Origin of the sequence: Roseibium sp. HPY-6, assembly GCF_040530035.1 — a bacterium.
Lineage (GTDB): Bacteria > Pseudomonadota > Alphaproteobacteria > Rhizobiales > Stappiaceae > Roseibium.
The window spans coordinates 517194-574864 of the sequence record NZ_JBEWCD010000002.1 but is presented as its reverse complement, the minus strand read 5'-3'; the positions used below and the strand labels follow the sequence as shown (position 1 = coordinate 574864).

The window sequence follows — 57671 nt, the reverse complement described above, 5'->3', positions numbered from 1 at the left end:
CTTCCACGACGGGCGCAAGTTCACGGCAAACGATGCCGTCGCATCTTTGAATTTCCACCGCGGTGAAAAGTCGACTTCGGCCGCCAAGGCGCTCCTCGACAGCGTGGTTGATATCAAGGCCGACGGCGACACGCATATCGTGATCGAACTCGATCAGGGATTTGCAGACCTGCCGTGGATCCTGACCGACTACCACCTCGTCATGCTTCCGGCAAAAGACGATGGATCGGTGGACTGGGAAAGCGGCGTCGGCGCGGGCCCGTACAAGATCGAGCAGAACGAGTTCGGCATTGGCACCTCGCTCGTCCGCCACGACGGCTGGCATCGTGAAGGAGCCTGGTTCGACCGTATCGACATGACCGCTCTCAATGACCCGAACGCGCGTCAGACCGCCCTGGTGACCGGCGATGTCGATGCTATTTCGTCTGTCGACCTGAAAACGATGGCGCTTCTGCAACGCCATCCTGACGTCGAGCTAGACAACATCCCATCCGGTTCGGCGATCACGTTGCCGATGTTCTGCGATGTCGCACCGTTCGACAATGTCGATGTCCGCATGGCGCTCAAGCTGGCGATCGACCGTGAGGAGATCGTTGAAAAGATCGTCTTCGGCACCGGCATCCCTGGCAACGACTTCCACGTGTCGCCGAACATGCCTTACTTCCCGGCGGATATTCCGCAGCGGACATATGATCCGGAAAAGGCAAAATGGCATCTGAAGCAGGCCGGCATGGAAAACCTTTCCGTCAGTCTGTCAGCAGCCGATAGCGTGTTGCCGGGTGCGGTCGACATGATCGTGCTCTATTCCGAGCAGGCCAAGAAAGCGGGCATCGACATCAAACCGGTGCGCGAAGCGAACGACGGCTACTGGTCGGATGTCTGGCTCAAGAAGCCCTGGGTCTTCGTCAAGTGGGGCGCACGCCCGACACCGGACAATATGTTCACGCTCGCCTACAAAGACGATGCAGCCTGGAACGAAGCACACTGGAAGAACCCGCGCTTCAACGAACTGCTTCTTCAGGCGAAAGCGGAGCTCGACGAAACCAAGCGCGCAGAAATGTACCACGAGATGTGCATGCTCGCCCGCGACGACGGGGGCACCGTCATCCCGATGTTCGTCAACTTTGTCTACGCACGCCGCAAGAACGTCAAACACGGCCCAAGCGTCTCTGCGTCCTGGGAGACCGATGGCGCACGCGGAACCCATCGTTGGTGGTTCGAAGGCTGATTTTCAATACTCGCGGCGGGCATTGCCCGCCGCACTCGCATCGGAACGGCCTCTCTTCTAAGGTCGTTTCTCACTAGACTGTCGGGTATTTCTAAAGACAAATTCAGGACCTGTTCTGGGTCCGCACCCGACACAAATCCGGTCAATTGGGGTACCGGGCGTCTTTATTCTGGAGGGACAAATGGGGGACATCCTACAGCTGGTCCTTAAGAGACTTGGCTTAGGTGTGGTCACACTTCTGGTGATCTCAATCCTGATTTTCTTCGCGGTCGAATTACTGCCGGGCGACATTGCCCAAGCCGTTTTGGGGCAGGCCGCTACACCTGAAACTGTTGCAGCGCTGCGCGAAAAAATGGGGCTCGATCAGCCTGCCATACTGCGCTACTTCCAATGGCTCGGAGGTGCCCTGACCGGCGACTTCGGCGTATCCCTGATCTCCGGTGAACGGGTCACCGAAGCCATCAGCGGCCGTTTTATAAACACGCTGTTCCTGGCCTGCTACGCCGCCGTTATTGCCGTACCGATTTCGATCATTCTAGGCGTCATCGTCGCACTGCTGCGCAATACGCTGTTTGACCGCGTGGCAAACGTCGTGACGCTGACATCGATCAGCTCTCCAGAATTCTTCCTCGGCTATATCCTGATCCTCTACCTGGCTGTGAAGACCAACTACTTCCCGGCGATCGCGAGCCTGAGCACAGACATGAGCTTCGGCGAACTGCTCCACAGGACGTTCCTGCCGGCGCTAACGCTGGTTCTGGTCGTGACCGCTCACATGATGCGCATGACACGTGCCGCGATCATCAACCTCCTGGCCTCGCCCTATATCGAAATGGCACGATTGAAAGGTGTGCCGCCGTGGAAAGTTATCGTCAAACATGCGCTTCCCAACGCCTGGGCACCGATCATCAACGTTGTTGCCCTGAACCTTGCCTACCTGATAACAGGCGTGGTTCTTGTTGAGGTTGTCTTCGTTTACCCGGGTATCGGCCAGCTTCTTGTCGATGCCGTCTCGAAGCGTGACTTCCCGATCGTTCAGGCGTGCTGTCTCATCTTCGCTGCGACCTTCATCCTGCTGAACCTTGCAGCCGATGTCGGATCCATCTTGACCAACCCGCGTTTGCGGCATCCGAAGTGAGGGCAGCGACATGAATTCATTCGTCATTGGATATTATGCGCTGCTGATCGGGGCTTCGTGCCTGGCAGCCTACTTCAAGCAACGGCAGATCTTTCTGCTGATCTTCTCGCTGACGCTCATTTCCTTCGTCACAGGGATCGTCGGCGGTGTGCCCGCGTTGCGCTTCATCACAATCGCCGCCGGACTGCTTGCGCTTGCCGCAGGCGTTTCCTACGCTTTCCGCGAGTTCCTGATCATCATCGTACCAGATGGTGTGGCAAAGGAACTCAGGACTGCGCCGCTTACGGCGGCGTTCGGCATGTTCGTGATCTTCACCTACGCCATTGCCGGGATCTTTGCGCCGGTCATCGCGCCATTCGGCGAAGCTGAGGTGATCTCTTCAGCCTTTGCACCTGCGGACGAAAACATGTTGCTCGGAGCAGATCAGCTCGGCCGCGACATGTTCAGCCGGATCATCTACGGCGCTCGCAACACGGTCGGCCTCGCCCTCGTGGCAACCAGCCTGGCGTTCATCGCCGGCGCTCTCGCAGGGCTTCTGGCTGCGACGAAGGGTGGCTGGTTCGACCAGTTCATGGGGCGGCTCGCGGACGTGATCATGTCGATCCCGTCTCTGATCTTCGCACTGCTGATCCTGAGTATCTTCGGAACCAGTCTCATTGTGATTGTCATCGTGGTCGCGTTGATCTATTCGCCACGCGTTTTCCGTCTGACGCGGGCCGTTGCCGGCAACGTTGTCGTCATGGACTACATCGAAGCCGCAAAGCTCCGCGGTGAAGGCACCTGGTATCTTATCCGAAAGGAAATCCTGCCGAACTCAACCGCTCCGCTTGTCGCGGAATTCGGACTGGAGTTCTGCTTCGTGTTCCTGCTGATTGCCGGTCTTTCCTTCCTCGGTCTCGGCATCCAGCCTCCAACGGCGGACTGGGGATCGATGGTGCGCGAGAACGCAACGCTGATTTCGTTCGGTGAACTTACGCCGCTTATCCCGGCCGCTGCGATTGCTCTGCTGACGGTTGCGGTGAACTTCGTTGTCGACTGGATGCTGTTCCGGTCCTCCGGCCTTAAGGAGGTTTGAGCATGGTCCCTAAAAAAGATGTGCTTCTGCAAGTCAAAGACCTTCGGATCGAAGGGTATTCCGACGAAAAATGGATCGAGATCGTCCATGGCGTCGACCTCACCCTTCACAAGGGTGAGGTCCTCGGCCTGATCGGGGAATCAGGAGCCGGCAAATCGACGATCGGCCTGGCCTCGATGGGGTTCGCGAGAGACGGCTGCCGGATTTCCGGCGGTTCGATCGAGTTCGACGGCATGGAGCTGACGACGACCCCCGAGAGCGACCTGCGCGCCCTGCGCGGGTCACGGATCGCCTACGTCGCTCAGTCGGCCGCTGCCTCCTTTAATCCGGCACACAGGATCATCGATCAGCATACGGAAGCTCCAATCCAGTATCGCATCCAAAAGCGTGTCGAAGCGCAAGAAGATGCGATGGAACTTTACCACCGTCTCCGTCTGCCAAATCCGGACGAGATCGGCTTCCGCTACCCGCACCAGGTCTCGGGTGGTCAGCTTCAACGCGCTATGACGGCAATGGCAATGGCGTGCCGTCCAGATCTCATCATCTTCGATGAGCCGACGACGGCTCTGGACGTGACGACCCAGATCGAGGTTCTCGCTGCGATCAGGGACATCGTCGACCAGTTCAACACGGCTGCCATCTACATCACCCATGACCTGGCGGTCGTTGCGCAGATGGCCGACACGATCAAGGTGCTTCTGAAAGGCGAAGAGGTCGAAGAAGCGCCGACGGAACAAATGCTAGATGCCCCGAGCGAAGACTACACCAAAAGCCTTTGGGCCGTCCGAAGCTTCAAGCGTCCGCAAAAGAACCGGCCTGCGGGCGTAGACTCCATCCCGATCGTCTCCGTCAAGGGCGTCGATGCAGCCTATGGCAAGATCCAGGTACTCAACGACGTGTCGTTTGACATCTATCCGGGTATGACGGTTGCCGTCGTGGGAGAGTCCGGCTCGGGCAAATCCACGACGGCACGCTGCATCACCGGATTGCTGCCGCCGACCAAGGGTGAGATCCTCTACAATGGCCAGGTATTGCCGCCGAGGTACCAGGATCGCTCCAAGGATCAGCTTCGCCAGGCGCAGATGATTTACCAGATGGCGGATACGGCGCTTAATCCGAAAATCCGGATCAGCGAAATCATTGGCCGCCCGGCCCAGTTCTACGGTGGCCTGCACGGTGCCGCGCTCAAGAACCGGGTCGATGAACTTCTCGATCTGATCGAACTGGATCCGGCAAAGTTCTACAACCGGTATCCGCCGGAGCTATCCGGTGGGCAGAAGCAACGTATCGGGATTGCGCGTGCACTTGCTGCGGAACCGTCCTTCATCATCTGCGACGAGGTGACAAGTGCTCTTGATCAGCTGGTCGCGGAAGGCATTCTGAAGCTGCTCGACAAACTTCAGGAAGACCTGAACCTGGCCTATATGTTCATTACGCATGACTTGGCGACGGTCCGCTCGATCGCCGATGAAGTTGTGGTTATGCAAAAAGGCAAGGTGGTTGAACAGGGGCCAAAGGACAAGATGTTCACCCCGCCGCATCACCCGTACACGGATCTGCTGTTGTCGTCGGTTCCGGAGATGGACCCGAATTGGCTGACAACGCTGCTTGAGGAACGTGGCACCGATTCGATTGGTGAAGCAGCCAACGTCTAAGCAGACAAAACAAAAACCCCGGGACGAAAATCCCGGGGTTTTTGCTGTTCTAAAAACTGTAATTCTTGGCGATGTCAGCCGACCATAAGATAGCCGGACAGAGCCATTACGCCAACAATCAAACCATAGACACCCACCAGACCCTGCCAGGATCCGCTGTGCTCTTTGTATTCACGGATGAGATCATCACGTGTCATGCCGACCTCCTTTTGTCCGGACACTGTCCGAAATGATGGCGTTTCAACTTACGCGGACACTTAAGGGAGAGAGATTAATAATTCAATGATCTAATACTAAGAATCGTACTTCATTTTTTGCATAGCTGCGCCGCGAGTTATGAAAAAATAGACCGGTTTTAAAATCAAATTGACCGGCACACGAACCTGCCAAACAATTTCAGCAGGTATTCCAATTAGTTACGGCAAAGAACACTTCCCAAAACCGCAATCCGCTTCGCCCGAGACGCCCGATTTTGCTGCGGAAAAAAATGCACAGGGTGCGTAAATTTTTTCCAACTTTTGATCGGAAAACTCTGCAAATCGCAACCGTTTCCAGGGTCTCCGGCAACTCTTGAAAAGCATTTTGGAATAACCGCCGAATGATCACGTAGAAATGGACAAAAGCCCCCTCGCCACAAGGCCATTGACCATGAGTCGAAAGTCTCGTGACCGGCTGCGCTCAGATCCACTCGTATCGGACACATGGCCCTTTCGACAAGCCCCATGGCCTTATCTTGAAATTGTACTCAAAAGCAGTTGCACCGGCATCAGGCGATATTGATCGGTGCAGGGTATTCCCAGTCGCGAACGAACAGGGGATCTCGCAGTGAAAAGAGATCGTTTTCCTGCCAGGCGCCTACGCGTATCGCCGGCTCACCCGAGCCAAAATTGTAAATTTCGTCGCCATCGAGCAATTTGAAGGTGACCCGCGCAGCATCGATCGCGTTTTCGAGTTTCAAACCATCAGGATGGCCATGGCGAGGGTGCCTGAATTGAGGGACGGTACCGGATGACCTCGGACCGATTGGGTATCCTGCCGACTTTAGCTCAAGTGGAAAGGACGGATGACCGACCATGTCATTGTCGACGGTGATATTCAATTCGTCCCAGGCCTTTGTGAATCGGCGCTTTTCCAGTTTTTTGATTTCCGCCCAATCTGCAGCCGGATCGTGCCGTGTTTGCCAGCCGGGACCGAAGGGATTGATCTTGTCGATCGAAAAGTCTTCCGCGTTCTCGTTGTAGCCAATGACATTGTTCAGGTGATGAAAATTTCGAATGCGCATTTTCTTGAACATCGGATTGCGCACGAACCATGTGTTGTGCACCACATAATGCGGACCGACCGCTTCGTGCTTTGAACCGAACTTAAACAAGCGCCCTGTGGACGGGTCGTCTTCATCGGGTCCTGGACGATCCCTGCTCCAACCGAGGTTCCCGTAGATGTAAAAATACCCGGATCGCTCCGGTTCAATGGAAAACGGCGCGTAACAGTCAATGAACTTGTTCTTCCTGACCGTCCAGTTGACCGCGTAACCTTCCGGTTCAACGGCATTGTCACGAATTCGGACAAACCAGTTGTCACTGATCAGCACGTTCCGCGCATAACGCTCCTGCAGGTCCTTTGACGTCTGATTGTAGAAATGAATGCCGTTAAAGGCGTCCATGATGCAGTTGTCGCGCAGAATAACGTAGCCGGCGATTGTCCAGGCCCGAAAGAAATCGCCATCATAGGCGCGCGCGTCGTCTTCCTGAACGAATTGACCGGTGGTGCTGAAGTCCGCATGGATCTTGTTCCAGTGCGTTTGACGCCACAGATGACAGGTGTCGATGTCGGGCTTGTCGTCCAACTCGCGCGTTTCGCGAATGGCACGCACCTGGGCATCGCCATGGCAGCTGACGTCCTGTATCCAGTCGCACCCCTCGATCAGGAGGTGCCTGGTGTCACCGCCTGTTGCGCCAATTGCAAAGGTCCCCCCTCGAAAATGGACGCCCCTGATCGTGATGTGCTGACAGTTTTCTATATAGATTGCGGTCGGCCAGCAGTTCTCAAACGTCAGGTGCTCAAGCACAATCCATTGACAGTTGCGCAGGATCATTTGCGCATTGTCAGCCATGAAATAGAGGCCCGGGAAATTTCCGCCTGCCTCGTGAAGACGCGCCAGCCTGTTGGCCCGGACTTTAAAGTCTTCATAAGAAAGATCTGTTCCGAATACCGTCGGCGACCGCAACGCGAGGTTCTGTTCCGGGTCGGGATCGACCGGCGCCTGGCCGCGAATATAAACCGGCTTGTCGCGTGTCCCGCTAACGTCACTGACGACAACCGGATCGGCATACGTTTCTGCGTCCAGATGTAAAATGTCTCCGACTTTCAATTGCCTGACAGCTGCGTGAATATCCATAAATCAATGCCTCCAAAAACAGGAAGACGCAGCGGCTTTGTATCAAACAACCGCCCACCCGCCTTGAGAGCATTAAATTCGACACCACAACCATTTACAACCAACATTCGAAACTGCGAGCTTGAATAAAATTGCCTGCTCTCAGCAGTCAAATACAAAATTTACTCCGAATTTGACCGAATCAATCCTGTCGACCTATTCACCTGAAAATGTGATTACAGTCACGGACATACAAATTTACGCAACGTAGGATATGACGACAGAACAATATTTAAAGTGAATCATTTTTTTATTTCGATTCAATTGGATAGCAAGGCAACTCCATGATTTAACAGAAGGAATATTTAATGATTACGATATCATCACCTTCAATGTGCCTAAATGATTCCCGAGCAGCCGTAACGTATCGGATGGACGTCACCGAAACTGTTCGCCCGGAAGCAACCCAGCGTGACATTGTCGATCGCGTGGTGGCTGCCGCAGGAACCGTGAGCGGCGGACGGATCAAGAACCTGATTTTGAACGCGCATGGCTGGCCCGCCTGGTTTCAGCTAGGAACCGGCTTGAGCTCCAGCACCATGGCACCCTGGTCAGATGTGAGCGGCAAGGTCTTCAAGATCTGGTTTCGAGGGTGCCTTGTTGCCAGGATCGCAGGCGCGCATGCAGACCGACATGAGGACGGGTCCACATTGCGCGCGCTCGGAGTAACGAGCGGCAACGGACACGCATTTGTCCGCGCCTTTGCGCGCCTGACGCGTTGCTATGTCGTTGCTCCAACCGAACTGCAGGTCAGTCGTCAGCGGACCTATCCGCATGGTCAGATGAACACTTACGAAGGTCTTGTGCTCTCATATGATCCTGAAGGGACAATCACCTGGCGACGGCGTTACCCAAGCGTCTACGGGTTCGATCCGGACACACGAAGAGCAACAGCGCCAAACGATGAATGACGTGTTCACTCAGCCTTTTGCCGCTCATTCTGAGTTTCGGCAGCGCAGTAAATCTGTTCCACTTCGATCAGACGCTGTTTGCGCCATAACCCGCCGCCATAGCCGGTTAACGACCCATCCGCACCGAGGACCCTGTGGCAAGGCACGACAATCGCAAGCTGATTGGCACCATTGGCGCGGGCTACCGCGCGAACGGCTTCCGGCTTGTCGAGCTCCTTTGCGAGCTCGGAATAGCTTCGGGTCCTGCCCGCCGGTATTTTTAAGAGTTCACGCCAAACGTCCTTGGTAAACGGAGTGCCGTGCAGAGCGAGCCTGGTTTCAAACCGTCCAGACTCGCCGGCAAAAAAAGCATTCAATTCCTGCTGGATCTGGTCCGTGACGCCTGTCCGTCCGAATCCGATCCGGCCTTTCGCAAAGCTCTGAAGTTTCTTGAATTCGGCAGGAAGCGCTCGTCGATCAAGAAACTCAAGCAAATGCAGATGCGTTTTGTCCGTCACCGCTATCAATGGGCCGAGTGGCGAAGACACCCAGTCTGCGAACAGCAACGGGTCCTGGGAGAATGTTCCTGGTGCCTGACCTACTATTTTGGCAAAGGCATCGCGGAAGGCGCTTGAAGATTCAAACCCGGCCGTGATTTGGGCATCAATTACCTTTCCGCCTTCCGCGAGCGTGGAAAATCCTTCCTGCAGGCGACGCTGGCGCGCCATCTCCAGAAATGTCATGCCAAAATGCCGCTTGAAGGCACGGCGAACCGTGGACAAGTCCAACCCCATCCGCACAACGTCCGGCTCACCCCAGCGATATCCGGGGCGCTTTTCAAGCGCTTCGATCAAGGTGGCGACGACCGGGTCTGCGCTGGCCTCCGGCGCCGTTGGGCGGCAACGTTTGCAGGGGCGGAACCCGGCATCGATGCACGCTGCAACGGTTTCATGGAAGGTGCAATTTTCCCGCTTCGGTTTGCGGGCCGGACATGTCAGACGGCAGAAAATTCCGGTAGAAGCCACACAAACGAACATGCGCCCGTCATAGGATGCATCGCGGTTGAGAAGCGCTTCATAAAGCGTGTCGAAATCAGGTGGGATCATCAGCATGGGCTGAGACTAGTCCGCCAAGCACCAATATGCAGCCGGAAATCGGGCGTCTCTTTCAGGTTATTATGCAAGTCAGCGATAGACCTGCTCTTCAGCCGGAAATGTGCGGTCTTTGACCTCATCCGCATAAGCTTTGACAGCTGCTTCAATCTGGCCTCCGAGGTCGCCGTAAACCTTGACGAATTTGGGCGGCGCCGGGTTGAGGCCAAGCATGTCCTCCAATACCAGGATCTGGCCGTCGCACTCCGCCGATGCGCCAATACCAATGGTCGGTATCGGGATTTCCTTGGTAATCTGCGCCGCGAGGGGCTCAACCATTCCCTCCAGGACAACAGCAAACGCACCGGCCTCGGTTATCGCCCGTGCATCTTCAAAGTGTTGATCCCAGTCATCCTCATGCCGTCCTTGCGTCTTGAACCCACCCATGACATGCACCGACTGCGGCGTGAGTCCGATATGCGCCATTACCGGAATTCCGCGTTCGCTCAGGAAACGAATGGTTTCGGCCATTCGGACACCGCCCTCAAGCTTGACCGCACCGCACTGCGTTTCCTTCATGACCCGCGCTGCATTGCGGAAGGCAACGGACGGGCTTTCCTCGTAAGTCCCAAAGGGCATATCGACCACGACGAGCGCGCGTTTGGTGCCGCGCACCACCGCCTTGCCATGCATGATCATCAGATCGAGCGAAACACCGACAGTGGATTCCATGCCGTGCATCACCATGCCAAGGCTGTCACCGACCAGAATGAAGTCGGCATATTTGTCGACAATGGCCGCTGTGTGCGCGTGATACGAGGTCAGAGAAACAATCGGATCGCCGCCCTTGCGCTTCGCAATCTGGGGTGCGGTCAGCCGGCGGACAGGTTTTTGCACGCTCATGGGGCGTATCCTTCGGGTCAGTTTTGCGGCGCGATTACGCGCTGATCTATCAGGAGAACGGTTCCAAAGCGAACAGCGAGCAGAACCACGGAGGAACGATCGAGTGGTCCCGAACACTCAGCCAGTGTTTCGGCGTCCCGGATATCGACGCTTTTCACCTCCGCTGAAGGCGCTTCCGTGAGGCAGCTTCTCAACGCGGTTTCGATCTCTTGGACCGTGGCTCCTGACGCAGCCAGCGTCTCCGCCCTGCCGAGTGCAAGGTTCAAAACCACCGCTTCGGCCCTTTGGTCAGGGGACAGCCGCACATTGCGCGACGACATGGCCAAACCGTCGGCTTCGCGAACAGTCGGATGAGCGATAATTTCCAGCGGCATATCAAGATCACGCACCATCTGTCGGATCAGTGTCAGCTGCTGATAGTCCTTCTCTCCGAAGACGGCAAAATCCGGCGTGACGATATTGAACAGTTTGGTCACGACCGTTGAAACACCGCGAAAGTGACCCGGGCGAAGCGCTCCCTGGAGGATACCGGACAAGCTCGGAACCTCGACGTGGGTGTCGCCAGCTGTTGTGTACATTTCCTCAACGCTCGGCAGAAACACCGCATGGACACCTTCGGCAGCAAGGAGATCAAGGTCCCTTTTTTCGTCGCGCGGATAGGATGAAAGGTCTTCGCCGGGTCCGAATTGTGTCGGGTTGACGAAGATACTTGCAACGGCCCGGTCCGCCCTTTGCGCCGCGGTACGGACCAGCGAAAGATGACCTTCATGCAGGTAGCCCATCGTCGGCACCAGAGAGACCGTTTCACCCGTCCGTTTCCAGGATTGAACGGTTTTGCGCATCTCCGCCTTTGTTCGGCAGATTATCATTTTGTCCTCCCAGGCCCCCGGTTCCCGCCAAGGACGCCCTTATTTCGCAGGTGCAACATATTCGGTGTGCCGGGGAAGGTCCAGTAGCCTGTCAGGAGGGCACTTCCATCCTGCTCAGCGCACCGGAAATGTGCCCTTTCCAAAATGTTATCGGCACTTCTTCTTGATTCCCTGCGCTTGCGCCCGATGTCTTCTCACAAAGAAATGAAAAATCGCTGGACATGCGAGTGGAACACCCGACGCGAACATGATGTTCGCTGCATTTATCTGAGGAGGAATTCAATGGCTTCGAACAGCGCAACAGATTTATTGAACCTTTTCTCGAAGAACGCGCCTGCAACAATCGCTGCACTGCTGACATTCGGCTTGATGGCGCCCGCGGCCGTCGCTGAAGACCGCAGTGACTGGCCGTCGAGCTTTTCCGTCGGAACGGCAAGCCAAGGTGGAACGTACTTCGTATACGGCTCAGGCTGGACCAACATGGTTGCCGACGAACTCGGTATTCCAGGTGGCGCAGAAGTTACGGCCGGACCGGTTCAAAATGCGGCCCTCGTCCAGACGGGCGACCTTGATTTCGGCATGGTCACGATGGGTCCCGCGTTTGATGCGATCAACGGCGAGAGCGCTTTGGCACCCGGTCTGAAGCACGACAATATCCGGGCTATCTTCCCGATGTATAAAACCGCCTTTCACGTGATGACGCTGAAAAGCTCCGGGATCGAAAGCCTCGACGACATACCCGATGGTGCAACGATCGGCTTTGGCCCGGTTGGCGGCACGCCCGGAACATACTGGCCCCGTTTCTTTGAGACCTTGGGCAAAAACGTCGAAGCACAACATGGCGGCGCCGCCGATCTTGCCGGACAGTTGCAGGACGGCCTGATCGATGTCTACACCTGGGCAGCCGGCATACCGTTCCCGGCATTCTCGCAGGTGGAAGCACAGGCAGACGTCAATTTCTTCGGCATGACGGACGAACAGGCCAAGCAGATCGCCGAGGAACATCCTGTTTCGCTCTTCACGATCCCCTCGGGTACTTATCCGTCCCAATCGGAAGATCATGCAAGTGTTTCCATGTGGAACTTTGCGATCGCACGTGCGGACCTGCCCGAAGACTTCGTCTATGCGGTTGTCGACACTGTCATGAGCAACAATCCGAAGATGCTCGACATTCACAAGGCGGCGATCGAAACGCTTCCGGAAAACTTCGACAAGAACGCCTTCATCCCCTGGCACCCCGGCGCCGTGCGGTGGTTCAAGGAAAACGGATTCGAGATCGATCCGGCTCTCGGGGGCTAGTAATCTAAGCCTGACTGTTGCCAAAATGGGCCCCGGGCTGTCGCTGACAGCTCGGGGCGATCCCTGTCTTTGAGAGCATTGTCATGTCCGAACCCACAGGCCCGATTTCCGCAGATGTCGATCAGGGCAGCCCCAACGGCCTTCGCGGATGGCAGGGGTTGGCATTCGGTTTCCTATGCGTCTTTTACGCGGCTTGGCATCTTTACAGCTTGAACATTGCCCCGCTTGAAACGTGGCTCTTTCGCATTCTGCACATCGCAGGAGCGCTGGTCCTCGGCTTCGGACTGACAGGCATCCTTCTTGTTGGCGGCGATAAGCGCTGGCGGAATGACCGGCTTGAGCTTGTCATCGCACTAGTTGCTGCAATTCCCGTTCTGTATGCGTCCGGCCTGGTGGCATACGGCCTCTCTCAATACTGGACGACCGGCACGGTCGAAAACCCGGACGCCGTCTTTGCGAATTTCGGGATCACGCTTGCCGGCGGAACACTGCTTGCGATCGTTTCGGGCTGGTTCCTGCGTGGCAAGGAAGGCTCTGTCGCGCCAACCGACTGGGTGCTCCTGATTGCAAGCCTTGCGTCAACGGGTTTTATCGTTCTGAGCCTTGATGCGCTGAACCTGAGACTGCGTGCCGGAACACCTTTTGCCGACCCGCAAAATGCCTGGGCGGCTTTTGTTGCCGTCGCGCTCATGCTCGAACTGACACGGCGCGTTGCCGGCCTTGCTCTCGTCGTCATTGCGTTGGTGTTCGTGGGCTACTCCTTTCTGGGGCCATGGCTTCCCGGATTTCTCGAACATCGCGGCTATGATGCCAAGCGCTTCTTCAGCTACATTTTTACCGACAACGGTATTCTTGGGCCCACAACCGCAGTTTCGTCGACCTACATCATCCTGTTCATCATTTTCGCTGCATTTCTGCAAAGCTCGAAGGTTGGCGACTATTTCGTCAATCTCGCCTTTGCAACGGCGGGCCGTGCCCGCGGCGGGCCTGCCAAGGTCGCCGTTTTCGCCTCCGGTCTGATGGGCATGATCAACGGCACCTCTGCCGGAAACGTCGTCTCGACAGGCTCGCTCACGATCCCGCTGATGAAACGTGTCGGCTATCAACCGCAATCTGCAGGCGCGATAGAGGCTGCTGCGTCCACCGGCGGGCAGATCATGCCGCCGATCATGGGCGCCGGTGCGTTCATCATGGCCGAAATCACCGGCATCCCCTACACCGAACTCGTTGTCGCAGCGCTGATCCCCGCGGTGCTTTACTTCGTGTCGATCTACTTCATGGTCGACTTTGAGGCACGCCGGCTTGGCATGCGCGGCATGACCAACGAGGAAGTGCCGAAGTTCCGGAACCTGGCGAAACAGGCGTTCCTGTTCCTGCCCATCGTCATTCTGGTCGGTTCGCTCTTTCTGGGGTACTCGGTCATCCGGGCAGGGACACTTGCCATTGCCTCGGCCGCGGTGGTGAGCTGGCTGACCCCGTTTCGCATGGGAATTCGAGAGATCATCGAAGCGCTGCGCAACGCGTCCCAGATGTCGATCCAGATCATCACGGTCTGCGCGACCGCCGGGATCATTGTCGGCGTGATTTCCCTGACCGGTGTCGGCGCGCGGTTCTCGTCTCTGCTGTTTGAGCTCGCCGAAACCAGCAAGTTGCTTGCACTCATTTTCGCGATGATCATTTCGATCATTCTGGGAATGGGCATGCCGACAACAGCAGCCTACGCGGTCGCAGCGTCCGTCGTCGCGCCCGGCCTGATCGAACTCGGCATTGCCCCGCTCGTTGCACATTTTTTCGTGTTCTACTTCGCGGTCGTCTCGGCGATCACACCGCCGGTCGCACTTGCCGCCTATGCGGGCGCTGCCATCGCGGGGTCGGAGCCAATGCGCACCTCTGTGACCGCCTTCCGGGTCGGCCTTGCCGCCTTCATTGTCCCATACATGTTCTTTTACAGCCCCGGTCTGCTGCTGGAAGCAAGCTGGCTGGAGATCATCCGCAACGCGGTAACGGCAATCATCGGCGTCTATCTCCTGTCGGGCGCTGTTCAGGCTTATCTCATGGGACCGCTTGCCCCAATCTGGCGGGTTCTGCTCCTGGCAGCAGCGCTGTGCATGATCTCTGGTGACTGGCGCACGGACATTGTCGGTATTCTTCTTGGAGCAGGTATCTGGCTCAAGTCGCGGAGCGATACCCGATCCGTCTCGAAGGCAGCATAGCAAGCCCGTCCTTGGCCGCTAACCTGCCTTTGCGATATCGTCTGTGCAGTCGATTTCCGCTTCGGCGCCGGTCTGTCTCGGAAACTGTGCCAGAGCGCTCAGCATCAGCCACTCCGGCAGGGCCCTGCGATATTTTTCCTGTCCCACAACGTTCAGGTGGCCGTTGGCGATTTCGCTGCGCAAGTCCCGCATACCTCTCCAGGATTCCACGAAACGGCGGATATCCGAACTGATCGTGAGGTCCACTTCAAGCCCAGGGTATTTCAGGCACATATCGACATTTCCGTCTTCGACAACGAGCCAGAAACGGCTGAAACCCTTGTGCGTTCCTGAGAAGGCAAATTCCATCACGATCCGCTGTTCGGGCATGGCGTCGACATTCAGTCTGGTGTGCATGCTCCACGCCAGGAAAGCGGGATCGAGATCCTCCGTTTCCATGTCGCGGGACCACTTCTGGCCCCAGACCGCCAGGTTCATGATGATGGGATCCAGATCGCGCCCGGCCTCCGTCAGCTCATAGGAGAAACCGCGTCCGTTATCGAGTGCGCGGCGTGAAATCAATCCGGCATGTTCCAGGCTCGACAATCGCTGGCTCAGCAAAGTCGCAGAGATCTTGGGCACACCACGATGAATTTCGTTGAAGCGCGTACAGCCATCAATCACGCGGCTGATGACCAGCAAGGTCCAGCGTTCGCAGAGAACTTCCGCCGCCAAGGCAAGCGGGCAGTACTGTCCATACCCTTTATAAGGCATCCGGCACTCCTCAGGCTCAAGAGCGATTGAGGAAAGAGTACGGCGGCCCCGGAAATCGAACAACTCCGGAATCTGTAGTTACTGCATATTCGTGAGTTTTTTGGTTTCAAAATTCGCGTCACGCTGACAGCCAAGATGACAACCAGCAAACAGCGGGCCGTGAGATGACAGACACTCTCCAGAGCTTCCTTGCAACGCGTCTTGGTGCGAATACCGTGTTCCCGGGGAACCCCGAATTCGACGACAGACGACTGGTCTGGAACGGCTATATCGACCGCAAACCGGTCGCCGTCGTGAAGGTCAAAGATGTTACCGATGTCAGCGAAGCGGTCCGGACAGCCGCCGGGCGCGGGCTGAATGTGTGCGTCAAGGGCGGAGGCCACAACATAGCCGGGTCAGCGGTCGCCGACGGTGCCCTGATGATCGACATGTCGGCATTGGACCAAGTCCGGATCGATGCGGTCAACCGGGTTGCTCAGGTGGGCGGCGGGGCCACCTGGGCGCAATTCGATGCCACCGCACAAGCAGAGGGACTGGCGGCTCCCGGTGGCGTCGTCTCCTCAACCGGCGTTGCCGGGTTGACGCTTGGAGGCGGTTTCGGGTGGCTCGCACGGCTGCATGGGCTGGCAGCCGACAACCTGTTGTCCGCCACACTCGTTCTGGCAGACGGTACCCTTGCGAGCTGCTCGGCCGATGAACACGCCGATCTTTTTTGGGCTGTCCGGGGTGGCAGCGGAAATTTTGGCGTCGTGACCGAGTTCACGTTCAAGCTGCACCCGGTCGGACCGGAGGTCCTTTTCGGCCCGACATTTTTCGACCTGCAGGATGCGCGCACTGTCCTGAACGCTTACGCAGAGCATGCACCATCGCTGCCGCGCGAGGCCTGCGTCTGGGCCAACCTGATGACAGCGCCGCCGGCTCCCGTCCTGCCTGAAGAGAGACACGGGACGACGGTCCTGACCCTGATGCAATCCTACGCCGAGGCGCCGGAAGCAGGATACTCTGTCCTGAAATCCCTCTATGGCGGCGTGGAACCCCTTGGAAATGCGCTGACACCGCGTGCCTATACAGAAGCTCAGAGCTTTCTCGACCCGGCCTACGCAGCCGGTGCACGGAACTACTGGCGGACACATAATCATCACGCGCTTACGCCGGAATTGATCGACACCCTGATCGAGTTGGCTCAAACCTTGCCGACACCCGAATCTGAGATCCTGATATGCCAGCTCGGCGGAGCTGTTGCCGATGTCGGTGCCGATGCAACTGCTTTTCCCCATCGTCAAATTCCGTTCATGTCGACACCGGGCGCACGCTGGCACGACCCGGCAAACGATGAGGCCATGGTCGCCTGGCTGACATCTGTGTCCGATCGCATCTCAAGCCATGCCGTTCCCGGGTCTTACGTGAATTTCATAGCCGAGAGCGATGGGCAAGCATTGTCCGCCTATCAAGGCAATCTCAAACGGCTGGCAGCGATCAAACGCAAATACGATCCGCATAACCTCTTCAGATTTAACCAGAACATTGCCCCCGCCCGTGCCGCCGAGATCGCATAGGCACGCGCCATCCCTCCCAAAACAGCCCGCGACAGAAAGGAAATCACAATGTTGAATAGCTTCACATTTTTCCGGCAAATATTCCTTGCCGGCACCTGTGCTTCCTGCTTCGGAACTGCATCACTCGCATCGGACGACGCGATGATTTCAGCGCCGGTTGAACATATGGCCACGGAAGATAAGCCGGCAAAACATATCGGCGGGTCGGAGGCCAGGCTCTCAAGAACCGATCACGGTGTAACCATGACCCTGGAGACGGCAGAACTCGTCCCGGGCAGCGTTACAACAGCCTGGTGGGTGATCATGACACGGCCGGAAAACTGTTCGGCAACCCCTTGCACCGCGGAAGACGTCATCGGACGCGCCGCCGAAGTCGGCACGCAGATCGTCTATGCGGATGGCGTCGTCAACGATCCGCAAGGACGAGCGGTCTTTGCGGCGTACCTTCCGGCCGGAACAGTTGATGGGGGCTGGTACGATCAGAACTTCAACGAACCTCAAAGCGCCGAGATCCATCTCGTCCTGAACGATCATGGTCCTCTGATCGCCGGCATCGCCGCCTCAATGCTGACGAGTTACCGCGGCGGCTGCCGGGACGACAGCCTGCCGCCTCCCTTCCCGGACACGGCCAAAGCCGACGGCGCGCCAGGTCCAAACACGTGCCGTCTGATCCAGGACGCCATTTTCACAGCGCCGGCGTCCCGGGGGAACTAGCTGTCCTTTTTCAAAACAGGAGTATTTAAGATGTTGAAACACCTTTTTTCGATTGCCGCTGTTTGGGCTCTTCTTTCGAGCGCAGCACAGGCCGTCCCCGTTTCCGCGGGCGACACAATTCGCGGAAGTTTTACATTCACGACATTTGGCGCGCTCGAAGTTGAGCCAAATTCGTTTCTTCTAAGGCTTTCAGCAGTTGATCTGTTTGGAGGCAGCGATACCGTTGGCATCCGCATTCTGGACAGCAACCTTGCGCCGCTGTTGTTCACCACGTTCAGCGCAAACGGAGCGGGGCTGGATGCCACAATAGGAATTCCCACAAACCGTTCGGATTTCCTGCCCGGTGTTCTCGGCCCATCTGATCCTGCCCGGATACCTCTCACCGGATTTGTCGATATCACCGGTCTTGCCGGATCCTTCGACGTTGCTTCAATCAACCTCTCCGGGATCGAATACCAGGGTGCGATCGGCATTACGCGTCAGGCACTGGTGCGCGCGTTCGAACCCGTCCAGACGCCTGTTACCCCTGTTCCCTTGCCGGCAGCAGGTTTCCTTCTTGCAGGTGCCGTTGCGGGCCTCTTCGGCTTCAGATTTACCAGGAGCGGAAAGAACGCACCATTCGCCGCATAATTGCGGCCTGAGTCCTTGCGCGGCGGTAGAGTTTGTTTTACCGCCGCGCTGCCAACTCCACATTTGGAAACGCACTCAGGCTTTCGATTTCTTCAAAATCTCACTTTCATGAGGATCACAAAATCGCGCTATGCGGTTCAACTTGCTGACCGCGGACTTCTTGGCCGCTAAGGTGACTAACGCCGCAGCCAAAAACCGTGCCCGCTGCTTTGCGAAGTCAACGCTCTGAGCGGGCACCTGAAGCCGGCATCGATGATCCGACGCAGCACAATGCTGCACTCTATTGATTTTGGAGAGGTTTCCATGTCCGACCGCATTAATCCCAACAGCTTGTATAACAGCGTTCAGTGGGGGTTTTCTCACGCAGCCGTTTCGGAACCGGGCAGGCTTTTGCATCTTGCGGGCCAGGTTGCCTGGGACAATGACTGCAAACTGGTCGGAGGCGACGACCTCAATGCCCAGGCGCGCCAGTGCCTTGCGAACCTCAAGGCGGTCCTGGCCGATCAGGGCCTTGGTCCTGAGCATCTGGTCCGTATCCGGACCTATGTCGTGAACCACTCACCGGACAAGCTGGAGCCAGTCGGCATGGCGCTAGGCGAATTCTGGGGCGATGTGACGCCTGCTCCGAACACCTGGCTGGGCGTCCAGTCTCTGGCCTTGCCGGAGTTTCTCGTCGAGATTGAAGGAACGGCTGTCCTGCCATAAATCGCTGTCCTCGGCGGCAAGACGTTGGGTCGTTCAGGTCTCGCGCCTGAACGACCCTCATTGCATGAACCGATCCTGAAACCAGGTCCGCGTCGCATCATTGGCCGGCAGCAGGGTTTCTACGCGCATGTCGTCCAGCGTCGCGTCCGCGCTCATGCCGATCGTGGCAATCAGGGAAAACAATTCGAGCTCCGCGTCTTCGATCCGGAACCGGATGGTGAGGACGGGCGCGCTCGCATCTGGACTTGGATGGCGCAGCAGATCGCCGACCCCATCCAGCGATTTCAGCTCATCCAACAGCTGCCGCGCCTCCTGGTCGTGTGGCCTTCGCGCGACTTCAAGTTCCAAGAGACGCAGGAGCGCGCGCGCCGTGTCGTTCCAGTTGAGAATGCAGTCACGCACCGGCCCTGGCGACAGGATCTCGCGCAGGATGTTGGCCTCCCCTCGTGCGCCGGCGAGGGCGAAAAACCGTTGTGCAGCGTCGTTCGCCTTCAAGAGGTTCCAGATCCGGTCAATCGAAATCGCCGGATAGGGCGCGTGCCCTTTCAGTACGTGGTCAATCGAAGCCTCGACAGCCTTTTGAATGTCACCGTCCCATCCCTTGCGGGAAGACAGCGCAGCGAAGCCGGCCGAGAGCAACATGGCATCGACCTCTGCTGCCGGCATCTCCAGCGCTTCCGCGAGTTGAGCGATTGCAAACCGGCTTGGATTTGAGCGGCCGGTTTCCAGGAAACTGATATGGCGCTGTGACAGGCCTGACTGCAACGAGAGTTCCAACTGAGAGAGCCTGCGCCGCTGGCGCCAGTTTTTCAGGAAACCGGGAAATGCAAGATCTTCAATGTTCGGATTGTAAGTCATGTCCTTTTCCTGACTGATATCTGCGCCGGGGTCCATTACCTCCGAGGTAATTGAATGCATCTGCCGTCAGGTGCAGGGATGTCCGCGATCGTCAAACGACTTGCGAGACAACATCATGGACACCTCAAGAACCGCCCGTCTTTTCCTTGGATTGAACGCTGCTTTTTCGCTCCTGATCGGCATTGATCTGGTTTTCGCTCCCGCCTTCGCCGCCGAGCTGATTTTCCTCGAACCGGCCGGGTGGCAGACACTCGTCTTGCGTATTCTGGGTGCCGGTCTGATCGTGTTTGCGCTGGATCTGATACTGATGGCGACGGACCGCTTTGTCACGAAGGGCCAAGTGCTGTTTATCAGTGCGCTTGATCTCGGCTGGATTCTGGGCAGCGGTGCTCTGCTGATATTCGCCAACACGCTTTTTTCAGGTTTCGGTGCTGTAGCGATTGTCGCTGTCGCCGTTTTCGTTGCGGTGTTTGCACTCGGTCAATATTTTGGAGCTCAAAGGATCGTGGCGTCACTCAGCCAGGCATCCGTCCGCTCGGCGGGAGAGAAACTCCTCGCCAGTGTCAGCCGAACGGTCGAAGCCCCAAAAGATGTCGTCTGGAAAGTCATGACGGATCATCCACGATATGCGGACGTCGCCGACAATATTTCCAAGGTTGAGATCGTTGCAGGAAACGGTGAAGGCATGCAGCGCAGGTGCTACGGTCTGAAGGGTGAAAACTGGCTCGAAACATGCGATTTGTTCGACGAAGGACACGCCTTCGGTTTCCGCATTCACACGGAAGCCGACGACTATCCCTACCCGATTTCAAAACTCCACGGTGAGTGGTCGGTCGTGCCGATGGAAGAGGGGTCCAAATTCACGATCGATATTGAAGCAACACCGAAAGGCAACTTCCTGACAAGAACGCTCTTCAAGGCAGCAGCGAAACGTCAATTCAGAAAGGTGCTTGCGGATCTGGCAGACGCCTGGGCGGCGCGGATGGAGCGCGAGGCAAGAGCCTGACACGCCGCGCAAAGCTTACCGCCGTCAGGTGCAGTGAGAGCGTCAGAGGCACGATAGGAACGCACGGATGTGGTGCTTAGGTAATTTTGGAATGATGTGACACCTGCTCCCAGCAGCCGGCTCGACGTACAATAGCTGTGCTTACCCAACATCTTGTCGGGATCGTAGGAACGGTCGCCCACCATGAGTCTCCCTAGGCGACAGCTGACCTAGCAGTTTGCTGTCGTCTAAACTCTTGCGCTGACTGGAACAAACACAGGTATCGAAATTCGGTCAATTACGACTTGCGTCAGCGATTGGCAGTCAACGCTCAAGCGCACGCTCACCAGCGTCCGGGAGTTCTCCTTTTTCGCGATACTTTTCAAACCACAGTTTTGCGTGCTCCTGAGACACTCCCAAATTTCCGGAAATCTTTTTTATCATCGAATAATCAGTCCGGTTCGGTGACAAACGGTGGATCAATTCGATATGTCGTAAGCGGGCCAATTCGAAATCGTCGAAAAAACTGGGAAAATCGAATCTTTCCATTCCAAAATGAAAACGCAAAGCCTTCCGCATGAAAGCTTCTTCGTGCCCGACACTTTCTAGCCGACGACAATATTCTCTCGAGTTTTCACCCGCAACGGGAGGCAAATTCTTGTAGTCCAACAAAGCAGTATGCCTCCAACTCAAGTTACGTTTCAGTCTTTGGCCAAAACAAAGATTTAGCGTCTTTTTCCGTAACTTAAAATGCTCCGTCATATGCGCGGCGCGAAATCCGGCAGGCGAGCACCGTGAAGCCGTTTCGGTCCAAGGCGGCTTGCGTTTCCTGTTTCAGGTCATCGGCATTGTCGATCCAGACGCCATGGCCGCCATAGGCGCGCGCAACGGCGGGAAAGTCGGTCTCGCCGAAGTCGACCCCGACATTCGGGCGTTGGCTGCCGCGCTGTTTCAATTCGATCAGCGCAAGGCTTGTGTCGACAAGGACGCAGATGATGACGGGGATCTTCAGGTCCCGAAGTGTCGACAATTCTCCCAGACACATTTCCAGTCCCGCATCGCCGACGAATGCGATGACGGGGGCCTCGCCGTCCACCAGCCGGTGACCCATGGCAAGCGGCACCGCACATCCCATAGTGCAGAGGGCGGAAGACTGCAGCATCTGCCGGGCCTGCGGACAGCGCCAGATCTGACTGACCAGGATACGGTGCGCACCGCTGTCCGCCGTCGCAACCGTGTTGGCCGGCATCGCCTTGCGCAAGGTATGGAAGACCGTTCCCGGGCCCCAGCCTTCACCTTCCGGTGCAAACGCTTCGTCGAGATCCCTGCGGACAGTCTCCGGTTCCTTGTCCTGCCAGCTCGCGTGATTGACGTCCCTCGCCTCGCTCAGAATATCCAGAACCGGCGCAATTGCGCTGCGCAAGGTCGCGGACACGCCATGCATGCCGTGGGTTCGCAAAACCGGTGTGACATCGACAACCGGCGCGTCTGCGTCCCAGGGATTGCGCCAGTTGATGCGCATCTCGATCGGGTCGTACCCCAGAAGAAGAATGCAGTCGCTCTTGTTGATCAGGGGCAGCAGGTGGCCGTCTGCCTTCGGGGAGAGGCCAGCCCCACCCAGAGCAAGCGGGTGGTTTTCATCGAGAAGCCCCTTGCCCTTGTAGCTAGTGACCAGCGGGATCCCGAACTTTTTACAAAAGGCACTGATCGCTTCAGAGGCGCCTTCGTTGACAGCATCTACCCCGGCAATCGCAATCGGCCGTTCGGCCTTGGCAAAGAGTGCAAGAGCAGTCTCAAGATCTGATCCCCTGGCTGGTGCAGTCGCAACCGGAAATGAGCGGAATGTCTTCGACCAGGCCTCGTCCGTCTCTCCTTCCGCTACCTTGATCGGGACATCGATGTGAACCGGGCCCGGTTGACCGTCGAGGGCGATCGCAAGCGCCTTTTCCATCACGACGTCAAGCGCGCCGAGCCGGGCCGAGAAGCTTGCCTTGACGATCGGCCGGAGCAATTGCTGGTGATCGAAAACCTGGTGCGTGTAGCTTTCAGCCTCGCCCTGGTCGACGCATCCCGTTAGGAAAACCAACGGCACCCGGTCCTGCCAGGCATTCGCGATCACGTTGATGGCATTGGCCGCGCCCGGTCCGATCGTCGCCAGAAGCACGCCCGGTGCGCCGTCCGCATGCCAGCCCCCCTCGGCCATGAAACCGCCAGCGTTTTCATGCTTGACGAGCACGAAGTTCATGCCGGCCTGATCGAGGGACTGCATGAGGGCCAGAACCTCGCCTCCGGGTATGCCGAAGGCGTGGCGGCAGCCGGCAGCATAAAGCTTGCCGGCAATGATATCTGCGCCGGTTGTCATTTGGCGGAATGTTCCTTGTTTTTATCTGCCTTGCCGAGGTCGAGAATGCCCCGGTCGGAGAGGTCTTTCAGCGTCGCGTCGCTCAGGCCAAGATGCCGCTGTAGCACGTGCGCCGTGTCCGCGCCCAGCATGGGAGGTGCCTTCGCGTATTGGACCGGCGTCTTTTCCAGATTGATGGGCGATCCGATCAGGTCAACCGATCCGCTCAGCGGATGCGGCAGCGTGATGCGCATATTCCGCTCCAGGATCTGAGGATCGGAAAACACCTGACCTAGGTCATTGACCGGCCCGCAAGGGACACCGGCCTCCTCCAGGACGGCGATCCAGTCGCTGGCGGACCGTTCGATCGTCAGCCGCCGGATGATCGGGACCAGCTGTTTGCGATTACGGACCCGGTCGGCGTTCTTCGCATAGAGCGGGTCATCCGCCAGTTCCGGCGCTCCCGCGATTTCGCAAAACCTGCGAAACTGGGCGTCGTTTCCGACAGCAATGATGAAGGACTGGTCGCTCGCCGGAAAGGTCTCGTAGGGCACGATTGTCGGATGCCCGTTGCCAAGCCGTCCGGGGACGTCGCCCGACACGAGATGAGCAACCCCCTGGTTTATGAGCCAGGCAACCTGCGCGTCCAGTAACGAGATGTCGATGTATTGCCCTTCGCCGGTTTCATTCCGGTGATTGAGGGCTGCCAGGATCGACACGGTTGCGTACATTCCGCACATCACATCCGCGATGCCGACACCGCACTTGGTTTCGGTGCCCCCCTCATCGTCCGGAAAACCGGTCAACGACATGATGCCGCCCATGCCCTGGATCAGGAAATCATAGCCGGCGCGGTGCGCGTAAGGTCCGGTCTGGCCGAAGCCGGACACGGAGCAATAGATCAGGCTCGGATTGGCGGATTTCAGGCTCTCGTAATCCAGCCCTCTCCGCTTCAGGTCGCCGACCTTGAAATTTTCCAGGAGAATGTCGGCTTTGGCAGCCAGATCCGAAATCAGTTTCTGTCCTTCGGCGCTTGCAAGGTCGATGGCGACGGAAGACTTGTTCCTGTTCGACGACAGGTAATAGGCACTTTCGGCCGTTTCATTGCCGTCGCCGTCCTTCAGGAAAGGCGGCCCCCAGCCACGGGTATCATCGCCGCGGCCCGGCCGCTCGATCTTTATGACTTCCGCACCCAGATCGCCGAGGATCTGCGAACAGGTTGGTCCCGCCAGAATACGGGAGAGATCGAGGACGACGAGACCGGACAATGCTCCGGATGGTGTGGTGGGCTCAGACACGTCAAACCTATTGACTGACAGTTTACCGGGAAATGGGCATATAGCGCCGTTCCCGTCAACTGCAGCTAGAGCACCCGCACAACACCTCGCCTCACATTCCCGTTAAGGCGATGTGACGGTTCAGCTTTTCCGATCCCAGCCCTTTATTTCGCCAAGCTCGTTCCAGGCACGCTTGATCCACTTGGCTTCAACGCTGTGGCCCCCCGTGTGCAGACAGAGTTCGAAGAGACCGCCTTCCGGCGCCCAGCGTTCGCATTCCAGGTTGCCATCGGTGAGTTTTTCAGCCGGTGCCTCGCCCAACCCGTTCTGGCGGCGCCAGACATCAAAGCTTTCAAAGACGTCGCCCTGCTTCCATTGGCCGCCGCCCAGCCAACGTCCCGCAAGCGGGACAACAGTGTCGCTCGTCCCGTGAACGTGGAAGAGATACGGATTATCAGCGGGACACGTGTCGGGAAGCGGTTCCCAGAAGGCACCGGCAATGGGCGCATATCCAGAAAAATGTCCCGAATTCTCACAGGCGATGTACCAGGTCATGAACCCGCCCGACGAAAAGCCGGAAAGCATCGTCCGGTCCCTGTCGATGTCAAACCGGTTTTCAAGATCGGACAGAACACTGTCGAAAAAGAGCGGCTCGTCGCGAAGGTTGCGGGGGGCCGTGGGAAAGGACCAGGTGCCGTTGACGCCCTGGACGGCGACAAATGCCACGCCGAGATCATCCGCCATGCGCTGGAAGCCCTGGTTCCGGATGGCATTGACGGCCTTACCGCGATGACCATGAAGATAAAATATCGCACCGAGCGGCGCGTCACCGTCCCGGTTTTCGGGCATGTGAATGTAGTACTCGCCATTATCAAGCGTGCACGGCGTTTCGCCTCCACATGCGGGCAGATCGCTTGCCTGGGTTGGAACAGCCAGCAGCGACGAGGCCAGAAAGGCGGCGCATGCGGCAGAGGGTAGCTTTTCAGAAATCAAGATCGGCTCCTGTGGCATTCCTTCGCGCCTCTCTGGTCTGAGAGACTGCCTGAAAAGAATGGTTTCTGGAGACCGTTTGTCCAGCCTGACGTTATCACAAGTCAGCGAGACCGGTTCTGTCAGCGTATGACCTAGTCCCAGGCCCCCTCGGTCGGGATATTGAGCATCCGGCCGCAATGCTTGCAATGAATCGCGTCCGTGTCATGCCGGTTCAAACCGCAGTCGGGGCACGCAATCTGAGCCTTGGACGGGCGGAAGATCGTCTGCACCAGCCGCAAGAACAGCGCGACGCCGAATATCATGATCAGAACCGTCATCAGCCGGCCGACGCTGTCGGTCATTGTGATGTCGCCGAAACCCGTTGTCGTCAGCGTCGTGACGGTGAAATAGAGGGCATCGAGATAATTGTTGATGTTCGGATTCCGGTCATCCTCAATCACGAAAACAATCGCGGTAACGACAAAAATGAAGACGACAAGATTGACAGCAGACTGAAGGATATCCTCGTTTCGACGGAACCAGCTCGACGCCTCGCGGAGCTCTTTCAAAAGGTGATAGGACCGCAAAAGGCGCAGCATTCTGACGACACGCAGGAATGCGAAGTTTTCGAAAAAGACCGGTACAAGCAGTGAAACAATTACGACGACATCGGCGAGCGACGTGAAGCTCAGAAGGTAGCGTGTCGGTGTTGCAGAGGCGACGAGCCGTGCCAGATAGTCCAGCGCCAGTATCACGGCGATTGCATAGTCAAGCGTATGAAAATGCCGTTCTGGATCCATCACCGATGACACGATGAAGTACCCGATCGTAATCAGATCGAATGCCAACAGAGCAAATCTGAAGACGCGGGCCCGGGTGGTATGGCCGTAGTAGAGTTGACGGAGGAACGTTTGAAAGACCGGTTTTTCTTCCGCCATCATCTATTCCCCGTCCTTCGTTCGCTCCGCCAAACAGGACAGCAGACTGAACCCGAAATCATCAAAATACCGTTTTCAAGCATTCGTGTAAGTCTTGCACGAAGTTGCTGCAAACAAGCTGTTTATTCTCCAGCTTTCTCGCACTAAGTTTGCGCCAAGTTCAACAGAGACCTGTTCGGTCTCAACAATTCAGGGACAGTATATGTTTGATTTGTCTGGACAAGTGGCTTTGGTTACCGGTGCCAGCCGCGGTATTGGCGAAGCTGCAGCCAGGAGCCTGGCGAAATACGGCGCCAAGGTCGTGCTTGCAGCGCGTTCCGGTGCCGACATCGAGCGCATTGCGGCGGAGATCAACGAAAACGGCGGCCAGGCAACTGCGCTGATCTGCGATGTCGCCAAGTATGACGACGTTGAAAAGGCCATCCAGGCATGCCTTGATAAATTCGGTACAATCGACATCCTGGTCAACAATGCCGGGATCATCGAGCCCATCTCCAGAATCGAAACCTCCGACCCGGAGGCCTGGAGTTCGGTCATCGATGTCAATGTGAAAGGCGTTTACAACGGGCTGCGTGCCGCTGCGCCGCATATGCTGAAAAACGGCTCCGGCACAGTCATCAATATCAGTTCGGGAGCAGCCACAGGCGCGCTGGAAGGATGGAGCCACTACTGCTCCTCCAAGGCGGCCGCCTTGTCGCTTACGCGATGCGGCGAAAAGGAATTCGGTGACAAGGGCATTCGTGTCATCGGACTGAGCCCTGGAACCGTGGCAACCCAGATGCAGGTGGATATCAAAGCGTCTGGCATCAACCCGGTAAGCCAGCTTGACCCGTCTGTTCATATCCCGGCCGAGTGGGTTGGTGAGGCCATCTGCTGGCTCAGCACGGACGCCGGCGACACTTACCGCGGCATCGACTGCTCGCTGCGGGATGAAGACGTTCGCAAGGCTGTCGGTCTGGTCTGAGGCAAAGACTGCATTTGTCGGCAGCGGGAATCAAAAGAGGGCCGCAGTGCGGCCCTCCCATGAGATCGACGTAGACCCTAAGTCCGGATCAGATCCCAGTGAAACCGTTCGACACCAGAGGCTGCTCCAGCACCGTTCCATTCCACCCAGACTTCCGGGCCACGTTCCGATACTCATTAGACATGGGCACACCTCCTTTCAGTTGTTGACGACACAAACAGTGTTGCTCCGTAATTGTGGCATCACAAGACTATTTTTTGTTCATCCTCAGAAAGAAAACCAGAATGAGTGCTGCGTGTTACCGTGATGCAACAGCGTTGTCGGCAATGGTTTGAAAGACGCCATCGAGTTCTGCAGCCAGTTCTTCAAGCGGCTTGCCGCCTTCCTCCATATACGGCGCGAAGACATAGCTAGGCGTCTTCCATGAGAGCATAGCGGTGCCATCACTGTTTTCCGTCACGTAGAACCTGATCGGGGCTTCAATTCCCGCCGCAACGGACGCCTCAAGCATTCGGATCGCATAGTCGTTGCGGTAAACGCCCATCACCCGATTGCCAGGGATCGTAAGTCCGCGGCCCTTGGCCCCGGCAGACGCGCTCGCTTGCGTAACCAGAAGCATCTTTTCCGCCTTGATGGATGCCTTCAGATCGTCAACGAGCGCCTGATAGGCTTTTGCCGTCGAGATCACCTGCCAGCCCTCCCTGGGCACAACGCTGTCGGAAAATGCCGGCCCGGCGGCAAGTGAAATCAGAAAAAAGAAACTCAGCAAGTGGCGCATGCGCTTGTTCCCCGTGATCAAGCAGTGAAAGAGGCTCAACTTATCGCGCGCACACTCACGCAAGTCTCACAATAAGGTGTTTCCCAGGCTGCGGTCGTCAATGCCGCTATTCCATCCCCAGACGCAGTCTGAGCCGGGTGCCAACGAGACTACCGGCGAATCCGAAGAGCAGCCAAAGCCAACCATGGAGAGACCCGGAGACAAGACCGCCGAGATAAGCCCCGATATTGCAGCCATAGGCAAGCCGTGCCCCGTAGCCCATCAGAAGGCCACCGGCGATCGCCGTCAGCAGGTCGCGACGGCTGAGTTGCCAGACCGGAGCAAACCTGCCTGCAAGCGCTGCGGCAATCATTGCGCCCAGAATGACGCCGAAATCCATCACCGAGGTGGTGTCACGAAGAACCGAATTTTCAAGCGCGCCCCGCTGCCAGGTCCAGTATGGCCAGGTGTCGACCGGTATCCCGACTGCATGAAACATCTTGCCGCCCCAGAGCGCAAACGCGGACGTTATTCCCCAAGGACGGCCCACCACGATAAAAGTGGCGATGCCGACCAAGGCCAGCATCACAGCGCCCAGCATCGGAGACCATGGACCTGTCACAAATGATGCGGTGCTGCGCGGTGCCGCCAACTCGCCATGCGCGTTTCGCTCGATCCGGATTGTCGCAAAGGCGAACACTCCCAACACCAGGGCCGTCAGCAGGAAGGCGCCATGGGGACCAAATTCGCGGATAAGGGACACCGCAGGCAGTCTCGGCAGTTGCCCCCAAAGATGAAGATGCGCAGTGGCCAGCACAGACCCGAGCACGAACGCCGCCAAAGTGATCATCATGCGGGTCGACCCGCCGCCCGCCGTAAACAGGGTTCCGGAACCACAACCGCCTCCCAGCTGCATGCCGAGACCGAACATGAAAGCGCCAAGAGCCGCCGCAACGCCAAAAGGGAATACAAAACCGCCCGTCGGCCACCCGAACTGAGCGCCCCAGGCAATCAGCGGAAAGGATATTGCGCTGGTCAGAAGGATCAGAACGAACTGCGCCCGCAGTCCCGCACCCCGCCTTTCCGTAACAATGCGGCGCCAGGCAGCTGTGAAGCCGAAACTGGCGTGGTAGAGCGAAAGTCCGGCAACGCCGCCGATCAATACTGCGACAGCCTGACGCAGACCGGCCTCCGCATACGAACCAATCGCTATCAAGACAAGCAGGCCGGCAGCAACTGCAACAACGGTGCTTTGCGACTTGGGTATGGTGGCGGCCATCAGATTCTGCGCCCTTTCCTTACGTTTTTTCTGCGATCCGGAGGTGCACGGACTGCCAAAAGAATGGGCTTTACCCTTGCATCAGACGCAATATCTTCACAATCCAAGTGTCTGTGACTGCTCTACACATTGCCAACACCTTTTTGTGTTTTGCAGTTCATGAGAAGGCTGCGGATTTTTAGCGGTGAGTAATCATTCAGCTGCCTGCTGCCGTTTGCGTTGACGAAAGCGACGCACGGCGGCTGTCAGCTTGGGAAACGAAAAAGGCCAAACATGCGTCTCAGCGATCAATTCGGGTACGATATCACACTGTCCGACAAGGACGCCGTTTCAGCATGGAATGCGACCGTTCTGGCCTTTCTGGCTCATGGCAAGACCACGCCTACTCATCTCGAAAACTGCCTGAGCCTCAGCCCGGATTTTGCGCTTGGCCATGCAGCGCGCGGCCTGTTCTGCATCCTTCTGGGACGCAGAGAGCTGTTTGACACCGCCCGCGAATGCCTTTCGATTGCCAAGACGTCGGCACAGAACACTCCGGTTACCGAACGCGAACGGGCCTTTATCGACGCGCTGGATGCCTGGTTACAGGGTTTCCCGACACGATCGGCTGACATTCTCGATGCCATGCTTGTACGGGTTCCGGAAGACGCTTTCATGATGAAGGTGATCCACGCGATCCGGTTTGTGCTTGGAGACGCAGCCGGTATGCGCCAGTCCATCGAGCGCGTCTTTTCCGCCTATGACGAAAAACATCCTGCCTATGGTTACCTTCTGGGCTGCCGTGCATTCTCCCTTGAAGAGACCGGAGAGTATCGCCTTGCCGAGGCGTCCGGACGCAGAGGACTTGAATTTGCCCGCGACGATGCCTGGGGCCTGCACGCCGTTGCGCATGTCCACGATATGACCGGCCGTTCCGAGGAGGGCGCAGGCTGGCTTGAGAACCATCCTGACGGATGGGCTCACTGCAACAATTTTGGCTACCATGTCTGGTGGCACCTTGCGCTGATGTATCTGGACCAGGGCCAAGCGGACAAAGCGCTGGCGCTGTACGATGCCGATATCCGCAAGGACAAGACAGACGACTACCGCGACATTTCCAATGCAGCTTCCCTGCTCGTCCGGCTTGAGCTTGAAGGCGTTGATGTCGGTGCACGGTGGGAAGAAATCGCGCAGCTTTCCGACAAGCGTGCCGAGGACGGCTGCAATGTGTTTGCCGACCTTCACTATCTGCTGGCGCTTTTGAACGGCGGGCGGCGCATGGGCGCGGACAGATTGCTGACCGGACTGAAGGAACGGGCAAAGAGCGAAACGGATATCGGCCGGGTTTCGGCTGAAGCCGGGCTGCCTACAGGCCTTGGGCTCGAGCAATACCGGAAGGGCAACTACGCCTCAGCGTTTTCCCTTCTGACGTCGGCCCGCGACAATCTTTACACAATCGGTGGCTCCCACGCTCAACGTGATGTGTTTGAGCGCATCACGATCGATGCGGCACTGCGCGCAGGATTTTCAACTGAGGCGGAAGCGATCATCAAGAGCCGGAGCTCAAAACGTGGCGCGATGGACCGTTTCGCAGAGCAGCGACTTGACATATGCAGCAAGATGCAACGTGCCGAACAGGTCATGGAAGACGAAAACCTCAGGGCTGCCAACTCCGTTTAGGCAGCAACCTGACCTGATCGGCCGAAATACTCTGGATTAGACGTGAACGCACATACGCAAACCAAACGTCCGCGCGACCCGCGACTCGACTTCTTTCGCGGGATCGGGATGTTCATTATTTTCATCGCGCACATGCCGTGGAACTGGTGGACCCTTTGGATCCCGGCACGTTTCGGGTTTTCCGATGCGACGGAAATCTTTGTTTTCTGTTCCGGGATGGCGTCCGCGCTTGCGTTCGGCAAGACCTTCGACGTTTATGGATGGGGCATTGGCGCTGCCCGTGTCGCCCAGCGCATGTGGCAGGTCTACTGGGCCTTCATCGGACAGTTTCTGGTCATTGCCGTCGGATTGGTGATGGTCCACGAAAGCGGTTTCTTGAACAGTTGCTGCGGTCTGACCCAGGACTACGTCAATTCGCTCAATCTCTGGCATCTTTACAACAAGACCGAAATTGCGCTGCCGGGACTCATGACCATGACATGGGTGCCGAATTACTTCGACATTCTGCCGATGTATGTGGTCATCCTGGCCCTGATGCCAGCAATCATGCTGATCGCGCGATATTCGGTGCCCGGAGCATTCGCGTTTTCCATCGGGCTCTGGCTTGCTTCGCAGTTCGGTTTTCTGGACCTTCCGGCTGAGCCCTGGTCCGATCGCAAGTGGTTCTTCAATCCCTTCGCCTGGCAGATGCTGTTCTTCACAGGCTTTGCATTCATGCGTGGCTGGATCCCGGCACCGCCTGTCAACCGGAACCTGATCCTGATTGCGATCGCGATCATTCTGGTCACGATCCCTTTCGCCTATTTCCGCATTCACAGCGCAAACCACCTCGACGTCGTGTGGGCACGGGAGGTCCGCGAAGCCATCCGGCCGCTCTGGGTCAAGACCGAATTCGGTATCCTGCGGTATATCCATTTTCTCGCGCTCGCCTATGTGGCCTGGGTCGCGGCAGGCGAACACGGCAAGTATCTGCTCGGACACGGCAAGCTCTGGGGCGGATTCGTGCGCGTGGTCCAGAAAGTCGGTCAGCAATCGCTTGCCGTCTTCATGGCCAGCCTCGTCATTGCACAAACCGTTGCGATCCTGCGCGACATGGCTTGGGCACGCGGTGAATGGCTGGCGCAGATCTTCACCAATTTCGGCGGTTTCCTGGCTCTCATTGCGGTCGCCTATCTGGTCGCTTGGTACAAAGGCCAGCCTTGGCGCAAACCACCTCCGTCCGTTTCGGGATCATCGTCGGACGGAAAGCCGGGATCTGCCCCCAGGGACGGAAACGCACAAAGCACTGAACGCAAGTCGTCCGACACGAAGGAACCGGCGCTGACGTAGCGAACTGCCGTATCGCGCGTGGCGGTTTGGCTGACTGGTAAGCAGCGATCCACCGCAAAATAGCCGTTGCAAAACAATGGGGCATGGTCACAAGCCCCATAGGAAGATGTCGTGTTTTACCGGGAACAACGGTACATCGCCGTTTTTCGTCGTTCTGTTTGGTTGCGAATGCGTCGCGCCGCTCGACAATGCATTGCTGTAAAGATCGAAAAGACGCTTGTTTTATTGCCCTGCCAGATCCCGGTGGCGCATCGCACTGCGGCTGCTATGCTCTGGTCCCATAAATCAGTTCAGACTTTTTGACGACGATTACGGCCAGTTAGGCGGGGAGAGACGGGCACATCATGACGCTTGAAAGTACAACGTTGCGAAAATTCCTGCTTCAGTTGCAAAAACAGGATGCCCTTGATCAGGACCTTGTCCTGTTGATCGAGGATATCGCAACCTCTTGCCGCATCATCTCACACCAGATCCGCAACGGCCCCTTTCTCGATATCCTTGGTGCGACGGAAACGTCCAATATCCAGGGCGAAACGCAGAAGCAGCTCGACGTCATCGCAAACGATGTGTTTCTCAGCCATTGCTCGAACTGCGCGCGCGTTGCAGGCCTCGTATCAGAAGAACTGGACGATGTCGTCTGGTTGAAAGACCGTCCCAAAGCAGGTGACTACCTCTTTTATTTCGATCCGCTCGACGGTTCCTCAAACCTCAATGTCAATCTCTCCGTCGGCTCCATCTTTTCGGTGGTCGAGCTCGAAGAGGATATTGAGACGCTTTCGAACGATGTGGTTCTCGTGAAGGGCACGAAGCAGATTTTTGCCGGCTATTCGCTCTACGGTCCGTCGACATCGCTGGTGTTTTCGACCGGGCAAGGCGTCAACGGTTTTACGCACAAGATGGGCACCGGAGAATTTCTGCTGACCTTTCCGAACATGCAGCTGCCGGAAACAACCGATGAATTCGCCATCAACGCGTCCCGCTGGCGTCAGTGGGATCCCGTCATCAGCCGCTATGTCCAGGAATGCATCGATGGCGAAGACGGTCCGAGACAGAAAACCTTCAATATGAGATGGACGGCCTCAATGGTGGCCGAAGTGCACAGGATCCTGACGCGTGGGGGTATTTTTCTTTACCCGGCAGACAAGGAAAACGCATCCCGGGGCGGAAAACTCAGGCTTCTTTATGAGGCGAACCCGATGAGTTTCATTGTCGAACAGGCCAACGGGCGCGCCTCCACGGGAAGGGAGCGCATTCTCAGCGTACAGCCGCAGTCTCATCATCAGAGAATTGGCGTGATCCTGGGGTGCTCGGAAGAAGTCGAGCGGATCGAATCCCATTACCGTGAGATTGGACAATAAAACCGATTGTTCCGGGTTCTTGTTGCGAACGCCGGTGTTTCCTCCGTAAACCTCTCGGCACACACGAAAACACCGGCCTCTCGACCGGTGTTTTTTCACTGGAAAATACGCAAATGGTCAGTGCAGGGATGCCATTTCGAGTTCAGCCTCGAAGGCATTGGCAACAGCGGCTTCCCGGCTGTCGGCCAGCAGGATCGGCGTACCGTCCGCGTTCTGAAGTGCGTAAAGCGTAACATTGTCGTGCAGAGGCGGAACGTCCGGGAACATTTCCTTCAGATCATCCGCCTTGATCGGCTTGATATAGGCGACATCGCCCGTACCAAGTTCCGTCAATTCGTCCGCCGACATAAATTCGGACAAAAGTGTATAGTCTGCCCAGGCCGGGCTGTTGGGATCGTGCATCAGTCTTTCTCCGTTCTCTTTGCCAACGAGGGTCTATTCGCCGCTGGAGATTTCTATTTTTCTTATCACGCGTTCCGGTTCGGGGCGCGCCAGATCGATGGACAGCAAACCGTCTTTCAGATCGGCACCGAGGATCTCAATACCCTCCGCCAAAACGAATGCCCGCTGGAACTGCCGCGCGGCAATACCGCGATGCAAATACTCACGGGACTTGTCGTCCACCTGCCTGCCGCGTATCACCAATTGGCTTTCTTCCACCGAAACATCGAGCTGTTCCCTGGTGAAGCCGGCAACCGCCAGAGTGATCCGGATGACATCTCCCTGGCCTTCCACTTTTGGAAGACGTTCGATGTTATACGGTGGATACCCGTCGTTGGCGGCCTTGGAAACACGATCGAGCACTCGCTCGATATCGTCGAACCCGAGCATAAACGGGCTGGAAAACGCTGACATGCGTGACATCCTCAAAGTCCTTGTCGAAGCGACCTTGCGCCCGGACCCTGCAAGGCATCCGGACCGGAATCCGAAGGTTCCGTTCACGATTAAATATGGAGCCTAGTTAATTTTGATTCAAGGCAAGCGCGACTTTCGCAAGTAAATCCCGTCAACAACATGGTGATTTCAGAATTCCGCCTGAAGATGCGGGTCTCTTTTCAATAACTTGGCCAGAGCCGCCAGAGCCTGGCGAACCGCTGGTTCGTGCCTTTCATCCTGGTGCATGACCAGCCATCGTTCCGTCTGCAGGTCGTCAATGGGCTCTGCGATCCGCTGAAGGTCTTGAAAGGCTTCGCCAACAAACATCGGCAACAGCATGCGCCCCGCCCCCTGACGCACAAGCGAAAGTGCGTGAACCGCCTTGTTGACGGTTACCGTGATCTCATCACCGTGATGTTCCCTGATCCAGGTCCCCGTTGGAAAATGCGCTTCGTCCTCAACGACGCCAATCCAGCCGAGCTCCGCTTCAATCCTTGCCGATTTTGCCTGATAGACGGCGTATCTGACCGTACCTATTTTCCGGCCTGCCAGCCATTCCTGCTTCGGCCGCCGGCTTCTGACACCAATATCGATCTGGCGGCGGGCAACATCGCGATTGTGCAGATCAGCAAGGAACTCGGGCACCCAGCTTGCCTCCGGAGACCAGAATTCACTGATGTTGTCCATAAGCAGACGCGCGGTCCAGTCACCTGCGGAAATGCGGACGCGGCGTCTGGTTCTCCCGCTTTCGCGCCACCTAGAGATAGACTGTGCGACTTCGTCCATGCCTTCGAGCTGAAATACCAGCTCCCGGCCGGCCTGGGTCAGGACGTAACCGCGCGCCTCACGTTCGACCAGCCTGACATTCAGGCTCTTTTCAAGCGAAGAAACGCGTCTTCCAAGCGTTGCCGCGCTAACGCCGGTTTTGTCCGCTGCGCCCGCCAGCCCGCTTGCCTTTGCAACAGCAAGAAACAAGCGCAAATCTTCCCAATCCATAGTTTGTTTCATTTTTGAAACCTCAATTTCAATTCAAAAACATACAGATATCGCTCACTCGTGCGAAATTCTGCATCAATCCTAACATTGAAATCAATTATGAGAGGAAATTGCAGATGCCAGTTCCCTATTCACTCTCGAACCTTCGTGTGTCTGATTGCGAGAAACAGCTTGTGTGGAATGACCCGCGCCGGGAGCTTTATCCATACCACCAGGAACTCTGGCCGGAGGAGGTGCCCGAACATGTCCTCTACGAACGAGAGGCACTAGAATTACGACGGCAAAAACAAATTACGCTGCTTCACGCCTTTGTCCGGTTCCGCTGGGTTCCGGTTCTTTTGGCCTTCCTTTTGAGGCCGCGCTTGCCCCGCTCGATCCTTGAAGACCCCATGAAACCCGGGCGGAACACCAGGAGTGACAAGTGCCGCCGCTGAAAAATTTGTGCTGAAACGCCTGCCGCATCCTTTTGGATGCGGCCCGTCTTCCCGTGTTATTGCGCCGTGCTATTCATCAGACGACTGCCGTGCGGATTGTCGATGACCATTTTCCAGGACCCGTCCGGCTGGCGTCGCAAAACCGAAATCGAAAGGCCTTCGCCGGCAATTGGGTTGCCTTCAGGATCCCGGCCGTTCATTCGCCAGGGAGCGATATGCACGGCCAGGTCGCCTTCAACGATTACCTCGTGTCCGGAATACGAGAACTTCGGCGAGACAGCCGCGAACTGTTCAAAGATTTGCCGTGCAGCTGCGCCGTCCGACACGGGCTCCCCCGGCTGAAACATGATGGTCTGATTGTCCTCGTAAGTTTTCATGACCGTGTCCAGATCGCCCGCTTCGAACGATCGCGTCATTGTCTGGACGAGCGCCACTACGTCTTTTTCATCCTGTGTCATGTCTCCGGTTCCTTCTGCACGTAGTGGAGTGGAAAGAGCTGAAAGGGCAATGGCAATTGCGATTGCCCCCGTGCGGATTGGACGCTTCATCGCGTGTCTCCTTCGGTTTGTCAGGCAAAGCGGTGCCAGTCCCGCCTGTTGCCAGGTTGGTTGGAAAGTCAGATGTCTGGCGGAACGGGACTAGGTCATTCCCTCACAAAATAGGCTGCGATGGCGCGGCAAACGGCGATGAGCTGCAAGGAAAGGCGCGAAAAGCGGGCTTTTCGCCCGGTTGAGCGTTTTGACGCAGCAGATCGAAGCCGTTTTTGCGTCCCTTCAGGATAAGGTGATTTTGCACGGCTACTTCGTTGCGAAACTTTGAAAACCGGGCGGTTACCAGCAGTTTCGCGCCTCGTATCCGACCAATATCATCCATACCATCGCAGTCTATTTTATGAGGGGATGACCTAAAGCGGGTGTGACAGCATGCGGGTCAGCCGGCCGCGGATGTCTTCCGGACACATCTGTCCGGGAACGGCCTGCTGCAGCTTGAACGTCTTCAGATCATCCACAACGGAAGCGATCTGCTGTTTCGCGGCAGCATAGTCGACGGATGCTCCGGCAGAATTCGGATAAGACCCGCTGCGGATCCTTCCCGATTTGAGTGCGGCCGGAAGGCGTCGCGGACAACTGCATTTGGCCTGATTGCTGACCAACCCGCAGTGCTGCGAGGTAAACGCGATCACCTCCGCTCTGGCGCGGGACAGACGCTTTCTGTAAGCGGCCGGCGTCAGCTCCAGTATCCGGGACGCTTCGGCGTGGTCCATTTCAAAAACATCACCCAGGACATAGGCCAGCCGCAGCTCCAGGGTCAGACAGAGCAGCATCGCCATCGTGCAGGAGATGCGCAGCTCATTGAGCAACAGCGCCTGATCGGGTGCGGCGGGCGGATCAGCGACAAGCCCGGTTTCCAGATCGGTAGCGAACATTTCAAATGTCAAACCCAGGTCCCGGTCACGCAGTTTCCTTGCATTGAGAATATGACGGACGGCAATCTGGTAGGCCCAGGTGGACAATGCGCTTTCGCCGCGAAATGTCGACAGCTTGGTCAGGATCTGGATCAGGATTTCCTGGGTTGCCTCGCCTGCGTCGTCCGGATTGACCAGGACCCGCATTGCCAGGCTATAGATCCGATCCTGAAGCCCCGCCAACACGTCTTCAAGGGCCTTCCGGTCACCGGCCTTGGCTGCTGTCACCGTCTCAAGGGAAACGTCACCGCTTGTCATCGCATGATCCTGTTACCTGTTGCTCTATAGTGTTAGAGGGGATGAGCGGGAAATGTGTGACATATTTTTTTGATTACCCGACGGCTTGCGCGAAGGGGCATGAAACGTCACTCTGCGCTCCCGTCTTCCACGTGCTGTCCAGACACGAGCTTCAAATGACCCGCGACGAATTCGACGCCTTTTGCAGTGAATTGACTGCCACCACCCATGTCATCCAATGGGGCAATGCCTCTGTCTGGAAAGTCGGCGGCAAGATTTTCGCGATCTGCTCCCGCTGGGGCGATGGTGATCATCAGCGCATCGGCTTCAAGTGTTCGGACCTTTCCTATTCGCTGCTGATCCAGCAGGAGGGCATGATCCCCGCGCCTTATCTTGCCCGGGCAAAGTGGGTGCAGATGGAACAGGAAGGCGCCCTTTCCGACGATGACCTGAAGGCCTATATCGTCGCCGCGCACAAGATTATCGCAGGCAAACTCACCAAAAAAATCCGGAAAGAGCTTGGCCTTGGCGCGTGAATTTCAAGGAAAGTGGCGCTCGCTGTCACTCCTGATGATTGCCGAGGTTGCCGGCATGAGCCTGTGGTTCATGTCCGCTGCGATCCTGCCGGACCTCACCCGGGAATTTCAGATTTCCGAAATGCGTCAGGCGGCGCTTTCAAGCGCCGTCCAGATCGGGTTCGTGGTCGGAGCGCTTGCGTCGGCGCTGCTCGGTCTTGCGGACCGGATCGATCCGCGCCGCCTCTTTGCCTTTTGCGCCATCGCCGCTGCGCTTTTCAACGCCAGCCTTCTGGTGGTCGAGCCGGGCGGAAGCCTTTCCATATTTGCGCGCTTCGCAACCGGCGCATTGCTCGCCGGTGTCTATCCGGTCGGCATGAAGATCGCCGTCGGCTGGGGACAGAAGGACCGGGGTTTTCTGGTCGGCACGCTTGTCGGTGCTCTCACCCTTGGCTCCGCCGCGCCGCACCTGCTGGCACTGCTGGGCGGTGCAGACTGGCGCTGGAGCCTGATCGTTGCTTCCATCGCGTCCGCGGCCGGCGGGGCCCTCTGTCTCTTTGCAGCGCTCGGCCCGTTTCATGCGAGGGCACCGCGCATGAAAATCGAGGCGATTTTTACTGCCTGGACGGACCGTAAAATCCGCTACGCCTATGCAGGCTATCTCGGCCACATGTGGGAGCTCTATGCCATGTGGGCCTGGATCGGTGTTGCGCTGACGCTTTCTTTTTCCGCTCATCTGCCCGAAAGCGAAGCCGTTTCCCTTTCACGCCTGATCGCCTTCCTGACGATCGCCGCCGGGGGCGTTGCCAGCGTTATGGCCGGCATTGTCGCCGACAGGGTCGGCAAGGCGAACATCGCGATCCTTGCCATGGTCGTCAGCGGATCCGCCGCCATCGCGTCAGCCATCACATTCGGCGGTCCGGTGTGGCTGACGATCCTGTGCGTTTTGATCTGGGGCGCGGCGATCTTGCCGGATTCTGCCCAGTTCTCCGCGCTCGTTGCCGACTACGCCCCACCCGAACAGGCCGGCAGCCTGATGAGCTTCCAGACCGCCCTCGGCTTTGCACTGACGTTTTTCACGGTTCAACTGACCCCGCTCGGGGCCGAGCTGATCGGCTGGCCGGGCATGTTCGCCCTGATGGCAATTGGCCCGGCCTTCGGGATTTTGGGCATGTTGAGGCTGAAGCGGATCGGTTGACGGGTGGCGGCAGGCTCAACGCTGCGTGGCCCATCCTTCGAGACGGACCTTCCGGTCCTCCTCAGGAAGAGGTTCTTTTCGCTGCAATCGGGTCGCAGCTGCGCGGTGAAATGGGACGGGCGTTCCCAGGTTGTCATCCCGGTTTACCGCACAAGCGGCAAGACCGGGATCCCGTAATCCGTGACGTCAGCAAAGTAAAAAGACGATCAGGCAAGCGGTTACTGGATCCCTGCCTGCGCAGGGATGACAAGCGAAAGACAGGGCCCTATTTCGCGAGATCTCAGAGCTTTTACTTCTCACTTGTTCAGGGAGACAACTGAGAGAATGAAAGCGCCGCCTGATGGCGGCCCAACCGCGCTGCCGAACCCGGAAGTAACCGGCGAAATCCACCTCATCCTGAGGAAGCGCGAGAGCGCTGTCTCGAAGGATGGGCGGCAGGCTCAGTGCTGCGTGGCCCATCCTTCGAGACGGCCCGTACGGTCCTCCTCAGGATGAGGTTTTCATGCGCTCATTTGATCTCACCCCGCAGACGCTTTCGCGGATGAAGCAAAGCCGAGATCCGGGAACTTTCACAATAAACCCAGGATCGATGAGGAAACGGGTCCCGGATCTGCGCGTTCGCTTGTCCGGGACGGCGAGAGGGTTTTCAATTTAGGCCCCATCCATCACCAGCTCGAATTCCGAAAACCCGAAATCCTTGCCGTTGATCCGGAGGCCGATGGCCTGCGTTCCGCCATAGTAGACGCGGGTGGTGATGGGCCGGATGGCGTGATCGCGAGACAAGGACGCCGTCTCGCCCGGCTCGAGTTTCACTTTCGTCCATTTGAAGACTTTCGGCGCGAGCGTCCCGTTCGCCTTCTTGAAATGGACGAGATAGTCGATCACGAGGTCCTGCGTTGTCCTGCCTGACGAACGCAGCTCAATGCCGAATGACACGGAGCCGCCATAGGTTACTCTGGGCGTTTTGATGTTTGGACCATCCACCGTGATTTCAGGCGGCTTGAGACCAAAGGCGGTCAGCGTCGCGGCATGTCCCTGTTTGATCAGCGAGCGGCAGGCATGACGCACCAGCTTTTGCCGGTTCCTGTCAGCGCCCTTCAGCCAGCGAGCAGCGATTTCCGCAACAAGGCCCGGGTGATCCTTGGCAATATCGTTGAGGTGATTGGCGACGGAGCGGCGGACATACTCTTCAGGGTCATCCTTCAAGGCTTCCAGAAGCGGCAGGGTCGGAGACGGGTCTTCGACCAGCTTTTTCAGCCGCATGCCCCAGGGAAGACGCGGACGTGTTCCTTCCGAAACGAGACGGCGGACGTGGACGCTCTCGTCTTTTGCCCAGGGCGTCATGATGGCGAGAGCTTTGTCCTGGTCCTTGTCGAGAAACGGGCGCACCTCGAACTCCGCAGTGGCCCGCTTGGTCATTTCCTTCAGGAGTGCGAAGGATTTTTCAAAGTCGCCCAGGCCATGATCTGTCACGACCATGCCGAGCGGCATCATGCCCCAGCCGCGTATTCCTTCGTCATTGCTTGCCCGGTCGACGCCCTCGTTTTCAAGCGGGTGGAGGATCGATCTCAGAACGTGAAATTTCGCATCCAGTGGCTCAGGCAGGATCTTGCCAGTCTCATCCGCGATCAGCCGGGCCCGCTGTTTCAGTTCGAGCTTGTCCAGTCCGGCCAGGATGGCAGCTTCATAAGACACGCGGTCGAATCCTTGAAGGTGCCGTTCGATGTGCAACCCCAGACATCTTACGAGGTCCGGCGAGATCTTGTTTTTAAATGGTTCCATCGTCGGTCCTTGCAGGTGGCGGTGCGTTCGCACTCTCTTTGCCAGAAGCGAAGGGTCCGTCCCAGCCTCTTCCTGCCATTCTCCTGACAAGCACCGTCAGGATAAAACCAAAAAGCCACCCCGGTTGCCCGGAGTGGCTTTTTCGAAACAGACGGCACCCTCGTTCGCCACCCATTCCAAGCCTGATGATTTTCCGTAGATCCGGCGGCCAACTGGTCACCCTTTCCTACTTTCACGACGATCACTGCCGTAAACGAATACCGTCTTTAGCGAAAACCATCTCGTCTTTCGCGTCCCAGGCGAGACCGCAGCTTTCGCCCTCGGAGGGGATCGGCAGAGCCCCTTCCTGGCGCACTGTGACGTCTTCACCATCAAGTAGTTTCAGGTGAATCAGTGTCTCTGCCCCGAGTGGTTCGGAATAGACGACCTTGCCGGCGTAGTCGGTTTCGCTTTGAGCCACAATTCGGATGTGTTCGGGGCGAATGCCGACTTTTGCACCACCTTCAACGCGCCGCCCGAGTCGGTCTGCATCCAGGAAATTGGTTGGCGGTGATCCAATGAAACCGGCAACAAATTCCGTTGCGGGATCCGCATAGACTTCCAAAGGCTTACCGATCTGATCAGCCACCCCGCCGTTCATCACAATCATCCGGTCGGCAAGCGTCATTGCCTCGACCTGATCATGGGTCACGTAAAGCGATGTCACGCCAAGATCGCGCTGGAGCGCCTTGATCTCGAGACGCATCTGGACACGTAATTTGGCATCCAGATTGGAGAGTGGCTCGTCAAACAGGAAGACAGCCGGTTTGCGAACAATCGCTCGGCCCATGGCAACACGCTGGCGCTGTCCGCCGGACAGTTCGCGCGGCTTTCGCGTGAGATAAGGCTCCAACTGCAGGATCTCCGCTGCATTCGCCACGCGCTTTGCAATTTCATCCTTCGGCACCTTCGCGATCTTCAGGCCGTAGGCCATGTTGTCAAAGACGCTCATATGCGGATAAAGCGCATAGTTCTGAAATACCATTGCGATGTCGCGGTCCATCGGCTCAACCGAGTTGACATTGCGGCCATCAATCAGAATGTCACCGGAGGTGACGGTCTCAAGGCCGGCAACCATCCGCAGCAAGGTTGATTTCCCGCACCCCGAAGGTCCGACAATCACGATGAATTCTCCATCGGCGATATCGATGTCGACACCATGGATGACCTCTGTATTGCCGTAGGACTTCCGGAGGTTTTCAAGGGTAACAGTCGCCATTCACTTTTCACTTTCCACTAGACCGCGCACGAACAGCCTCTGCATTCCGATCACCACAAGCACCGGAGGGATCATGGCCAGGATCGACGTTGCCATGATGACCGGCCAATCGGCGGTGTCGTCACCGGAAGGGAACATCTGCTTGATGCCCATCACGATCGTGTTCATGGAGGGGTCGGTGGTGATGAGGAGCGGCCAGAGATACTGGTTCCATCCATAGATGAAGAGAATAACGAAGAGCGCGGCGATATTCGTCCGGCTCATCGGCAGAAGGATGTCGAAGAAGAACCGCATCGGCTTGGCACCGTCCACGCGTGCGGCTTCGGCAAGCTCGTCCGGAACTGTCATGAAAAACTGCCGAAACAGGAAAGTCGCAGTCGCGGACGCAATCAAAGGGAGGATAAGACCCGAATAACTGTTCAGCATTCCGAAATTGGCGATCACTTCGTAGGTCGGCACGATCCGCACTTCGACCGGCAGCATGAGCGTCAGGAAGATCAGCCAGAAGAACAAGCGCCGTCCCGGAAAGCGGAAATAGACGATCGCAAAAGCCGATAGCAGCGAGATCGCAATCTTCCCGAGTGCGATTCCAAGTGCCATGACCATCGAGTTCACGAGCATCATGCCGACAGGAGCGTTCACGCCCGAGGTCAATGCCCGCGCGTAATTCTCGAAGAATTTGTCTCCCGGCAGGAGTGGCATCGGTGGCCGGACGATTGCCTGCTGATCGACTGTCGAGGCAACGAACGCCAGCCAGATCGGAAAGAAGATGAAGGCGACGCCGACAATCATGCCCAAATGCGTGAGCCAGAGGCCGTTGCTGCGCTTTTCGACCATGCCGTTTTGCTGCGCCATCAGTAGTGGACCCTGCGTTCGATGTATTTGAACTGAACCACGGTGAGGATCGAAACGATGAGCAGAAGGATCACGGATTGTGCTGCCGAGGACCCCAGATCCTGACCGACGAACCCGTCGGAATAAACCTTGTAAACAAGGATCGTCGTAGCCTGTTGCGGTCCACCGCCGGTAATCGTGTGAATGACGCCGAAGGTCTCGAAAAATGCGTAGATGATGTTGACCACCAAGAGAAAAAATGTTGTCGGCGACAGGAGCGGGAAAACAATCGTGCGAAAGCGCGTCCAGAAACGCGCGCCATCAATTGCGGCCGCCTCGATCACCGATTTCGGGATTGCCTGAAGACCGGCAAGGAAGAAAAGGAAGTTGTAGCTGATGCGTCCCCAGGCACTGGCAACCACAACAAGACCCATCGCCTCGCTGTCATTCAACACGTGGTTCCAGTCGTAGCCTAGAAGCCCCAGGTACCAGGTCACCACACCGACGCGCGTGTTGAACATAAAGAGCCAGAGGACACCGGCGACCGCGGGCGCCACAGCATAAGGCCAGATGAGCAGCGTCCTGTAGGTGCCCGACCCCTTGATCAGTCGGTCGGCCAGAACGGCCAGATAGAGAGCGACCCCCATCGAGACGACTGTGACCAGGGTCGAAAAGATCGCCGTCGTCACAAAGGACGCCCGGTAAAAGGGATCCTTCAGCAGGAACTCAAAATTGCCGAGCCCTACCCATTGCATGGACAGTCCGAACGGGTCCGGAATGAAAAGCGACTGCCAGATCGCCTGGCCCGCTGGATAGAAAAAGAAGACTGCCGTTATGACAATCTGTGGGGCAATGAGCAGCAGCGGCAGCCACATGCCTTTGAAAGTGACGCGTTTTTCCATGGCAAGACCGTGTGCCACCCCGGAGACCGGGGCGGCACGTCGTCATGATGTCACTGTGCGGACTGTTCAAAGCGCCGCAGCAGGGCGTTGCCGCGTTCCACTGCCGAGTCGAGCGCTTCCTGTGCGGACTTGTCGCCCGACCACACGCCTTCGAGTTCTTCATCAATGATGCCGCGGATCTGGTCGAACGAACCCAGCCGAAGTCCCTTGGAGTTCGCTGTCGGTTCTTTCGCGGTCATTTGAATGACGGCGATGTCCGTTCCGGGGTTCTGCTCATAAAAGCCCTGTGAGCGGGTCAGATCACCGGCCTCAGCCGTGATCGGAAGATATCCGGTGTCCTGGTGCCACTTGGCCTGGATCTCAGAGCTGGAGAGGAAGTCCATGAAAGCTGCCACGCCTTCATACTCATCAGCTTCATGGCCCTCGAGCACCCAAAGAGAAGCACCGCCGATGATCGTGTTTTGCGGCTCACTGGCCACCGCAGACCAGTAGGGCAGCGGACGCACTTCAAAATCAAATTCGGCTTCCGACTTGATGCCGGCATAACCTGCAGAAGATTCTGTGAATAGAGCGCATTCACCTGCACGGAAGTTTGCGCCACCTTCGTTCCGGCGGCCCGCATAGATGAATTTGCCGTCCTTCGCCCAATCACCCATTGCCGAGATATGAGCAACCTGCGCCGGGCTGTTGAACGCCAGCTCGGTATCGGTCCCGGCAAAGCCGTTGTCCTTGGTGGCAAATGGCGTGTCGTGGTAGGCGGAGAAGTTCTCCAGGTGGATCCAGCTCTGCCAGGCGGTCGTCATCGGGCACTCGACACCGGCTGCTTTCAGCTGATCGAGCACTTCACTGACCTGCTCCCAGGTGGACATATCGGTATCAGGATCAATACCAGCTTCAGAAAGCTTGTCGCGGTTGACCCAGAGGACCGGCGTCGAGGAGTTGAAGGGAAGCGAAAGCATGTTCCCGTCGGGGGAGGTGTAGTAGCCCTTGACCGAGCCGATATATTTCGACTGATCGAAGCCATCACCCATGACTTCATAGACCGGTTTGATTGCGCCCTTGGCGCCCATCATGGTCGCGGTGCCGACCTCGAACACCATCAGAATGTGGGGCTGCTCACCGGCACGGAAAGCGGCAATACCGGCGTTCAGTGTCTCGGAGTAATTGCCCTTGTGGCTGGCAACGATTTTATAGTCGGACTGAGACCCGTTGAAGGTGTCTACCTGCTCGGCAACCAATTCTCCCAACCGGCCTGTAAAGGCATGCCAGAAATCGATCTCGGTTTGCGCAAATGCGGAGGAGGTGCCCAGAAGGGCGGCCGCAGCGACAAGGCTGGCGACGGTCTTACGATAAGCCATATTCATTTGCTCCCATGTCGAAGGGCATTTTTGCCCCGGTCAGCAGTTGGTTTTTCCGGTACCGAAATGGCTTCGCCGGCACCTGAAACGATAACGCCTGCGTTTCGTATTGTTTTCATATGAACGTTCTATGACGCTCATATGAACATTTAATCACGCCTTAACCGCGTCCGCAAACGGGAACGAATATATTGTTCCGCGCGCCCGTCCGATCCCGGCAATTCGGGCTTCTTTTTGTGTCATCTCGATGGACAAATTGCCGTAACAACTGCCGGCCTGCGGCCTTCCAACCAGCATGCTCGCCCTTGCCGACGCCTGAGCTCGCAGAAGATTAGTCGGCTCACGTGAAGGTTCGGCGTCGTTCATATGAAAGAATAGTGACAGGTCGAAGCGTGGTTTCCAAGATTTCCGGCAGTATGTTTTTGCGTTGAGGAAACTGCAAAGGTTCGCGCTTTTTCAACCTTTAACAACGCTCTTCTTGCTCTATGTTGCAAAACATTGTTCCTTAAGCAGATCTTTTTTCGGCCGAGAAACCCTAAAACGTTCCATGTCCCAGCCCTTTTCTTCCGTTTATCCGCTCAAGAGGGCCCGCGCCCATGAAGTGTGCGGCGAAGGTGGACTGGCTTTTGCTGCGATCACGGCCGGTCAGGCGTCCGGCCCGGTCGTCTGGATATCGGAACGCTGGCGTCCCGTGGTCAATCCGGAAGGTCTTGCGCCCTATTGCGATCCTGGAAAGCTGCTGCTGACCCGTGCAGATACACCTTTGAATGTGCTGGCCAGTGCTGAAACCGCGTTGCGGTCCGGCGCCGTCGGCCTTGTCGTCGCCGAACTCACCGGCCCGATCGGTCTGACGGAAGGCAGGCGGCTACAGCTGGCGGCGGAAACCGGCGGGACCACCGCTTTGCTCCTGATCCCGGAAGGCGGCGGCAGCAATGCCGCTGAAACCAGATGGCACTGCACGGGCATTCCCGCATTTGAAGCCGCCCGTCAAAACAGCCCCAACCCGAACAATCCCGGCGCGAACAGCCCTCGTCAAAACGACCATGACTCGACTCCCTGGCGATGGTCACTTATAAAGAACAAAATAGGAACATTATCAGATTGGGTAGTGCGTTGGGATGCAGCGGCGCATCGTATCATTGTGGTTTCCGAGGCTGGCGGCTGAGCGTTCGCTCCGCGCCAATCCCATTGACGCGCCCTTTGCCCTGACCCTTTTCGACCGCAATTCGGAACGTGTCTATGATCTGTGCCCGCGCGCGGAAGCTGCCGGGCTCAACCGGGGCATGACGCTGGTTCATGCCAGAAGCTTCTGCCCGGGTCTTCTCACCCGGCCCGCCGATCCGAAGGCCGACCAGCGGTTCCTGCGTCTTCTGGCCCGGTGGGCAACCCGCTATTGCCCCTGGGTCGGGCTCGACGGATTGAATGGCCTCTTTCTCGACATCAGCGGGTCGGCGCATCTTCTGGGCGGCGAAGAACCGCTTCTCGATGATATCCGCGCCCGGCTTGCCCGGGCCGGTCTCAGCGCCCGGCTGGGCCTGGCATCAACGCCGGGCGCAGCCTGGGCGCTTGCCCGCTTTGCCGAAGGCATTGCCCAGCCAGGTGAGATCCTTCCCCGCATCGGCCCCCTGCCGCTGCCGGCGCTGCGCCTTACCGACCAGACCTGCACCAGCCTGGAGCGGCTCGGCATTGCCACCGTCTCCGATCTTTACAATCTCCCACGGGCCAATGTTGCAAGGCGCTACGACCCGGAGGTGCTGCGCCGTCTCGATCAGGCGCTCGGCGCCATTCCCGAGCAGATCTCGCCCCTGAAGGAAGATCACAGCTTCGCCGTACGCATGACGCTACCCGAGCCGATCGGGCTTCTGGACGACGTCATGGCCGGAGCGGAACGGCTGATCGGCCATCTGTGCGAACAGCTGGATACGGCCCAGAAGGGCGCGCGCAGCCTGAAGCTGACCTTCCGGCGCGTGGATCAGGAAAACCAGGCGGTTGAGTTGCGCCTGGCCCGGCCGATGCGCGACGGCGACCGGATCCTCGCTCTTTTCGAGCGCGGGGTCAGCGCGGTCGATGCGGGCTACGGCATCGACATGATCCGCCTGGAAGCCACGCAGGTGGAAGAACTCGGCCCCCGCCAGCTGACCCCGTCGCAAGCGCTGGAAAAAGACAGCCTTGCCGATCTCGTCACCCAGCTCGGCAACCGGATCGGGCTTGAGAACATCCTGCGCTTTGCCCCGGTCGACAGCCACATCCCGGAGCGCAGTTTCAAGCTGGTGCCGGCCGCCTACAGCATGCCGGTCCGCGCCTGGCCCACCCGGCGCACGCGCCCGTTGCGCCTGTTCCCCCCCGAGCCGATCACCGGCTCGGGCGTCACGCCGCCCGGCCGCTTCCGCTGGCGCGGCCGGGCGCTGACGACACTCAAGGCCGAGGGACCGGAGCGGATCACACCTGCGTGGTGGGAGGGCGACGACGACTGGACACGGGGCCTGCGCGACTACTGGCGCGTTGCCACCGGCCAGGGCCAGCGCCTTTGGCTGTTCCATACACCGCAGAACCCGGGCTGGTATGTGCAAGGGGAGTTCGGCTGATGATCTCTTCCGCTCCATCTTTTCCTTCCCGCCGTCATCCCGGCCAAGCGGAGCGCGCGCCGGGACCGGAGAGGCACGGCCGCCGCGGTTCTTCCTCTGTCCCGACCGGCAGCCTCCGGCTCCCCGGTCCCGGATCTCCGCTGCGCTGCGTCCGGGATGACGATGGAGAGAAGGAGGCGGTTCGACTGGTCTCCACCGATGCGGCCTCGAACTCACGCCGCCGTCCCGGACTTGATCCGGGACCTCTTTGTGAGAGGACCCGGAGATGGCCCCGGCTCAAGGCCGGGGCGACGTATTGGGTGTGCTCCCATTCCATGAAAGTCATCTCCGTACCCGCGAAACGAAACGTCGCTTTGGGGCGCGACCAAGCCGCAAAGCCATCGTCTCGAAAAACCGTCTCTGGAAACGAGTGGATCCCCGATCAAGTCGGGGATGACACCGGAGGAACCTACCATCCCCGCCAAGCACAAAGCGCGCCGGGACCAGAGAGGTACGGGCATCTCGGCTGTTCTTCTACTGCCCCGACCGACAGCCCCCGATGCCCCGATCCCGGATCTCTGCTGCGCGGCGTCCGGGATGACCAGGAAGAGATGGAGGCCGTTCGGATAGTGCCTGCCCAGACGTCCGGCCGAACCCGAAAACCGCTCCGCAAAATCCCCCTCATCCTGAGGAAGCGCGCAGCGCTGTCTCGAAGGATGGGCGGCATATTCAGAGCCGGGTGGCCCATCCTTCGAGACGAACCTGAAGGTTCTCCTCAGGATGAGGTCTCGGGGACAGAAGGCGGCATGTCAGTGGCACTGCCTTCCTTCGTCATCCGGACCAAGCGGAGCGCGTGCCGGGACCGGAGAGGCACGGGCGCCTTTGCTTTGTCCTGGTTGACAGCCCTCGGCTCCCCGATCCCGGATCTCCGCTGCGCTGCGTCCGGGATGACGGTGGAGAGGTGGTGGCAAGATGGCTGGTCTCTACCGATGCGGCCCCGAACTCACGCCGCCGTCCCGGACTTGATCCGGGACCTCTTTGTGAGAGAACCAGAAGATGGCCCCGGCTCAAGGCCGGGCGGCATATTGGGTGCATCTCCCTTCTGTACCCGTACCCCCAGATTAAGTCAGGGAGGGCTGCCGTGAGAAAAAGGGACATGCAATGACCTCTCATGTCTTACCGGACAGCCTGCACTGGGACGTTCCGCGTCATGCGGAGCTGGCGGTGACATCCAACTTCACCTTCCTGCGCGGAGCCTCCCATCCGGAAGAGCTGGTGACCCGGGCCGCCGAACTCGGTCTGGAGGCGATTGCGATCACCGACTGGAATTCTCTGGCCGGGGTCGTCCGGGCCTATTCGGCGCTGAAGGAAATCAGGCGTGCGGCCAACGAGGAGGGCGTGAAGATACGCTCTCATTCCCAGATCGACTCTTCGTCCCGGCAACAGACGAACGAGATCCCGCCACTCCCCGTACCGGAGGTTCTCAAGCTGCCGCGGCTGATTGTCGGTGCGCGGCTGGTGCTTGCCGACAGCCGGGTCGACTTTGTCGCCCTGCCGACCAACCGGGCAGCTTATGAACGGCTCAGCCAGCTCCTGACCCTCGGCAAGAGGCGCGCGGAAAAGGGCGATTGCCATCTGGATTTTCAGGATGTCGTAAAATTTTCCGAAGGCCTGATCTTCATCGCCCTGCCCCAGGGCGATCATGCACCGGACGTCTTTTCTGAGGCGGCTAAGAACCATATCCGGACGCTCCGCCAGGAAGTGCCCGGCCATGTCTTTCTGGGCGCCGCACCACGCTATGACGGCACCGACCAGGACTGGTTCCGGACTTGCGCGAGAGCCGCCCATTCGCTTGCCACCCCCATGGTCGCGGTCGGCGACGTCCTGATGCATCATGCCGGGCGGCGGCGGCTTGCCGATGTGCTGACCTGCATGCGTGAGGGCTGCACCATCGACGAGATCGGAACGCGCGCACTGGCGAATGGGGAGCGCCGGCTGAAGTCGGCTCCCGACATGGCCCGGCTTTACCGGCATCACCCGGCAGCGCTCAGGCGCACCGTCGAGATCGCCACCCGCTGCAGCTTCGACCTGTCCGAACTCTCTTATGAATATCCGGACGAGATCACCGATGGAGAGAACCCGCAGGACCGGCTGGAGCGGCTGACCTTCGAAGGCCTTGAGATGCGCTATCCCGCCGGCGTGCCGGAGCATGCGCACCAGCTGGCGCAGAAGGAACTCAGACTGATCCGCAAGCTCAACTTCGCGGCCTATTTCCTGACCGTCCACGACATCATCCGCTTTGCCCGCAGCCGGCATATCCTGTGCCAGGGGCGCGGTTCGGCGGCCAATTCCATCATCTGCTACGCGCTCGGGATTACCGATGTCGGTCCGGAAACGATCACCATGGTGTCGGAACGCTTCATCTCCGAACACCGGGGCGAGCCGCCGGATATCGATGTCGATTTCGAACATGAGCGGCGCGAGGAGGTGATCCAGTATGTCTATGAGAAATACGGCCGCCACCGGGCCGGGCTCTGCGCAACCGTGATCCATTTCCGCACCCGTGCGGCGATCCGCGAGGTCGGTAAGGTCATGGGTTTGAACGCAGATGTCACGGCGGCCCTCTCCGGCCAGATCTGGGGCAGCTCCAACAGCGGGCCGGACGATGCACGCATGAAGGAACTGGGGCTGGATCTTGCCAACCGGCGGGTCGCCCAGACCGTCGACCTCATCCGCGAAATCATCGGCTTTCCCCGCCATCTCAGCCAGCATGTCGGCGGCTTCGTGATCACGCAAGGGAGGCTGGACGCGCTCTGCCCGATCGAGAATGCCGCCATGGAAAACCGCACGGTAATCGAGTGGGACAAGGACGACATCGACGCGCTCGGCATCCTCAAGGTCGACATGCTCAGCCTCGGCATGCTGACCTGCATCCGCAAGTGCTTCGACCTGATCGACACCCACCACGGGCAGGAGTTCACACTCGGCACCGTTCCACAGCAGGATACCGGGACCTACGATATGCTGTGCAAGGCCGATGCGATCGGCGTCTTCCAGGTGGAAAGCCGGGCACAGATGAACTTTCTGCCGCGCATGCTTCCGCGCGAATTCTACGATCTCGTCATCGAGGTGGCGATCGTCCGCCCCGGCCCGATCCAGGGTGGAATGGTGCATCCTTACATCAACCGCCGCCAGGGCAAGGAGGCGATCTCCTTTCCCTCAAAGGAACTGGAGGAGGTGCTCGGCAAGACGCTCGGTGTGCCGCTGTTCCAGGAACAGGCGATGCAGATTGCCGTTGTGGCTGCAGGCTTCACCCCGTCGGAAGCCGACAAGCTGCGGCGCTCCATGGCGACCTTCCGGCGCATGGGCACGATTGGCCAGCTCCGGGAGAAATTCATCTCCGGCATGCTAAAGCGCGGTTATGAGCTGGAGTTCGCCCAGAACTGTTTCGGCCAGATCGAGGGCTTCGGCGAATACGGGTTTCCCGAAAGTCACGCGGCCGCCTTTGCCATGCTTGCCTATGTTTCGGCCTATCTCAAATGCCACTTCCCTGCCGAGTTCGCGTGCGCGCTCCTGAACTCCCAGCCGATGGGGTTCTATGCCCCGGCGCAGATTGTACGCGACGCGCGCGAGCATCAGGTCGAGGTCCGGCCGATCTGCGTCAACACCAGCCTTTGGGACAACACGCTGGAGCGGCGCAGCGACGGCGCGCTGGCGCTCAGGCTCGGCTTCCGGCAGATCAAGGGCATGCGCGAGGAGGACGCCGACTGGATCGTTGCCGCGCGCGGCAACGGCTATCCGGACACCGAGACACTATGGCTTCGCACCGGCGTACCGCCGGCAACCCTTGAACGGCTGGCGGAGGCCGACGCCTTTGCCGGCATGGGGCTCAGCCGCCGGGATGCGCTGTGGCAGGTGAAGACCATCCGCAGCCCGAAACCGCTGCCGCTGTTCAACGACCCGATCGACGGGGAGGCGATCTTCGAACCGGATGTCCTGCTGCCCGCCATGCATCTGGGGCAGGAGGTGGTGGAGGATTACCTTTCCACCCGCCTGACCCTGCGCGCCCATCCGATGGAGTTGCTGCGCCCTCATATTCCGAACCTGACGCCGCACGACCGGCTGGCAAAGCTGACCCCGTATGAAGCGCGGCGCGTTTCCGTTGCCGGCCTTGTCATCACCCGCCAACGCCCCGGCACGGCCTCGGGCGTCATCTTCATCACTTTGGAAGACGAGACCGGCGTTTCCAACGTGGTGGTCTGGCCGAAGATGTACGAAAAATACCGCGCCGCCGTCATCGGCGGACGGCTTTTGAAAGTCACCGGACGGCTGGAGCGCGAAGGCATCGTCGTCCACCTGATCGCCGACCATATCGAGGACTATTCCAACCGCCTTGCCCTGCTCGGTCATCCCAATGACGACATTCTGGTCGAAATGACCACGCGTGCAGAAGAAGTTCCCGTTCATCTCAAATCAGACGCCCCGAAACCACGCGCCATGCACCCGCGCGAGCAGGCGAAAAAGCTGTTTCCGAGCCGGGATTTTCATTGATGTGAGTAATGAGAGACAGCACGACTTTAAGCGAAAACTTGGGGTGAATGAAAACAAAAAATCAAATCACGAGGGTAAGACGTACCCAAAATAAAAAGAAAGATTGCAACCAGGGAATGCAGAGATGCATACTATCGATAGCGAAAATATGAGAAAACTCTTACTACATGACAATTACAACCGACACTCTTGTGAAACCTGATATGCGGGCTGTACTAAAGCGGACACACTTAAGTCGGTCCCTACATGATTTTTTGCTTCCCGTATTGGAAGCAATATCCAATGGAATACACGGGATAGAAGCACGATTTGCAACCGAGGCAGCTACTAAAGGAAAAATAGCAATAAAATTTGAAAATCCAAACGACCCAAAAACGCTAACAATTTCTATTGCAGACAACGGATTGGGATTAGATGAAACAAACTACAAATCATTTAAGACACCATTCTCTGGACACAAACTAAAGCAAAATGGTCGCGGATTTGGACGCTTTATTGCCTTCAAGGTATTTTCAAAGATCACTTATGCTACCAAATATGAATTTTTTCAGAACCAAAATCATAGGCACTTTCGTTTCGATATTTATCAGGAAAACGAAATTTCGTTCATAAACACCGAGCCGGAGATTCCGGACACAGGAGTTCAAGTCATTTACCAATCTCCAATGACGGATTGGAACGAACTCATAAGAAATCTAAAAACTAGTGATATTGCTGAGGAAATTGGCAGCCACTTTCTGCCTCAATTTCTATATGGTTGGCTACCCGAAATTACAGTCAGCTTTGACGATGGAAAGCCTGAAAACATAACACATTACTTTGGCAACATATTTAAGCTGAGCGACTCTGGAAGTTTTGAGTGTGAAGTAGAAGGTGAGACTGAAACACTTAGCTACTCGATTGCGAAAATTCCCAAAACCCGACTCTTCAAAAGCCATTGTTTGCTTCTATCGGCTGCGGACAGAATAGTTGGAAAGCCCAGGGATTTAACTAACAAGTTAGGTCAACCGCATTTCACAGACGAAAATAACGAAAAATACATTGTAATATCCGTAGTAACAGGCGAAGCATTTGAAAGCAGACTAAACGACGCAAGAACGGGAATTAATATCACATCAAAAACAATTGAAAATATTGTCTCGAGTATTTCGAAAATAATTCAGAAGGATGAAGTTGAACAAATTGAAAAAATTAAGTCAGAGCAATCGATTGACCTAAATGAAGCTCTGCGAGAAAACCCTATCCTCAGAATTGGGTTAAAGGGTCGTACTCTTGGGGAATATGTAAGTTCAAAACCCAATAATTGGACAGCAGAGGAATTCATCTCAGATCTAGCGATTGAAAGGCATCGTGCAACAAACGATTTATCAAAAGCTATTGTTCACGCAGCAAATGATGCTGAAAACTATGAGAAAAACATAAAAGAAATTGTTGGAAAGCTCGACGAGAATAATAAGGAAGCTCTTGCTGAATATATTATCCATAGAAAAAATATAATTGAACTTGTGGAGGCTGCGCGTAAATTTGGTTCAGATGGGAATCGAGCCCCTGAAGACGTAATACATGACCTCATTTTTAGGCGTTTCACGGATAGCACTCAAACAGGTTACTTCGAACACAATCTATGGCTTATTGATGATGTACTTGCATTTCTACCTTACGTCTCAAGTGACAGGACGATACACGGCGGAAGACGCAAAAAAGGGGACAAAATAACCGACATTGCGTTTTTCGATGAAAGCCTAGTTTTAGGTGATAGCGACGGAACAACGATCACAATCGTTGAGTTTAAGAAACCAAGTAGGGATGACTTTCGGTTGGGCAATGATAAGAGTGATCCGGTTTTACAGATCATAAATACTTTGGAACAAGCCACTGCAGCAGGTGGAATTAGTCGAACGGACGGTACTCATTTCAGTTTTGGCAATGTCACTAGACGCTTCGCCTATCTAATTGCAGACCACACTGCAAGCTTAGTGAAGGTATTGAGGAAGCATGACTTCAGAAACCAATGGAACTCCAAAATATATTTTAGATTTCGCGACAATGAGCAAATCTACATACAAGCATTTGGCTACGACACGCTTGTAGAAAATGCAAAGAAGCGAAATCAAGCGTTCTTCACTGTTTTGCTAGGCGAATAAACATACGAGCAGCGCTTCCCAAGCAAACGTCTGCTCGTAAGGAGGCTTATATTATAGACTAGAGCCTAAACTATCGTTCGAGAGTAAAGGGAAAGTTGTAGGAGCTTGACCCCAATAAACAGAAAACGCTGTTGTCGCTTGGGAACCATCGTTTCGTTCAGTGGAAGTTCTTCGCATTAGTCCTATCATTCAACAAACAGCCAGCGACTTTGTGGAGCCTCATTTCACGCGCCAAGCCGGCCGATCTCTAGTCAGGCGACCACTTTCAATATTGTTTTCAAAGCGGCCTCCAGTCTCCGGGGAACCATACCACCCGCACTATGTGTGCAGGTGGTAGCGCAAGACCCACTCCCCGGTAATAGGATCTTGCACCATCTGTTTCTTGCAGAACTTTTTGTAGTTGGAATCGGGATGGTGATCATAAAATATGTACGAAACATCCTCAATCAATTCAGCGTAGTTAAGGTAAGCCTCGGCTTTGGATCGCCCTCTTACTTCTCCGATTGTTCCACCCATACCTGTCCTTCAAGTTAACCATCTTTCTGTATATCAAATGGTCTCAAGAGATGAAGCTTCAAGCAGATTTATTCAAATTCTAAAGATACATACTCAAACTACGCCTCCAATTATTAATCTAATGAACTCATTAAGATATTGGCGGAAAAACCAAATACCCCAAAACAAGGACTGCATACTGACCCGCTCTAGTCTTTTCATTGAAAGCTGAACAAAAAAATCAAGCTCCCGCATAAATTCATCCCATATGACCCAAGGTAAAAATTTTTGCATTCGTATGCAAACATGTTACCCTGCCCTTGGACAATGCGGTCAACGCACGATCCAGGGGAGGAAATTGAGCAATGAAAAGAAGGACATTTCTTGCGGCGATTGCGGCCGCGAGCCTGGCAACCACTGCGCTTCAGGCAGTTGCCGCAGACTTGCCGTACGGCCTGACCGCCGGGAAACCCTATGAAGGTACCAAGCTGAATATTTTGAGCGTCGTGACGCCGCAATTCGACGGACTGATGCTGCGCGACGGCGAGTTTACCGAACTGACCGGCATTGAAACCGAATGGACCTTCATTCCCTTCGGCAGCCTGCAGGAAAAGATCAACGCCGAAGGCATCGCCGCAAACGGCACGTTCGATGTCGTCAACTATCTCGACAGCTGGGGCCCGCCGAATTCTCATTGGCTGATGCCGATCGACGACCTGATGGCCCGCGACGGGATCTCGATGGACCGCTACCCTGCGGCCTTCGCACGCTCCGCGCAATTCGAAGGTAAGACGCTCGGCTTTCCGCTGCGCGCGCACCCGCAGCTGATGTTCTATCGCAAGGACCTCATTCCAGAGCCGCCCGCGACGTGGGAAGACGTGGTTCGCATCGGCAAGGAACTGAAAGAAAGCCATCCGGACGTCGCGCCGCTCGCGCTTTATTTCAACAATGACGGCAACCGGCAGAACCTCTTCATCTGGCTCAACTTCCTGTGGGCCGCCGGCGGTGACGTCTTCAATGACGACTGCACGCCGGCCTGGACCAGCGAAGAAGCCCTCAAGGCAACCGAGGATTACATCGCCCTGCACACCGTGCACGGCGTGACCAATCCGAATTCCGTGGCCTTTGTCGAACAGGATGCCCGCCAGTCCTTCATGCAGGGCAACTCCGCAATGATCCCCGTGTGGTGGTGGGCCTATTCGGGTTTCTACAATCCCGATTCCAGCACCCTGACCAAGGATCAGGTCGCGTTTGCGGGCATGCCGTCCTACCAGGGCACCACGAAGACCTACGCGATCTCCATGCCGTTTTCGATTTCGGACTATTCGCAAAACAAGGATGCGGCATGGGAGTTCATGAAGTGGCTGTCGAACCCGGACATGGACAAGGCCAACGCGGTCGAGCGTGAGGTTGCCGGCAAGCCTATCGTCAACAACGTGGTCACGCACATCTCCTCCTTGCAGGATGCAGACGTGAACGCCGCCAACGACGGTATCCAGGCGGCGGCATGGGAATCCTTGAAGGAGTCCGACATCATGCCACAGATCGCCGAGTGGCCCGAGGTTGGCGATCTGCTCTCAGCAGCCATTGCGGAAGCCGCTGCCGGCGGGGACGTGCGCGAGCTGATGACCGGTGCCGCCGAACAGGCGACACGCGTTCTGCGTCGCTCCGGCTGCATCCAGTAAGGTCACCGGGCCCTTCCCTCTCTCAGGGAAGGGCTTGTTCTCCAATGCGCGACAACACACTCAAATACGTGCTGGTGCTTCCGGCCGTTATGGTGGTCTTTGCCACCGCAATCTGGCCGCTTATGGAAAGCGCCCGGCTGTCGGCCACTGTCGGCCGGCTAAACCGGCCCGGTTCACTCGACCAGTATATCGGGCTGGAGAATTACACCTGGGCCTTTTTCGAGGAACCCTCGTTCTGGAATTCGGTCTGGGTAACGGGTGTCTACACCCTGCTCACGGTGGGACTGACCACGCTCCTTGCTCTCGGACTTGCGCTTCTATTGGCGCCAGGCGGACGCCTCCGCTCAGGCGTCCAGACGCTGCTGATCCTGCCGTTTGCAATGTCACCGGCACTGATCGGCGTCTCCTTCCGGTTCATGTTCAATCCGGAGTTCGGCCTGTTCGACGCCTTCTTTGGCGTGGTGATGCCGCCGCTCGCCGACGTAAGCTGGCTGGCCGACCCGA

The 57671-nt window shown here is 57.2% G+C and carries 49 protein-coding genes (2 of these 49 cut by a window edge); 25 read left to right on the top strand and 24 right to left on the bottom strand.

The window, feature by feature from the left end; translation table 11 throughout:
* The 4 genes from ABVF61_RS14060 to ABVF61_RS14045 all read left to right on the top strand — a co-directional run.
* Window positions 1–1228 carry the 3' portion of an ABC transporter substrate-binding protein gene (locus ABVF61_RS14060; protein ID WP_353994176.1) on the top strand. 383 nt of this gene lie to the left of the window's left edge, so 1228 of the gene's 1611 nt are visible here — the last part of the coding sequence; the start codon falls outside the window, past its left edge; its stop codon occupies window positions 1226–1228.
* A 181-nt stretch (window positions 1229–1409) separates the two neighbouring features.
* Window positions 1410–2366, top strand: coding sequence for an ABC transporter permease (locus ABVF61_RS14055; protein ID WP_299475931.1), 957 nt, complete (start codon window positions 1410–1412; stop codon window positions 2364–2366).
* Between the two features lie 10 nt (window positions 2367–2376).
* Window positions 2377–3441, top strand: coding sequence for an ABC transporter permease (locus ABVF61_RS14050; protein ID WP_353994175.1), 1065 nt, complete (start codon window positions 2377–2379; stop codon window positions 3439–3441).
* Between the two features lie 2 nt (window positions 3442–3443).
* Window positions 3444–5096, top strand: coding sequence for an ABC transporter ATP-binding protein (locus ABVF61_RS14045; protein ID WP_353994174.1), 1653 nt, complete (start codon window positions 3444–3446; stop codon window positions 5094–5096).
* A gap of 74 nt (window positions 5097–5170) precedes the next feature.
* Here ABVF61_RS14045 and ABVF61_RS14040 read toward each other — a convergent pair whose 3' ends face one another.
* Together ABVF61_RS14040 and ABVF61_RS14035 are read right to left on the bottom strand one after the other, a co-directional pair.
* Window positions 5171–5293: a hypothetical protein gene (locus tag ABVF61_RS14040; RefSeq protein ID WP_299475938.1), complete on the bottom strand. Its 123-nt coding sequence runs from the start codon at window positions 5291–5293 to the stop codon at window positions 5171–5173.
* A 569-nt stretch (window positions 5294–5862) separates the two neighbouring features.
* The gene (locus tag ABVF61_RS14035; RefSeq protein ID WP_353994173.1) at window positions 5863–7494 is read right to left on the bottom strand and encodes a right-handed parallel beta-helix repeat-containing protein; all 1632 of its coding nucleotides are present in this window, start codon (window positions 7492–7494) and stop codon (window positions 5863–5865) included.
* A 410-nt stretch (window positions 7495–7904) separates the two neighbouring features.
* Between ABVF61_RS14035 and ABVF61_RS14030 the strand changes: the two genes are divergently transcribed.
* The gene (locus tag ABVF61_RS14030) at window positions 7905–8444 is read left to right on the top strand and encodes a hypothetical protein (protein WP_353994172.1); all 540 of its coding nucleotides are present in this window, start codon (window positions 7905–7907) and stop codon (window positions 8442–8444) included.
* A 5-nt stretch (window positions 8445–8449) separates the two neighbouring features.
* Here ABVF61_RS14030 and ABVF61_RS14025 read toward each other — a convergent pair whose 3' ends face one another.
* The 3 genes from ABVF61_RS14025 to panC form a co-directional block, all read right to left on the bottom strand.
* Window positions 8450–9535, bottom strand: a complete 1086-nt coding sequence (locus ABVF61_RS14025) for a bifunctional transcriptional activator/DNA repair enzyme AdaA (protein WP_353994171.1) — start codon at window positions 9533–9535, stop codon at window positions 8450–8452.
* 72 nt (window positions 9536–9607) lie between these two features.
* A complete protein-coding gene (panB, locus tag ABVF61_RS14020) occupies window positions 9608–10417 on the bottom strand; it encodes a 3-methyl-2-oxobutanoate hydroxymethyltransferase (RefSeq protein ID WP_353994170.1) in 810 nt (269 codons plus the stop codon).
* 17 nt (window positions 10418–10434) lie between these two features.
* The gene (gene panC / locus ABVF61_RS14015; RefSeq protein ID WP_353994169.1) at window positions 10435–11286 is read right to left on the bottom strand and encodes a pantoate--beta-alanine ligase; all 852 of its coding nucleotides are present in this window, start codon (window positions 11284–11286) and stop codon (window positions 10435–10437) included.
* 282 nt (window positions 11287–11568) lie between these two features.
* On the opposite strand from panC, the gene ABVF61_RS14010 reads away from it, so the two are divergent.
* Together ABVF61_RS14010 and ABVF61_RS14005 are read left to right on the top strand one after the other, a co-directional pair.
* Window positions 11569–12585, top strand: coding sequence for a TAXI family TRAP transporter solute-binding subunit (locus ABVF61_RS14010; protein WP_353994168.1), 1017 nt, complete (start codon window positions 11569–11571; stop codon window positions 12583–12585).
* Window positions 12586–12668: 83 nt separating this feature from the next.
* A complete protein-coding gene (locus tag ABVF61_RS14005; RefSeq protein WP_353994167.1) occupies window positions 12669–14798 on the top strand; it encodes a TRAP transporter permease in 2130 nt (709 codons plus the stop codon).
* Window positions 14799–14816: 18 nt separating this feature from the next.
* Here the strand turns inward: ABVF61_RS14005 and ABVF61_RS14000 are convergent, their stop codons facing one another.
* Window positions 14817–15551: a winged helix-turn-helix transcriptional regulator gene (locus ABVF61_RS14000; protein ID WP_353994166.1), complete on the bottom strand. Its 735-nt coding sequence runs from the start codon at window positions 15549–15551 to the stop codon at window positions 14817–14819.
* 164 nt (window positions 15552–15715) lie between these two features.
* Between ABVF61_RS14000 and ABVF61_RS13995 the strand changes: the two genes are divergently transcribed.
* The 4 genes from ABVF61_RS13995 (at window position 15716) to ABVF61_RS13980 (ending at window position 19156) form a co-directional block, all read left to right on the top strand.
* Window positions 15716–17107, top strand: coding sequence for an FAD-binding oxidoreductase (locus tag ABVF61_RS13995; RefSeq protein ID WP_353994165.1), 1392 nt, complete (start codon window positions 15716–15718; stop codon window positions 17105–17107).
* A 48-nt stretch (window positions 17108–17155) separates the two neighbouring features.
* Window positions 17156–17821, top strand: a complete 666-nt coding sequence (locus tag ABVF61_RS13990; protein WP_353994164.1) for a hypothetical protein — start codon at window positions 17156–17158, stop codon at window positions 17819–17821.
* Between the two features lie 30 nt (window positions 17822–17851).
* Window positions 17852–18451, top strand: a complete 600-nt coding sequence (locus tag ABVF61_RS13985) for a hypothetical protein (RefSeq protein ID WP_353994163.1) — start codon at window positions 17852–17854, stop codon at window positions 18449–18451.
* Window positions 18452–18754: 303 nt separating this feature from the next.
* Entirely contained in the window at window positions 18755–19156 is a 402-nt protein-coding gene (locus ABVF61_RS13980; RefSeq protein WP_353994162.1) for a RidA family protein, read from the top strand.
* 57 nt (window positions 19157–19213) lie between these two features.
* Here ABVF61_RS13980 and ABVF61_RS13975 read toward each other — a convergent pair whose 3' ends face one another.
* Complete coding sequence (locus tag ABVF61_RS13975; protein WP_353994161.1) at window positions 19214–20014, bottom strand: helix-turn-helix domain-containing protein; 801 nt, start codon at window positions 20012–20014, stop codon at window positions 19214–19216.
* A gap of 115 nt (window positions 20015–20129) precedes the next feature.
* Between ABVF61_RS13975 and ABVF61_RS13970 the strand changes: the two genes are divergently transcribed.
* On the top strand, window positions 20130–21020 hold the full coding sequence (locus tag ABVF61_RS13970; protein WP_353994160.1) for an SRPBCC family protein: 891 nt from the start codon (window positions 20130–20132) through the stop codon (window positions 21018–21020).
* 303 nt (window positions 21021–21323) lie between these two features.
* Here the strand turns inward: ABVF61_RS13970 and ABVF61_RS13965 are convergent, their stop codons facing one another.
* The 5 genes from ABVF61_RS13965 to ABVF61_RS13945 form a co-directional block, all read right to left on the bottom strand.
* Window positions 21324–21671 (bottom strand): hypothetical protein, encoded by a 348-nt coding sequence (locus tag ABVF61_RS13965; RefSeq protein ID WP_353994159.1) that lies wholly within the window; start codon window positions 21669–21671, stop codon window positions 21324–21326.
* Window positions 21672–21744: 73 nt separating this feature from the next.
* On the bottom strand, window positions 21745–23361 hold the full coding sequence (locus ABVF61_RS13960) for a thiamine pyrophosphate-binding protein (protein WP_353994158.1): 1617 nt from the start codon (window positions 23359–23361) through the stop codon (window positions 21745–21747).
* Complete coding sequence (locus tag ABVF61_RS13955) at window positions 23358–24638, bottom strand: CaiB/BaiF CoA transferase family protein (RefSeq protein ID WP_353994157.1); 1281 nt, start codon at window positions 24636–24638, stop codon at window positions 23358–23360. The genes ABVF61_RS13960 and ABVF61_RS13955 overlap by 4 nt, the downstream gene beginning before the upstream one ends.
* Window positions 24639–24758: 120 nt before the next feature.
* On the bottom strand, window positions 24759–25610 hold the full coding sequence (locus tag ABVF61_RS13950; protein WP_353994156.1) for a CE1 family esterase: 852 nt from the start codon (window positions 25608–25610) through the stop codon (window positions 24759–24761).
* A gap of 131 nt (window positions 25611–25741) precedes the next feature.
* Entirely contained in the window at window positions 25742–26527 is a 786-nt protein-coding gene (locus ABVF61_RS13945) for an ion transporter (protein ID WP_353996427.1), read from the bottom strand.
* Between the two features lie 202 nt (window positions 26528–26729).
* On the opposite strand from ABVF61_RS13945, the gene ABVF61_RS13940 reads away from it, so the two are divergent.
* Window positions 26730–27491 (top strand): SDR family oxidoreductase, encoded by a 762-nt coding sequence (locus ABVF61_RS13940; RefSeq protein ID WP_353994155.1) that lies wholly within the window; start codon window positions 26730–26732, stop codon window positions 27489–27491.
* A gap of 298 nt (window positions 27492–27789) precedes the next feature.
* On the opposite strand, the gene ABVF61_RS13935 is transcribed toward ABVF61_RS13940, so the two are convergent.
* Both ABVF61_RS13935 and ABVF61_RS13930 read right to left on the bottom strand, forming a co-directional pair.
* Entirely contained in the window at window positions 27790–28269 is a 480-nt protein-coding gene (locus tag ABVF61_RS13935; protein WP_353994154.1) for a DUF302 domain-containing protein, read from the bottom strand.
* 106 nt (window positions 28270–28375) lie between these two features.
* Window positions 28376–29527, bottom strand: a complete 1152-nt coding sequence (locus ABVF61_RS13930) for a YeeE/YedE family protein (RefSeq protein WP_353994153.1) — start codon at window positions 29525–29527, stop codon at window positions 28376–28378.
* Window positions 29528–29800: 273 nt separating this feature from the next.
* Between ABVF61_RS13930 and ABVF61_RS13925 the strand changes: the two genes are divergently transcribed.
* The 3 genes from ABVF61_RS13925 (at window position 29801) to ABVF61_RS13915 (ending at window position 33873) form a co-directional block, all read left to right on the top strand.
* A complete protein-coding gene (locus ABVF61_RS13925; RefSeq protein WP_353994152.1) occupies window positions 29801–31186 on the top strand; it encodes a tetratricopeptide repeat protein in 1386 nt (461 codons plus the stop codon).
* Between the two features lie 42 nt (window positions 31187–31228).
* Window positions 31229–32515 carry an OpgC family protein gene (locus ABVF61_RS13920; protein ID WP_353994151.1) on the top strand — a complete coding sequence of 429 codons (1287 nt, stop codon included), beginning with the start codon at window positions 31229–31231 and terminating at the stop codon, window positions 32513–32515.
* A 344-nt stretch (window positions 32516–32859) separates the two neighbouring features.
* Window positions 32860–33873 carry a class 1 fructose-bisphosphatase gene (locus ABVF61_RS13915; RefSeq protein ID WP_353994150.1) on the top strand — a complete coding sequence of 338 codons (1014 nt, stop codon included), beginning with the start codon at window positions 32860–32862 and terminating at the stop codon, window positions 33871–33873.
* 117 nt (window positions 33874–33990) lie between these two features.
* Here the strand turns inward: ABVF61_RS13915 and ABVF61_RS13910 are convergent, their stop codons facing one another.
* From ABVF61_RS13910 to ABVF61_RS13900, 3 genes are all read right to left on the bottom strand, one after another.
* Complete coding sequence (locus tag ABVF61_RS13910; RefSeq protein ID WP_353994149.1) at window positions 33991–34275, bottom strand: BQ00720 family protein; 285 nt, start codon at window positions 34273–34275, stop codon at window positions 33991–33993.
* Between the two features lie 33 nt (window positions 34276–34308).
* Complete coding sequence (locus ABVF61_RS13905; RefSeq protein WP_299476006.1) at window positions 34309–34737, bottom strand: Hsp20 family protein; 429 nt, start codon at window positions 34735–34737, stop codon at window positions 34309–34311.
* Between the two features lie 159 nt (window positions 34738–34896).
* The gene (locus tag ABVF61_RS13900) at window positions 34897–35745 is read right to left on the bottom strand and encodes a LysR family transcriptional regulator (RefSeq protein WP_353994148.1); all 849 of its coding nucleotides are present in this window, start codon (window positions 35743–35745) and stop codon (window positions 34897–34899) included.
* Between the two features lie 116 nt (window positions 35746–35861).
* Between ABVF61_RS13900 and ABVF61_RS13895 the strand changes: the two genes are divergently transcribed.
* Complete coding sequence (locus tag ABVF61_RS13895) at window positions 35862–36179, top strand: hypothetical protein (protein WP_353994147.1); 318 nt, start codon at window positions 35862–35864, stop codon at window positions 36177–36179.
* Between the two features lie 56 nt (window positions 36180–36235).
* Here ABVF61_RS13895 and ABVF61_RS13890 read toward each other — a convergent pair whose 3' ends face one another.
* Window positions 36236–36727: a YybH family protein gene (locus tag ABVF61_RS13890; protein ID WP_353994146.1), complete on the bottom strand. Its 492-nt coding sequence runs from the start codon at window positions 36725–36727 to the stop codon at window positions 36236–36238.
* A gap of 356 nt (window positions 36728–37083) precedes the next feature.
* Entirely contained in the window at window positions 37084–37902 is an 819-nt protein-coding gene (locus ABVF61_RS13885) for an RNA polymerase sigma factor (protein ID WP_353994145.1), read from the bottom strand.
* A 155-nt stretch (window positions 37903–38057) separates the two neighbouring features.
* Here ABVF61_RS13885 and ABVF61_RS13880 point away from each other — a divergent pair, with 155 nt between their 5' ends.
* Both ABVF61_RS13880 and ABVF61_RS13875 read left to right on the top strand, forming a co-directional pair.
* On the top strand, window positions 38058–38417 hold the full coding sequence (locus ABVF61_RS13880; RefSeq protein ID WP_353994144.1) for an MmcQ/YjbR family DNA-binding protein: 360 nt from the start codon (window positions 38058–38060) through the stop codon (window positions 38415–38417).
* Complete coding sequence (locus ABVF61_RS13875) at window positions 38407–39594, top strand: MFS transporter (RefSeq protein ID WP_353994143.1); 1188 nt, start codon at window positions 38407–38409, stop codon at window positions 39592–39594. Before ABVF61_RS13880 ends, ABVF61_RS13875 begins: the two co-directional genes overlap by 11 nt.
* A 651-nt stretch (window positions 39595–40245) precedes the next feature.
* Here ABVF61_RS13875 and ABVF61_RS13870 read toward each other — a convergent pair.
* The 5 genes from ABVF61_RS13870 to ugpB form a co-directional block, all read right to left on the bottom strand.
* Window positions 40246–41376, bottom strand: a complete 1131-nt coding sequence (locus ABVF61_RS13870) for a DNA alkylation repair protein (RefSeq protein ID WP_353994142.1) — start codon at window positions 41374–41376, stop codon at window positions 40246–40248.
* A 241-nt stretch (window positions 41377–41617) separates the two neighbouring features.
* On the bottom strand, window positions 41618–42634 hold the full coding sequence (locus tag ABVF61_RS13865) for an ABC transporter ATP-binding protein (protein ID WP_353994141.1): 1017 nt from the start codon (window positions 42632–42634) through the stop codon (window positions 41618–41620).
* Window positions 42635–43471: a sn-glycerol-3-phosphate ABC transporter permease UgpE gene (gene ugpE / locus ABVF61_RS13860; protein ID WP_353996426.1), complete on the bottom strand. Its 837-nt coding sequence runs from the start codon at window positions 43469–43471 to the stop codon at window positions 42635–42637.
* A gap of 17 nt (window positions 43472–43488) precedes the next feature.
* Window positions 43489–44370 carry a sn-glycerol-3-phosphate ABC transporter permease UgpA gene (gene ugpA, locus ABVF61_RS13855; protein WP_353996425.1) on the bottom strand — a complete coding sequence of 294 codons (882 nt, stop codon included), beginning with the start codon at window positions 44368–44370 and terminating at the stop codon, window positions 43489–43491.
* 50 nt (window positions 44371–44420) lie between these two features.
* Window positions 44421–45728 carry a sn-glycerol-3-phosphate ABC transporter substrate-binding protein UgpB gene (gene ugpB, locus ABVF61_RS13850; RefSeq protein WP_353994140.1) on the bottom strand — a complete coding sequence of 436 codons (1308 nt, stop codon included), beginning with the start codon at window positions 45726–45728 and terminating at the stop codon, window positions 44421–44423.
* Between the two features lie 547 nt (window positions 45729–46275).
* On the opposite strand from ugpB, the gene ABVF61_RS13845 reads away from it, so the two are divergent.
* The 6 genes from ABVF61_RS13845 to ABVF61_RS13820 all read left to right on the top strand — a co-directional run.
* Window positions 46276–46893 (top strand): ImuA family protein, encoded by a 618-nt coding sequence (locus ABVF61_RS13845; RefSeq protein ID WP_353994139.1) that lies wholly within the window; start codon window positions 46276–46278, stop codon window positions 46891–46893.
* Window positions 46847–48313, top strand: a complete 1467-nt coding sequence (locus ABVF61_RS13840; RefSeq protein ID WP_353994138.1) for a Y-family DNA polymerase — start codon at window positions 46847–46849, stop codon at window positions 48311–48313. Before ABVF61_RS13845 ends, ABVF61_RS13840 begins: the two co-directional genes overlap by 47 nt.
* Before the next feature lie 1140 nt (window positions 48314–49453).
* Window positions 49454–52843, top strand: coding sequence for an error-prone DNA polymerase (locus ABVF61_RS13835; protein WP_353994137.1), 3390 nt, complete (start codon window positions 49454–49456; stop codon window positions 52841–52843).
* A gap of 167 nt (window positions 52844–53010) precedes the next feature.
* A complete protein-coding gene (locus ABVF61_RS13830) occupies window positions 53011–54987 on the top strand; it encodes a hypothetical protein (protein ID WP_353994136.1) in 1977 nt (658 codons plus the stop codon).
* A gap of 860 nt (window positions 54988–55847) precedes the next feature.
* The gene (locus ABVF61_RS13825; RefSeq protein ID WP_353994135.1) at window positions 55848–57167 is read left to right on the top strand and encodes an ABC transporter substrate-binding protein; all 1320 of its coding nucleotides are present in this window, start codon (window positions 55848–55850) and stop codon (window positions 57165–57167) included.
* Window positions 57168–57211: 44 nt separating this feature from the next.
* A protein-coding gene (locus tag ABVF61_RS13820) for a carbohydrate ABC transporter permease (protein ID WP_353994134.1) crosses the window boundary here: on the top strand, window positions 57212–57671 show its 5' portion. 413 nt of this gene lie beyond the right edge of the window; only the first 460 of its 873 coding nucleotides appear in the window; it begins with the start codon at window positions 57212–57214; the stop codon falls past the right edge of the window.

Coding starts and splice junctions, on each gene's coding strand:
- ABVF61_RS14055 (WP_299475931.1), top strand. CDS start 1,410: ATGGGGGACATCCTACAGCTGGTCCTTAAGAGACTTGGCTTAGGTGTG.
- ABVF61_RS14050 (WP_353994175.1), top strand. CDS start 2,377: ATGAATTCATTCGTCATTGGATATTATGCGCTGCTGATCGGGGCTTCG.
- ABVF61_RS14045 (WP_353994174.1), top strand. CDS start 3,444: ATGGTCCCTAAAAAAGATGTGCTTCTGCAAGTCAAAGACCTTCGGATC.
- ABVF61_RS14040 (WP_299475938.1), bottom strand. CDS start 5,293: ATGACACGTGATGATCTCATCCGTGAATACAAAGAGCACAGCGGATCC.
- ABVF61_RS14035 (WP_353994173.1), bottom strand. CDS start 7,494: ATGGATATTCACGCAGCTGTCAGGCAATTGAAAGTCGGAGACATTTTA.
- ABVF61_RS14030 (WP_353994172.1), top strand. CDS start 7,905: ATGGACGTCACCGAAACTGTTCGCCCGGAAGCAACCCAGCGTGACATT.
- ABVF61_RS14025 (WP_353994171.1), bottom strand. CDS start 9,535: ATGCTGATGATCCCACCTGATTTCGACACGCTTTATGAAGCGCTTCTC.
- panB (WP_353994170.1), bottom strand. CDS start 10,417: ATGAGCGTGCAAAAACCTGTCCGCCGGCTGACCGCACCCCAGATTGCG.
- panC (WP_353994169.1), bottom strand. CDS start 11,286: ATGATAATCTGCCGAACAAAGGCGGAGATGCGCAAAACCGTTCAATCC.
- ABVF61_RS14010 (WP_353994168.1), top strand. CDS start 11,569: ATGGCTTCGAACAGCGCAACAGATTTATTGAACCTTTTCTCGAAGAAC.
- ABVF61_RS14005 (WP_353994167.1), top strand. CDS start 12,669: ATGTCCGAACCCACAGGCCCGATTTCCGCAGATGTCGATCAGGGCAGC.
- ABVF61_RS14000 (WP_353994166.1), bottom strand. CDS start 15,551: ATGCCTTATAAAGGGTATGGACAGTACTGCCCGCTTGCCTTGGCGGCG.
- ABVF61_RS13995 (WP_353994165.1), top strand. CDS start 15,716: ATGACAGACACTCTCCAGAGCTTCCTTGCAACGCGTCTTGGTGCGAAT.
- ABVF61_RS13990 (WP_353994164.1), top strand. CDS start 17,156: ATGTTGAATAGCTTCACATTTTTCCGGCAAATATTCCTTGCCGGCACC.
- ABVF61_RS13985 (WP_353994163.1), top strand. CDS start 17,852: ATGTTGAAACACCTTTTTTCGATTGCCGCTGTTTGGGCTCTTCTTTCG.
- ABVF61_RS13980 (WP_353994162.1), top strand. CDS start 18,755: ATGTCCGACCGCATTAATCCCAACAGCTTGTATAACAGCGTTCAGTGG.
- ABVF61_RS13975 (WP_353994161.1), bottom strand. CDS start 20,014: ATGACTTACAATCCGAACATTGAAGATCTTGCATTTCCCGGTTTCCTG.
- ABVF61_RS13970 (WP_353994160.1), top strand. CDS start 20,130: ATGGACACCTCAAGAACCGCCCGTCTTTTCCTTGGATTGAACGCTGCT.
- ABVF61_RS13960 (WP_353994158.1), bottom strand. CDS start 23,361: ATGACAACCGGCGCAGATATCATTGCCGGCAAGCTTTATGCTGCCGGC.
- ABVF61_RS13945 (WP_353996427.1), bottom strand. CDS start 26,527: ATGGCGGAAGAAAAACCGGTCTTTCAAACGTTCCTCCGTCAACTCTAC.
- ABVF61_RS13940 (WP_353994155.1), top strand. CDS start 26,730: ATGTTTGATTTGTCTGGACAAGTGGCTTTGGTTACCGGTGCCAGCCGC.
- ABVF61_RS13935 (WP_353994154.1), bottom strand. CDS start 28,269: ATGCGCCACTTGCTGAGTTTCTTTTTTCTGATTTCACTTGCCGCCGGG.
- ABVF61_RS13930 (WP_353994153.1), bottom strand. CDS start 29,527: ATGGCCGCCACCATACCCAAGTCGCAAAGCACCGTTGTTGCAGTTGCT.
- ABVF61_RS13925 (WP_353994152.1), top strand. CDS start 29,801: ATGCGTCTCAGCGATCAATTCGGGTACGATATCACACTGTCCGACAAG.
- ABVF61_RS13915 (WP_353994150.1), top strand. CDS start 32,860: ATGACGCTTGAAAGTACAACGTTGCGAAAATTCCTGCTTCAGTTGCAA.
- ABVF61_RS13910 (WP_353994149.1), bottom strand. CDS start 34,275: ATGCACGATCCCAACAGCCCGGCCTGGGCAGACTATACACTTTTGTCC.
- ABVF61_RS13905 (WP_299476006.1), bottom strand. CDS start 34,737: ATGTCACGCATGTCAGCGTTTTCCAGCCCGTTTATGCTCGGGTTCGAC.
- ABVF61_RS13900 (WP_353994148.1), bottom strand. CDS start 35,745: ATGGATTGGGAAGATTTGCGCTTGTTTCTTGCTGTTGCAAAGGCAAGC.
- ABVF61_RS13895 (WP_353994147.1), top strand. CDS start 35,862: ATGCCAGTTCCCTATTCACTCTCGAACCTTCGTGTGTCTGATTGCGAG.
- ABVF61_RS13890 (WP_353994146.1), bottom strand. CDS start 36,727: ATGAAGCGTCCAATCCGCACGGGGGCAATCGCAATTGCCATTGCCCTT.
- ABVF61_RS13885 (WP_353994145.1), bottom strand. CDS start 37,902: ATGACAAGCGGTGACGTTTCCCTTGAGACGGTGACAGCAGCCAAGGCC.
- ABVF61_RS13880 (WP_353994144.1), top strand. CDS start 38,058: ATGACCCGCGACGAATTCGACGCCTTTTGCAGTGAATTGACTGCCACC.
- ABVF61_RS13870 (WP_353994142.1), bottom strand. CDS start 41,376: ATGGAACCATTTAAAAACAAGATCTCGCCGGACCTCGTAAGATGTCTG.
- ABVF61_RS13865 (WP_353994141.1), bottom strand. CDS start 42,634: ATGGCGACTGTTACCCTTGAAAACCTCCGGAAGTCCTACGGCAATACA.
- ugpE (WP_353996426.1), bottom strand. CDS start 43,471: ATGGTCGAAAAGCGCAGCAACGGCCTCTGGCTCACGCATTTGGGCATG.
- ugpA (WP_353996425.1), bottom strand. CDS start 44,370: ATGGAAAAACGCGTCACTTTCAAAGGCATGTGGCTGCCGCTGCTGCTC.
- ugpB (WP_353994140.1), bottom strand. CDS start 45,728: ATGGCTTATCGTAAGACCGTCGCCAGCCTTGTCGCTGCGGCCGCCCTT.
- ABVF61_RS13845 (WP_353994139.1), top strand. CDS start 46,276: ATGTCCCAGCCCTTTTCTTCCGTTTATCCGCTCAAGAGGGCCCGCGCC.
- ABVF61_RS13840 (WP_353994138.1), top strand. CDS start 46,847: ATGCAGCGGCGCATCGTATCATTGTGGTTTCCGAGGCTGGCGGCTGAG.
- ABVF61_RS13835 (WP_353994137.1), top strand. CDS start 49,454: ATGACCTCTCATGTCTTACCGGACAGCCTGCACTGGGACGTTCCGCGT.
- ABVF61_RS13830 (WP_353994136.1), top strand. CDS start 53,011: ATGACAATTACAACCGACACTCTTGTGAAACCTGATATGCGGGCTGTA.
- ABVF61_RS13825 (WP_353994135.1), top strand. CDS start 55,848: ATGAAAAGAAGGACATTTCTTGCGGCGATTGCGGCCGCGAGCCTGGCA.